The sequence below is a fragment of the Dyadobacter sp. BE31 genome, assembly GCF_031457695.1.
Lineage (GTDB): Bacteria > Bacteroidota > Bacteroidia > Cytophagales > Spirosomataceae > Dyadobacter.
Genome location: NZ_JAVDXA010000001.1, coordinates 1,958,428 through 2,014,963, shown reverse-complemented (window position 1 = coordinate 2,014,963; position 56,536 = coordinate 1,958,428). Strand labels below are relative to the sequence as shown.

Annotated in this window: 55 protein-coding genes (2 of these 55 running past the window's edge); 24 read left to right on the top strand and 31 right to left on the bottom strand. The window is 49.6% G+C overall.

Annotated features, from left to right (window positions below; all coding sequences use genetic code 11):
• Both J2Y43_RS08585 and J2Y43_RS08580 read right to left on the bottom strand, forming a co-directional pair.
• Positions 1-319 carry the 5' end (the start) of a CBS domain-containing protein gene (locus tag J2Y43_RS08585; protein WP_309992640.1) on the bottom strand. It extends 353 nt beyond the left edge of the window, so 319 of the gene's 672 nt are visible here — the first part of the coding sequence; it begins with the start codon at positions 317-319; its stop codon lies beyond the left edge, outside the window.
• 89 nt (positions 320-408) lie between these two features.
• On the bottom strand, positions 409-1,182 hold the full coding sequence (locus tag J2Y43_RS08580) for an alpha/beta hydrolase (RefSeq protein WP_309992641.1): 774 nt from the start codon (positions 1,180-1,182) through the stop codon (positions 409-411).
• Between the two features lie 366 nt (positions 1,183-1,548).
• Here J2Y43_RS08580 and J2Y43_RS08575 point away from each other — a divergent pair, with 366 nt between their 5' ends.
• Positions 1,549-2,460 carry an alpha/beta hydrolase gene (locus tag J2Y43_RS08575; RefSeq protein ID WP_309992643.1) on the top strand — a complete coding sequence of 304 codons (912 nt, stop codon included), beginning with the start codon at positions 1,549-1,551 and terminating at the stop codon, positions 2,458-2,460.
• Positions 2,461-2,472: 12 nt separating this feature from the next.
• On the opposite strand, the gene J2Y43_RS08570 is transcribed toward J2Y43_RS08575, so the two are convergent.
• The 7 genes from J2Y43_RS08570 to glpK form a co-directional block, all read right to left on the bottom strand.
• Positions 2,473-3,651, bottom strand: coding sequence for an SDR family NAD(P)-dependent oxidoreductase (locus J2Y43_RS08570; RefSeq protein ID WP_309992646.1), 1,179 nt, complete (start codon positions 3,649-3,651; stop codon positions 2,473-2,475).
• A 113-nt stretch (positions 3,652-3,764) separates the two neighbouring features.
• Positions 3,765-5,159, bottom strand: a complete 1,395-nt coding sequence (locus tag J2Y43_RS08565) for an NADH-quinone oxidoreductase subunit N (RefSeq protein WP_309992648.1) — start codon at positions 5,157-5,159, stop codon at positions 3,765-3,767.
• Between the two features lie 9 nt (positions 5,160-5,168).
• Complete coding sequence (locus J2Y43_RS08560) at positions 5,169-6,617, bottom strand: NADH-quinone oxidoreductase subunit M (RefSeq protein ID WP_309992650.1); 1,449 nt, start codon at positions 6,615-6,617, stop codon at positions 5,169-5,171.
• A gap of 54 nt (positions 6,618-6,671) precedes the next feature.
• The gene (gene nuoL, locus J2Y43_RS08555; RefSeq protein WP_309992653.1) at positions 6,672-8,591 is read right to left on the bottom strand and encodes an NADH-quinone oxidoreductase subunit L; all 1,920 of its coding nucleotides are present in this window, start codon (positions 8,589-8,591) and stop codon (positions 6,672-6,674) included.
• A 53-nt stretch (positions 8,592-8,644) separates the two neighbouring features.
• Positions 8,645-8,980: an NADH-quinone oxidoreductase subunit NuoK gene (nuoK, locus tag J2Y43_RS08550; protein ID WP_374755665.1), complete on the bottom strand. Its 336-nt coding sequence runs from the start codon at positions 8,978-8,980 to the stop codon at positions 8,645-8,647.
• A gap of 120 nt (positions 8,981-9,100) precedes the next feature.
• A complete protein-coding gene (locus J2Y43_RS08545) occupies positions 9,101-9,910 on the bottom strand; it encodes an exonuclease domain-containing protein (RefSeq protein WP_309992657.1) in 810 nt (269 codons plus the stop codon).
• A 327-nt stretch (positions 9,911-10,237) separates the two neighbouring features.
• Complete coding sequence (gene glpK / locus J2Y43_RS08540) at positions 10,238-11,737, bottom strand: glycerol kinase GlpK (RefSeq protein ID WP_309992659.1); 1,500 nt, start codon at positions 11,735-11,737, stop codon at positions 10,238-10,240.
• A 165-nt stretch (positions 11,738-11,902) separates the two neighbouring features.
• On the opposite strand from glpK, the gene pbpC reads away from it, so the two are divergent.
• Complete coding sequence (pbpC, locus tag J2Y43_RS08535) at positions 11,903-14,203, top strand: penicillin-binding protein 1C (protein WP_309992661.1); 2,301 nt, start codon at positions 11,903-11,905, stop codon at positions 14,201-14,203.
• Between the two features lie 288 nt (positions 14,204-14,491).
• Here pbpC and J2Y43_RS08530 read toward each other — a convergent pair whose 3' ends face one another.
• The 5 genes from J2Y43_RS08530 to J2Y43_RS08510 are packed head-to-tail and all read right to left on the bottom strand — an operon-like array spanning position 14,492 to position 18,347.
• Complete coding sequence (locus tag J2Y43_RS08530; protein ID WP_309992663.1) at positions 14,492-15,526, bottom strand: M28 family peptidase; 1,035 nt, start codon at positions 15,524-15,526, stop codon at positions 14,492-14,494.
• Positions 15,510-16,019, bottom strand: coding sequence for a DUF192 domain-containing protein (locus tag J2Y43_RS08525; RefSeq protein WP_309992666.1), 510 nt, complete (start codon positions 16,017-16,019; stop codon positions 15,510-15,512). The genes J2Y43_RS08530 and J2Y43_RS08525 overlap by 17 nt, the downstream gene beginning before the upstream one ends.
• 2 nt (positions 16,020-16,021) lie before the next feature.
• Positions 16,022-17,524: a cysteine--tRNA ligase gene (gene cysS, locus J2Y43_RS08520; protein ID WP_309992668.1), complete on the bottom strand. Its 1,503-nt coding sequence runs from the start codon at positions 17,522-17,524 to the stop codon at positions 16,022-16,024.
• A gap of 21 nt (positions 17,525-17,545) precedes the next feature.
• The gene (locus J2Y43_RS08515; RefSeq protein ID WP_309992670.1) at positions 17,546-17,932 is read right to left on the bottom strand and encodes a DUF5618 family protein; all 387 of its coding nucleotides are present in this window, start codon (positions 17,930-17,932) and stop codon (positions 17,546-17,548) included.
• Between the two features lie 34 nt (positions 17,933-17,966).
• Positions 17,967-18,347, bottom strand: a complete 381-nt coding sequence (locus J2Y43_RS08510) for a DUF5618 family protein (protein WP_309992673.1) — start codon at positions 18,345-18,347, stop codon at positions 17,967-17,969.
• 191 nt (positions 18,348-18,538) lie between these two features.
• Here J2Y43_RS08510 and J2Y43_RS08505 point away from each other — a divergent pair, with 191 nt between their 5' ends.
• The 3 genes from J2Y43_RS08505 to J2Y43_RS08495 all read left to right on the top strand — a co-directional run bounded on the left by J2Y43_RS08505 (position 18,539) and on the right by J2Y43_RS08495 (position 20,960).
• Positions 18,539-19,456 carry a PfkB family carbohydrate kinase gene (locus J2Y43_RS08505; RefSeq protein WP_309992676.1) on the top strand — a complete coding sequence of 306 codons (918 nt, stop codon included), beginning with the start codon at positions 18,539-18,541 and terminating at the stop codon, positions 19,454-19,456.
• Positions 19,457-19,586: 130 nt separating this feature from the next.
• Positions 19,587-20,405, top strand: coding sequence for a glycerophosphodiester phosphodiesterase family protein (locus J2Y43_RS08500; protein ID WP_309992679.1), 819 nt, complete (start codon positions 19,587-19,589; stop codon positions 20,403-20,405).
• Positions 20,406-20,447: 42 nt separating this feature from the next.
• Positions 20,448-20,960: a hypothetical protein gene (locus tag J2Y43_RS08495; RefSeq protein WP_309992682.1), complete on the top strand. Its 513-nt coding sequence runs from the start codon at positions 20,448-20,450 to the stop codon at positions 20,958-20,960.
• Here J2Y43_RS08495 and J2Y43_RS08490 read toward each other — a convergent pair.
• From J2Y43_RS08490 to kdsA, 4 genes are all read right to left on the bottom strand, one after another.
• Positions 20,957-21,496, bottom strand: coding sequence for a DNA-3-methyladenine glycosylase I (locus J2Y43_RS08490; protein ID WP_309992683.1), 540 nt, complete (start codon positions 21,494-21,496; stop codon positions 20,957-20,959). The two genes, J2Y43_RS08495 and J2Y43_RS08490, sit on opposite strands and share 4 nt — an antisense overlap.
• Positions 21,497-21,532: 36 nt before the next feature.
• Entirely contained in the window at positions 21,533-21,991 is a 459-nt protein-coding gene (locus J2Y43_RS08485) for a GyrI-like domain-containing protein (RefSeq protein ID WP_309992686.1), read from the bottom strand.
• 61 nt (positions 21,992-22,052) lie between these two features.
• On the bottom strand, positions 22,053-22,745 hold the full coding sequence (locus J2Y43_RS08480) for a phosphatase PAP2 family protein (protein WP_309992688.1): 693 nt from the start codon (positions 22,743-22,745) through the stop codon (positions 22,053-22,055).
• Entirely contained in the window at positions 22,742-23,554 is an 813-nt protein-coding gene (gene kdsA, locus J2Y43_RS08475) for a 3-deoxy-8-phosphooctulonate synthase (RefSeq protein WP_309992691.1), read from the bottom strand. The genes J2Y43_RS08480 and kdsA overlap by 4 nt, the downstream gene beginning before the upstream one ends.
• Positions 23,555-23,786: 232 nt before the next feature.
• On the opposite strand from kdsA, the gene J2Y43_RS08470 reads away from it, so the two are divergent.
• The 5 genes from J2Y43_RS08470 (at position 23,787) to J2Y43_RS08450 (ending at position 28,481) form a co-directional block, all read left to right on the top strand.
• Positions 23,787-24,023, top strand: a complete 237-nt coding sequence (locus J2Y43_RS08470; RefSeq protein WP_015813362.1) for an acyl carrier protein — start codon at positions 23,787-23,789, stop codon at positions 24,021-24,023.
• Between the two features lie 43 nt (positions 24,024-24,066).
• Complete coding sequence (gene fabF, locus J2Y43_RS08465) at positions 24,067-25,320, top strand: beta-ketoacyl-ACP synthase II (protein WP_309992700.1); 1,254 nt, start codon at positions 24,067-24,069, stop codon at positions 25,318-25,320.
• Positions 25,321-25,334: 14 nt separating this feature from the next.
• Complete coding sequence (gene rnc / locus J2Y43_RS08460) at positions 25,335-26,081, top strand: ribonuclease III (protein WP_223406370.1); 747 nt, start codon at positions 25,335-25,337, stop codon at positions 26,079-26,081.
• A gap of 238 nt (positions 26,082-26,319) precedes the next feature.
• Complete coding sequence (locus J2Y43_RS08455; protein WP_309992704.1) at positions 26,320-26,748, top strand: Hsp20/alpha crystallin family protein; 429 nt, start codon at positions 26,320-26,322, stop codon at positions 26,746-26,748.
• A gap of 203 nt (positions 26,749-26,951) precedes the next feature.
• On the top strand, positions 26,952-28,481 hold the full coding sequence (locus J2Y43_RS08450; protein WP_223406374.1) for a Do family serine endopeptidase: 1,530 nt from the start codon (positions 26,952-26,954) through the stop codon (positions 28,479-28,481).
• 77 nt (positions 28,482-28,558) lie between these two features.
• Here the strand turns inward: J2Y43_RS08450 and J2Y43_RS08445 are convergent, their stop codons facing one another.
• Complete coding sequence (locus J2Y43_RS08445; protein ID WP_309992707.1) at positions 28,559-30,148, bottom strand: pseudouridine synthase; 1,590 nt, start codon at positions 30,146-30,148, stop codon at positions 28,559-28,561.
• 302 nt (positions 30,149-30,450) lie between these two features.
• Between J2Y43_RS08445 and J2Y43_RS08440 the strand changes: the two genes are divergently transcribed.
• The 4 genes from J2Y43_RS08440 to J2Y43_RS08425 all read left to right on the top strand — a co-directional run bounded on the left by J2Y43_RS08440 (position 30,451) and on the right by J2Y43_RS08425 (position 36,358).
• Positions 30,451-32,394, top strand: a complete 1,944-nt coding sequence (locus tag J2Y43_RS08440; RefSeq protein ID WP_309992709.1) for an acetoacetate--CoA ligase — start codon at positions 30,451-30,453, stop codon at positions 32,392-32,394.
• Positions 32,395-32,520: 126 nt separating this feature from the next.
• The gene (locus J2Y43_RS08435; protein ID WP_309992711.1) at positions 32,521-34,224 is read left to right on the top strand and encodes a S41 family peptidase; all 1,704 of its coding nucleotides are present in this window, start codon (positions 32,521-32,523) and stop codon (positions 34,222-34,224) included.
• Positions 34,225-34,248: 24 nt separating this feature from the next.
• On the top strand, positions 34,249-35,001 hold the full coding sequence (locus tag J2Y43_RS08430; RefSeq protein WP_309992713.1) for an SDR family NAD(P)-dependent oxidoreductase: 753 nt from the start codon (positions 34,249-34,251) through the stop codon (positions 34,999-35,001).
• A 109-nt stretch (positions 35,002-35,110) separates the two neighbouring features.
• Positions 35,111-36,358, top strand: coding sequence for an MFS transporter (locus J2Y43_RS08425; RefSeq protein ID WP_309992715.1), 1,248 nt, complete (start codon positions 35,111-35,113; stop codon positions 36,356-36,358).
• A 6-nt stretch (positions 36,359-36,364) separates the two neighbouring features.
• Here J2Y43_RS08425 and J2Y43_RS08420 read toward each other — a convergent pair whose 3' ends face one another.
• From J2Y43_RS08420 to J2Y43_RS08400, 5 genes are all read right to left on the bottom strand, one after another.
• A complete protein-coding gene (locus J2Y43_RS08420; protein WP_309992718.1) occupies positions 36,365-36,796 on the bottom strand; it encodes a PIN domain-containing protein in 432 nt (143 codons plus the stop codon).
• Positions 36,786-37,034, bottom strand: a complete 249-nt coding sequence (locus tag J2Y43_RS08415; protein ID WP_309992722.1) for a DUF6364 family protein — start codon at positions 37,032-37,034, stop codon at positions 36,786-36,788. Before J2Y43_RS08415 ends, J2Y43_RS08420 begins: the two co-directional genes overlap by 11 nt.
• A gap of 42 nt (positions 37,035-37,076) precedes the next feature.
• On the bottom strand, positions 37,077-37,751 hold the full coding sequence (locus J2Y43_RS08410; RefSeq protein ID WP_309992724.1) for a peptidoglycan DD-metalloendopeptidase family protein: 675 nt from the start codon (positions 37,749-37,751) through the stop codon (positions 37,077-37,079).
• A 60-nt stretch (positions 37,752-37,811) separates the two neighbouring features.
• On the bottom strand, positions 37,812-40,382 hold the full coding sequence (locus J2Y43_RS08405; RefSeq protein WP_309992727.1) for a zinc-dependent metalloprotease: 2,571 nt from the start codon (positions 40,380-40,382) through the stop codon (positions 37,812-37,814).
• A 65-nt stretch (positions 40,383-40,447) separates the two neighbouring features.
• Entirely contained in the window at positions 40,448-41,383 is a 936-nt protein-coding gene (locus J2Y43_RS08400; protein ID WP_309992730.1) for a phosphatase, read from the bottom strand.
• 157 nt (positions 41,384-41,540) lie between these two features.
• Between J2Y43_RS08400 and rpsU the strand changes: the two genes are divergently transcribed.
• From rpsU to J2Y43_RS08385, 3 genes are all read left to right on the top strand, one after another.
• Positions 41,541-41,735, top strand: coding sequence for a 30S ribosomal protein S21 (rpsU, locus tag J2Y43_RS08395; protein ID WP_015813375.1), 195 nt, complete (start codon positions 41,541-41,543; stop codon positions 41,733-41,735).
• Between the two features lie 106 nt (positions 41,736-41,841).
• The gene (locus tag J2Y43_RS08390; RefSeq protein WP_309992734.1) at positions 41,842-42,714 is read left to right on the top strand and encodes a tyrosine-type recombinase/integrase; all 873 of its coding nucleotides are present in this window, start codon (positions 41,842-41,844) and stop codon (positions 42,712-42,714) included.
• A 66-nt stretch (positions 42,715-42,780) separates the two neighbouring features.
• A complete protein-coding gene (locus J2Y43_RS08385) occupies positions 42,781-45,363 on the top strand; it encodes a phosphoenolpyruvate carboxylase (protein WP_309992737.1) in 2,583 nt (860 codons plus the stop codon).
• A 71-nt stretch (positions 45,364-45,434) separates the two neighbouring features.
• Here the strand turns inward: J2Y43_RS08385 and J2Y43_RS08380 are convergent, their stop codons facing one another.
• Positions 45,435-46,055 carry a hypothetical protein gene (locus tag J2Y43_RS08380; RefSeq protein ID WP_309992740.1) on the bottom strand — a complete coding sequence of 207 codons (621 nt, stop codon included), beginning with the start codon at positions 46,053-46,055 and terminating at the stop codon, positions 45,435-45,437.
• 243 nt (positions 46,056-46,298) lie between these two features.
• Here J2Y43_RS08380 and J2Y43_RS08375 point away from each other — a divergent pair, with 243 nt between their 5' ends.
• The 3 genes from J2Y43_RS08375 (at position 46,299) to J2Y43_RS08365 (ending at position 48,184) form a co-directional block, all read left to right on the top strand.
• Positions 46,299-46,733, top strand: a complete 435-nt coding sequence (locus J2Y43_RS08375) for a MarR family transcriptional regulator (protein ID WP_309992743.1) — start codon at positions 46,299-46,301, stop codon at positions 46,731-46,733.
• Positions 46,734-46,961: 228 nt separating this feature from the next.
• Entirely contained in the window at positions 46,962-47,693 is a 732-nt protein-coding gene (locus tag J2Y43_RS08370; protein ID WP_309992745.1) for an SIMPL domain-containing protein, read from the top strand.
• 161 nt (positions 47,694-47,854) lie between these two features.
• A complete protein-coding gene (locus tag J2Y43_RS08365; protein WP_223406407.1) occupies positions 47,855-48,184 on the top strand; it encodes a YtxH domain-containing protein in 330 nt (109 codons plus the stop codon).
• Between the two features lie 51 nt (positions 48,185-48,235).
• Here the strand turns inward: J2Y43_RS08365 and nudK are convergent, their stop codons facing one another.
• Positions 48,236-48,823 carry a GDP-mannose pyrophosphatase NudK gene (gene nudK / locus J2Y43_RS08360; protein WP_309992749.1) on the bottom strand — a complete coding sequence of 196 codons (588 nt, stop codon included), beginning with the start codon at positions 48,821-48,823 and terminating at the stop codon, positions 48,236-48,238.
• A 134-nt stretch (positions 48,824-48,957) separates the two neighbouring features.
• Here nudK and J2Y43_RS08355 point away from each other — a divergent pair, with 134 nt between their 5' ends.
• Entirely contained in the window at positions 48,958-49,464 is a 507-nt protein-coding gene (locus J2Y43_RS08355; protein WP_309992752.1) for a cupin domain-containing protein, read from the top strand.
• An 18-nt stretch (positions 49,465-49,482) separates the two neighbouring features.
• On the opposite strand, the gene ggt is transcribed toward J2Y43_RS08355, so the two are convergent.
• Positions 49,483-51,249: a gamma-glutamyltransferase gene (gene ggt, locus J2Y43_RS08350; RefSeq protein ID WP_309992753.1), complete on the bottom strand. Its 1,767-nt coding sequence runs from the start codon at positions 51,247-51,249 to the stop codon at positions 49,483-49,485.
• A gap of 124 nt (positions 51,250-51,373) precedes the next feature.
• Here ggt and J2Y43_RS08345 point away from each other — a divergent pair, with 124 nt between their 5' ends.
• Together J2Y43_RS08345 and J2Y43_RS08340 are read left to right on the top strand one after the other, a co-directional pair.
• Positions 51,374-52,618 (top strand): ABC transporter permease, encoded by a 1,245-nt coding sequence (locus J2Y43_RS08345; RefSeq protein ID WP_309992756.1) that lies wholly within the window; start codon positions 51,374-51,376, stop codon positions 52,616-52,618.
• 65 nt (positions 52,619-52,683) lie between these two features.
• The gene (locus J2Y43_RS08340; RefSeq protein WP_106599572.1) at positions 52,684-53,124 is read left to right on the top strand and encodes a hypothetical protein; all 441 of its coding nucleotides are present in this window, start codon (positions 52,684-52,686) and stop codon (positions 53,122-53,124) included.
• A gap of 12 nt (positions 53,125-53,136) precedes the next feature.
• Here the strand turns inward: J2Y43_RS08340 and J2Y43_RS08335 are convergent, their stop codons facing one another.
• Both J2Y43_RS08335 and J2Y43_RS08330 read right to left on the bottom strand, forming a co-directional pair.
• Positions 53,137-53,469: a translation initiation factor gene (locus J2Y43_RS08335; protein ID WP_309992758.1), complete on the bottom strand. Its 333-nt coding sequence runs from the start codon at positions 53,467-53,469 to the stop codon at positions 53,137-53,139.
• A 22-nt stretch (positions 53,470-53,491) separates the two neighbouring features.
• Positions 53,492-54,367 (bottom strand): diacylglycerol kinase family protein, encoded by an 876-nt coding sequence (locus J2Y43_RS08330; protein WP_309992760.1) that lies wholly within the window; start codon positions 54,365-54,367, stop codon positions 53,492-53,494.
• Positions 54,368-54,592: 225 nt separating this feature from the next.
• On the opposite strand from J2Y43_RS08330, the gene J2Y43_RS08325 reads away from it, so the two are divergent.
• Positions 54,593-55,027 carry a DUF4440 domain-containing protein gene (locus J2Y43_RS08325; protein WP_309992762.1) on the top strand — a complete coding sequence of 145 codons (435 nt, stop codon included), beginning with the start codon at positions 54,593-54,595 and terminating at the stop codon, positions 55,025-55,027.
• Between the two features lie 56 nt (positions 55,028-55,083).
• Here J2Y43_RS08325 and J2Y43_RS08320 read toward each other — a convergent pair whose 3' ends face one another.
• Both J2Y43_RS08320 and meaB read right to left on the bottom strand, forming a co-directional pair.
• A complete protein-coding gene (locus tag J2Y43_RS08320) occupies positions 55,084-55,560 on the bottom strand; it encodes a lipocalin family protein (protein WP_309992765.1) in 477 nt (158 codons plus the stop codon).
• Positions 55,561-55,651: 91 nt separating this feature from the next.
• Positions 55,652-56,536: the 3' portion of a methylmalonyl Co-A mutase-associated GTPase MeaB gene (gene meaB, locus J2Y43_RS08315; protein ID WP_309992767.1), read on the bottom strand. It continues 132 nt past the right edge of the window; the window shows 885 of its 1,017 coding nt (coding positions 133-1,017); its start codon lies beyond the right edge, outside the window; it ends in the stop codon at positions 55,652-55,654.

Below are 56,536 nucleotides of genomic sequence, written 5' to 3'. Positions count from 1 at the left end.
TGCCGGCAAATGACCGGTCGTCGTGAAGCACGGGAATGACTAGCAGACCAAACTGGTTTACCAAGCGGAGCAACTCGTAAGGATGCTGGTCTTCGGTCGCGAAGATGTCCTTATGCTGGATAATGACTTTCGAAAGTTGTTCGGAAATGTCCGTAATGTCGAAGAGAATATCCTCCGAGACGATGCCCTGGTAAATGCCTGAATCGGCGATGACCAGTTGTTTTACACCAAACTCATCCATCCAGTCCAAAGCCGTACCCACCGAATCGTTCGGTTTCAGTACGGGGATCATTGGATTTATCAGATTGGCTGCGAGCATGGGTCAGAACGTCATTTTTCGAAGCTATAAAAAAACAATATATAGATCAACTATCGTAACAAAAGAAATTTTCCCGGAATTCCCGGATTTTACACCACCGGGACCGACACATCTTTTTCCAGGAAGCTTTCCAGGATCAGGTTGAATTCGTGCGGATGCTCCATCATCGGGGCATGGCAGCACTTATCGATAAAGTACAATTCGGAGTTGGCGATCAGGCGATTGAACTCGTAACCTACGTGCGGAGGGGTAATGGTATCGTTGAGGCCCCATACGAGCAGGGTAGGAACGGTAATCTGGTGCAAATCCTTGGCGAGGTTGTGCCGCTGAGCGGATTTAGCAATCCCCACGATGCTCATACATTTCGGGATGCTCGAAGTCGTTTCGAATACTTCGTCGACGAGTTCCTTGGTTGCCACTTCCGGATCGTAGAAGGTATAAGCTACGCGCTCCTTGATATAATCATAACTTCCACGTTTCGGGAATGAGCCGCCCATCGAGTTTTCGAACAGGCCTGAGCTGCCGGTCAATACCAGTCGCTGTACGTTTTCCTGGTTTTTCAAGGTGTAAAGCAAGCCGATGTGGCCACCCAGCGAGTTACCGATGGCTGTAACGTTAGTAAGGTTTTTAAACGAAACAAAGTCTTCGAGAAAGGCAAGCAGTGCTTCCAGCCCGGCTTCACGCGGGGGAAGCGAGTAAATCGGAAGCAATGGAATAACGACCCTGTAACGGTCTGAAAAATGATCGATAATACCGTCCCAGTTACTTAATGCACCGAAAAGGCCATGCAAAAGCAGTAATGTTTCGCCCTTTCCCTCGTCGATAAACTGAAACCTGCCCTCTGCATGTACTGTATATTTCATTCTTTTGTGGATTTAAGACGATTTATAACTTATCAAAGAAACTAGTGCATGATTAGGTTACTCTACAAAACTAGTTATTTTTTTGATTGTTCAATGGGACAAAGTAACAAACGGGTTTCGAATTTCTTGTAAATATTATATTAATATTAAAAGAATTAGTCGAATAACACAGAATGGTGCAATTCTGTTCGCTCCATTCCGAAGCTTTTCCGCGCGCGTTGCGCAGGTAAAATTTGTCAATGCATGTCTTAACCCATTGTTTACCGGGCATTAGCCGTAGCGAAGGGTTCTGCTGGGCCGGGCGGTCAACAGTGTAACCGAAATTTAGGTAGAAAATATATTTAATAGGAATTAGAAAAAAATTAAATGATAAAAATATCCAGCCTCCTGGCCGCTGTCGGCCTTGCTCAGCTCCTGACAGTATCGGCGTACGCGCAGACCGAAATGGCACTTTATCCGGATCGTATCCCGAATGCCATTCAAGCGGGAAATCAGGAAACCAGTGAAAAGGGATACATCAAAAATGTATCGAAGCCTACATTAACAGCATTTCTTCCACCGGCGGGTACCGGCAATGGTGCAGCGGTGATTGTCTGCCCCGGCGGCGGTTACGGCGGACTGGTGATCGAGCGGGAGGGTTATCGCGTGGCAAAAGAGCTCAATAAGGCGGGAATCGCGGCATTTGTGCTGAAATACCGGCTACCCAGCGACCGGATTATGAAAGATAAGGCCGTTGGCCCCTTGCAGGACGCCCAGCAAGCCATTAAAACGGTTCGTGAGAAGGCAAAGGAATGGCAGGTCGATCCGGCGAAGATCGGCATTATGGGCTTTTCAGCCGGCGGACACCTTGCGTCTACGGCTGGTACGCATTACGACAGCAGTTTCATTGACAACCCCCAAACGACAAGCCTTCGCCCGGATTTTATGATATTGGTTTATCCGGTGATCAGCTTTGAAGGTAAAATCGGGCATAAGGGCTCGTCGGCCAACCTGCTGGGTGCCTCGCCTTCCGCGGAACGTATTAATTACTTCTCGAACGATTTACAGGTAACCGCCACTACGCCGCCCGCATACCTTACGCACGCAGGCGACGATACAGTGGTGCCGGTCTCGAACAGCATTCGTTTTTATGAAGCATTACTTGCAAAAGGGATTTCCGCTGATATGCACATTTATTCCCAGGGGCTGCACGGCTATCCCCAAACACCGTCTTTCGAAGAGTGGTTTGGCCGTTGTTTGCACTGGATGCGTGTAAGTGGTTTCCTTCCTGCACAATAATTACGCGCCCAACTAACATCGGCCGTCGGTTGCCGGCTGTCGGCGGTCAGGAACAGATTGTCCGCCACGGAGGGTGTCCAAAGCCTCGTAAGGCGAATTGGCGCTAATGTATTCGGGAATGACCATTTTCAACACGCTTACCATTTGCTGAGGTTCGCCGGAGTCGAGCGCTTTTTGCAATCTTTCCAGCGCTGCGCGCATGCACAGGTACGGACGGTCGGGAAAGGGTACCGCGCAGAGCTGTCCGGGTAAGGCCTCATTTTCGCTGGTGTGTAACTCTTCCGTCAGTTTTTCGCCTGCTCGTAATCCTGTAAAAACGATCGGAATGTCTTTGTCCGGTTCCATTCCTGCAAGTCGTATCATGTCCCGTGCGATGTTGGCAATACATACCGGTTTTCCCATGTCGAAGGACAGCACCTCGCTCCCGGTGCTTTGCGCCGCAGCCAGCAGTACCAGCTGACAAGCCTCCGTGACCGTCATCAGGTACCGCTCGGCTTCCGGATGGGTGACGGTAACAGGTCCACCTTCCCGGATCTGCTGGGCGAAACGAATGAGGAATGAGCCATTCGAACCAAGTACATTGCCGAAGCGGGTGATAATGAACTGAGTGCGCGCGGGATGTTCACGGCTGAGATATTGTAGATAAAGTTCTCCAAAATGCTTCGTAGCGCCCATTATGCCGGCAGGCCTGATGGCCTTGTCGGTAGAAATATACACGAATTGGCCGACGCTTCGCGAAACTGCCAAGTCGGCAAGGATAACGGTGCCGAAGACGTTTGTCTTGATGGCTTCATAAGGGTGGCGCTCCATAAACGGCACGTGTTTGTAGGCCGCGGCATGGAAAATGATGTCGATCTTATTTTTCGAGAACAGATCGGCCATACGCCGTGCGTCGGTAATGTTGGCAATCAGGCAGGTAATATGCGTTGCAGGGAATTGTTGTTTCAGCTGATAATCGCGCTCATAAAGCGCGGTTTCGGCCTGGTCAACCAAAATCACTCTTGCTGGTGCACAAGCGCATACCTGTACGGCGAGCTCGCCGCCGATCGTGCCCGAGGCACCCGTGATAAGGATGTTGCGGTGGCGAACCCGCTCAAATGCGTTTTGTAAGTCCGGGATGATGGGTTCGCGGCCCAGGAGATCTTCCGGCCTGAATGTGAATGGGAGATAGGTGTGTCGCTTGGTTTGCATACGGATATCTTTTTAATTACAGATACCCTTGATACGTGTGTTTGGGGAGTTGGTAACAAAAAAATCGCCGTGGGATATACGGCGATTTTCATAAGGTATTATTTGCAGGTTTTTTAAATCAATTTCTCGAAGATCCCCGGCGCCAGACCGAACAGGATCGTCAGGAATGTAGCCAACACCAGGATGATCTGGTAAAATGGCGCCACACGGATCTTAACAGTATCTCCTTCTCTGAAATAGGAAGAAATAATCACCCGGAAATAGTAGTAAATACCGACGGTCGACATCAGAACGGCGATGACGGTGATCCACATTATGCCACGCTCGGCGGCGCTGGTGAAGATGAAGAATTTACCCCAGAACCCGGCTGTAAGCGGGATACCGGCCAATGAAAGCATGGACACTGCCAGCACGAAAGCGAGCAATGGGTTTTGCTTTGCCAGACCATTGAATGCTTCGTAACGTTCGTTAGGCTGTCCTTCGATCGTTTTCTCCTTCGAAACGAGCATCAGCACACCAAATGCAGCGATGGTCGACAAAGAGTAGGCAAGTGAGTAAAAGATAATGGCGTTTTGAGTCGGCTTGCTGAGGGCTGTGAGCGCGATCAGCAGGTAGCCCGCGTGCGAGATACCCGAGTAGGCAAGCATTCTTTTAAAGCTGTTCTGGCTGGTAGCGCCGATGTTACCCACGAGCAATGTCAGTACCGCGATGGCCGCGATCACGATCCACCAGAAGTTGTAGATAGCGAAAGTGTGGTTCAGCAAACGGAAGAGCGCGGCAAATCCGGCGGTTTTCACGATCGTCGACATGAATGTAGTGAAGATCGTGGGTGCGCCTTCGTACACATCCGGCGTCCAGAAATGGAAAGGAGCGGCGGATACTTTGAAAAGCATACCGATCAGCAGCAACAGCAAGCCCGCATAGAAAATGTAGGATTGTGAAGCGGCAGACATATTCGATGTGAAACCCTGGATTGCGACAAGCTGGAAAGATCCGGTTGCGCCGTACAGCAGCGTCATACCGAAAAGCATGAAGCCGGTTGCGAATGCACCCATCAGGAAGTATTTCAATGCTGCTTCGTTCGAGCGCAGGTTACGCTTGTTACTTCCTGTGAGCACGTACATGGCCACGGAAAGGATTTCTACGCCGATGAAAAGCATGATCAGATGGTCGAAGCCGATCATCATGATGGCGCCCACGAGCGAGAACAGCATCAATCCATAATATTCAGCCGGCTCGGCATCCGCATTGTCCTGGAAACCGCCCGAAATAGCGACGATCATGAATGCCGAAATCAGCACGATCCCGTTGAATGCGAGCGTAAGGTTATCGACGCGGAGCATGTCGTAGAAGTACAGGAACGGCCCTTTGCCCCAATCGACGAAGTTGCTTCCCAGCGCGATGGCCAGGAAAAGCAGGGTGGATGGCAGGAGGATGTTCTTGGATTTCGAAAAGCCCAGAAAAAGCGTTACTACTCCAAAAACCGACAACAATATAATGGGATACATATTCTTAACTTAGTTATTGACCAGTTGCAACAGTTGGCTTACAGCAGGCTCTGTTATTTTCAGGAATGTGCTTGGATAAATACCGATCCAGAATACCATCACGATCAGCGGCAGCAATACGGCGCGCTCGCTGGCGGTCAGGTCCTGGAAGCCTTCCACCCACTTCGATTTCGGCCCGAACATGGATTTCTGGAAAAGACGGAGCATGTACACCGAACCGAGAATGATCGTCAGACCAGCTACGGCACCGAGCCAGCCTTTGTATTGGAATACACTTGAAAGCAACAGGAATTCACCCACAAAACCGTTGGTAAGCGGCAATGCAACGCTGCCGAGCAGCAACACCATAAAATACACGCTCAAATGCGGCGTGCTCTGGGTAATGCCTCCGAGCTGGTCGAGGTAGCGGGTTTTGGTTCTTGAATAAATAATGTCGACGATGAAGAACAGGCCGATCACGTTGATACCGTGCGCGAGCATCTGGATCAATGCGCCTTGCAAGCCGTTCAATGAAGACGAGAATACACCGGCGGCCATCAGTCCCACGTGCGCGAAGGACGAGTAGGCAATGAGCGTTTTCATGTCGCTCTGCTGGATTGCGATGATGGAACCGTAGATGATACCGATCACCGAAAGGATCATCGCCAGGAAGCCCCATTGCTCCATGCCCAGCGGCACGATCGGCAGCAGCAGGCGGATCAGACCGTAAACCCCCATTTTAAGCATGATACCCGACAGGAGCATCGTAGCCGCGGTAGGCGACTCGGTGTAGGTGTCAGGTTGCCAGGTATGGAAAGGGAAAAGCGGCATTTTGATGGCAAATGCAATGAAGAATGCCCAGAATACATAGCCTTGTGCTGCGGGGCTCAGTTGCAGTTGGTAGAATGCTGCTATTTCAGAAGTATGCGTGCCTGGTGTCTGGTAATACAGATAAACCAGCGCCACGAACATGAACAAGCTTCCGAAGATCGTGTAGATGAAGAATTTGAATGTAACCTTGATGCGGTTCTCGCCGCCCCAGATCGCCGCCAAGAAGTAAACGGGGATCAATGCAGCTTCGAAGAACAGGTAGAAAAGGAATGCATCGGTAGCTGTAAAAACGCCGATCAGCGCCGCTTCCATGAACAGGATCAGCGAATAGAATGCCGCTGGGTTTTTGTACTCGTTTTTAAATGCCGAAAGGATGATCAGCGGCGTCAGGAACGTGGTAAGCAATACCAACAGCATGCTGATACCGTCGATACCGGCAGCGAAGGAGATGCCTCCGGATGCCAGCCAGGCGTATTTGAACCCAAACTGGGAACCCGCCGCAGGGTCGAATTGCAGCCAGGTGAAAACAGCGACGCCCAATGATGCGAGGCCACCAACCAGCGCGAGCTGCTTCGCCATGCGTTCGCCGGCCAGGAGGGTGATAACGCCTGCCGCTATCGGCAAAAGTATTAAAAGAAGAGTAAGCATATTTTCAAGTCGACGGTCCGAAACTAATAGGAAACGGATTTATGGATGATCGGATCAGAGTAACAGCTTCCAGAATAATATGACAACAATGCCGATCACCATCGCGAACACGTATTCGCCGGTAGAGCCGGTTTGTGTTTTTCTCAACAGTTTGGCACCCAGGCTCACGAGTTTTACGAATGCATCGATAATCAGGTCGATGAAGATCTCGCCGAAGCTGTACAGGATGTTGGACAGTGTTTTAATCGGTTTCACAAATACGGCATCATACAGTTCGTCGACATAGTATTTGTTATAAACCGCACGCTGCAAGCCCGATTTTTCTTCCGAATCCGGTGCTGGTACCGCACCTTTTTGCACATACATCACATATGCCGCGATCGCGGAGATCAATGCTGCGGCTACTGAAATCGCCATCAGCATATATTCTTCTGAATGCGAAAGGGAAGTATGTTCGAATGCGGCGGGGTTCGCTGTTTTGGCCAGATCATACAATGGGCTCATGAACTGCGCCAGCTGGTGCGAGCCGTGCAATGCTTCGGGAACGCCGATGAAACCGCCCACAGCCGAAAGAACGGCGAGGATGATCAACGGAATGGTCATGGAAGCCGGTGATTCGTGCAAATGATGCTCCTGCTCGTGTGTACCGCGGAAGGTCCCGAAAAATGTAAGGAACAACAGGCGGAACATATAGAAGGAAGTCATTACCGAACCCAACACACCGATTACCCACAATGCTTTGTTGTGCTCAAAAACGTGCGCAAGGATTTCATCTTTGGAGAAGAAACCTGCAAATGGCGGGATACCTGAAATCGCGATCGTGGCGATGAGGAAAGTCAGGAATGTAACAGGCAATTTCTTGCGAAGACCACCCATTGAACGGATATCCTGCTCGTCGGACATGGCGTGGATCACGCTACCGGCGCCGAGGAAGAGCAATGCTTTGAAGAATGCGTGGGTGATGACGTGGAACATCGAAGCCGAATAGGCCATCGCACCCAGACCCATGAACATATAACCCAGCTGACTCACCGTAGAGTAGGCCAGTACTTTCTTGATATCGTTTTGCAAAAGGCCGATAGAAGCGGCAAACAATGCGGTCGCACCACCGATAATACCCACGATTTCCAGCGTGGAAGGTGCCAGAGAATAGAGCACGTTGGAGCGGATCACCATGTAAATACCCGCGGTAACCATCGTAGCTGCGTGGATCAGGGCCGAAACCGGGGTAGGACCAGCCATCGCATCAGGCAACCAGGTGTACAATGGAATCTGGGCCGATTTACCCATGGCACCTACAAACAGGAACAATGTAATGGTAATGATCACCGGATCGCCTACCTGGAAGCCGGCAGCAGCTTTGCTGAAAACCTCCGAGTATTCAACAGAACCGAATGTAGCGATGATCGTGAAGATACCCAGCAGGAAGCCAAGGTCACCCACGCGGTTCATAATGAATGCCTTGCGGGCTGCATTGTTATAGTTGGTGTTCTTGTTCCAAAAACCGATAAGCAGGTAAGAACAAAGCCCCACACCTTCCCAGCCGATGAACATGATTACGTAGTTCGAGCCCAGCACCAGTAGGAGCATGAAGAACAAAAACAGGTTCAGGTAAGCGAAGAACTTGCCGAAACCCGAATCGTGGTGCATGTAGCCGATCGAATAAATGTGGATCAGCGAGCCTACGCCGGTGATGATCATCAGCATCAACAACGACAATTGGTCCACCTGGAACGAGAACGGGATGTTGAGGTCACCAACCGTGATCCAATCGAAAAGCGGTACGATGAAAGGCTGGCTGCCCGCTGCTACAAATGCATTGAACGTCATGACCGACAGCACGAAGCTGGCCACAACTGCCAACGTTCCGATAATGCCGACTGCGCCTTTGGGAATATTAGGAAATCCGATTCCGTTGATCAGAAAGCCGGCAAGCGGCAGCAGCGGAATCAGGATGAGTAATGATGCAGACATGTCTATTTTTTAATCTTTAATCTCTTGATTATGTACCGGTTATGCGCAGATAACTACCATTTCAGCTTGTTCAGGAACCCGATGTCTGTATTTCTGGTGTTACGGTAGATCATTACGATAATGGCCAATCCGACGGCCACTTCGGCGGCGGCGACTGCCATAATGAAGAATACGAAAACCTGCGCGGAAGGGTCGGACCGGTAGGAAGAGAATGCGATCAGCAGCAGGTTAGCGGCGTTCAGCATCAATTCAATCGACATAAATATGATAATGGCGTTCCTGCGTGTAAGCACGCCGATAATGCCGATCACAAATAGTAAGGTGCTGAGAATTAGGTAGCTTTGAAGTGGGATATGTTGAATAACCGCTGGTATGTTAACCTCTGGCATCATAGGGTTTGGGATCATAGCAGGTTTACCTAATGGGATATCCGGTTAAAATAGTCAAAAATAGATTTCTGGCAAAAATAGACATAATTACTACTTACTCAAACCTGAGGTAAGATTATGTCAACGTTGGGTTAATCCCCTTAATTTAATCTCTGTCAATTTGCGTTTGGTGTCGAGCGGAAACTCGCCTTTCATCATCCAGTCGAAAAACGACGGTTCGTTTTTCAGGATGTCGGTCACGCGCTTGCCGTTGTGCTTGCCAAAGTTGAAAACTTCCTCGCCTTTGTCGTTGAATACCATCCGGCCTGCGAAATCCACGATTTTAGAGGCGGTGAGTTCGTGCAATGCGGCCACGTCGTTTTTCACCGGCTCGGTCACCTTGCCGTGTGCATCGGTGATCGTAACACCCTGATACTTTTCGATTTGTCCTTGGAGTACTTCGAATGTCGCGATGGTATCCGCCTCGGCGCTATGTGCATTGTCGAGCGTTTTGCCGCAATAGAACTTGTAAGCAGCACCCAGGTTGCGGGGCTCCATCATGTGGTAAATGCGCTGCACATCCACCATCCGGCGGTTTTTGATATCGAAATCCACACCTACGCGCAAGAACTCTTCCACGAGCATCGGAATATCGAAACGGTTGCTGTTGAAACCCGCCAGATCGCATCCTTCGAGGAACGACGCGAGGTTTTTGGCAATGCTTTTAAATGTGGGGGCATCTTTTACATCCTCGTCGTAAATGCCGTGTATGAGGCTGCTTTCCAGCGGGATAGGCATTTCGGGGTTGATCCTCCGCGTGCGGATCTCGGTTTCGCCATTCACCAATGCTTTTACAACGGAAATCTCTACAATGCGGTCGCGGACAATATTTACTCCTGTTGTCTCAAGATCAAAAAAAGCAAGGGGCTTTTTGAGATGGAGGGTATGCATGGGTTACTGAGGTTGATTTGGCACCGCGAAGTTAAGGTGAACGGCGTGATAGCACAAGGAATGGGCTTGTTTATACAAATTATAAAGAAGGGTCATTTGTGGTCAGGAGGTTGTCAGGTGTTGTCATTTGTGGTCAAGAGTGGTCATGTATTGTCATTTGTTGTCAGGTGTAGTCAAGTATTGTTATTTGTAGTCAGGATAGTCAGGAATTGTTGGGGTGATTTTTGAAGAATCTTAGGCAAATTCTCCTCTCGTGACTATAAATGACAATACCTGGCCACTCTTGACTATTAATGACCACACCTGACAATACCGAAACAACTTGCGCTATTCAATCCAGTCGTAAGATTTGGTAACCGCCTTCTTCCAGCCTTTGTAGTAAGCATTGCGCTTTTCTTCGGGCATATCGGGGTTCCAGGTGTGGGCGATGGCCCAGTTTTTCTTCAAATCATCGGTGCTTTTCCAGTAGCCGACGGCCAATCCTGCGGCGTAGGCGGCACCCAAGGCGGTGGTTTCCGCGACGGCTGGTGAAACTACCTGCGTATCGAGAATATCGGATTGGAACTGCATGAGCAGCTGGTTATGCACCATTCCGCCGTCTACGCGGAGGCTGGCAAGTTTGATTCCCGAGTCCTGCTCCATGGCTTTGACTACATCAGCCGTTTGATAAGCAGTGGCTTCGAGTACCGCCCGTGCAATATGTCCCTTATTCACGTAGCGCGTAAGGCCCGCGACCACGCCGCGGGCGTCGTTGCGCCAGTAGGGGGCGTACAGGCCCGAGAATGCGGGCACGAAATAGGCTCCGCCATTATCTTCCACAGTTTGGGCCAGCGGCTCGATATCGCTGCTGTTTTGGATCAGACCGAGGTTGTCGCGGAGCCATTGTACGAGTGCGCCGGTGACAGCCACGCTTCCTTCCAATGCATATTGCACCGGCTGGTCGCCGAATTTGTAGGAAATGGTCGTAAGCAGGCCATTTTCGGAAGTTTTCAGTTCGGTACCGGTGTTCATTACTAGGAAGCAGCCGGTACCATAGGTGTTTTTGGCCATGCCGGGTTCGAAGCAGGTTTGGCCAACCAATGCGGCGTGCTGGTCGCCGAGGTCACCGGCTACGGGAACGCCCGGAAGTACCTCGTGAGTCGTATAACCGTATATTTCACTGCTGCTTTTGATGGCCGGCAGCATGATTTCAGGGATATTGTAAGCGGCGAGCATCGATTTGTCCCATTGCAGCGTGCGCAAATTCATCAATTGCGTGCGGCTTGCATTGGTAACGTCCGTCACGTGAATACCGCCTTGCGTGCCGCCGGTGAGGTGCCAGATCAGGAAGGTATCCATGTTTCCGAATATCGCCTCGCCCTTTTCAGCGTCTTCGCGGATGCCATCGACGTTTTCCAGCAGCCATTTGAGCTTTAAACCACTAAAGTAGGTTGAAACGGGCAGGCCGGTAATGTCGCGGAACTGATTGAGGCCACCTTCTTTTTCGTATTTCGCGACGAGGTCGGTGGTGCGCGTATCCTGCCAAACCAACGCATTGTAATAGGGTTTGCCGGTGCGCTTATTCCAAACGACTGTCGTTTCGCGCTGGTTGGTAATGCCCACAGCCGCAATGTCCGAAGCGTGCGCCGACACGTGAATGCGCGCCAAAGCGATCACTTCCAGAGTGTTTTTCCAGATTTCAGTCGGGTTATGTTCCACCCAGCCCGGTTTCGGGTAAATCTGCTCGTGTTCTTTTTGTCCTACCGAAACGATATTCCCCTGTTGGTTGAAAAGTATGCAGCGTGTGCTGGTAGTACCCTGGTCAATGGCGGCAATGTATTTGGACATAATGGTATTATGATTGATTTTATTTGTAGTAAAGTAAGTAAATAGGGAAAATTAACCGATCAGGACAAATGCACGGGCAATTTTATTGAACGGGAGACGCTAAAACCGTTCGTCGGCGTTGGCTGTATTATATTGCAGCCTAATCGGGTTATCGCACATTCTCCCATGAAAAATAGCAAGGTCGGAAAAGGGTTATTGGCATTGATTGGCCTCGTACTCCTGTTTTTTGTGCTCGACCTGGCCTTTCCCTTCAATCCCGAAATCCATTACGCGACGCAAATAACCGACCAGAAGGGGCGGGTAATCCATGCATTTTTAAGTAAGGAGGACAAATGGCGGCTCTATTCGACCGTAAACGAAATTACTCCGCTGCTGCGAAAAACGCTCATTCATAAGGAGGATCAATATTTTTACTACCACCCGGGCGTGAATCCGTTCGCGGTTGTGCGGGCGGCTGTGAGGAATGTGTTTTCGGGCAGAAGGACTTCCGGCGCCTCGACCATCACTATGCAGGTGGTGCGGCTGATGGACCCTCGCCCACGGACCTATTTGAATAAAGTAATCGAAATGTGGCATGCGTTTCAGCTGGAAATGCATTATTCCAAAGAGGAAATTCTTCAATTTTATGTAAACCTGGTGCCTTATGGCGGTAATATCGAAGGGATCAAGGCCGCTTCGTTGCTCTATTTCGGCAAAGCGCCGCAACTTTTAAGCCTCGCAGAAATTACCGCGCTCACCATCGTGCCCAACCGCCCGTCGGGCTTGCGCCCCGGCACACGTAACGAGGCATTGCGTGAGGCCAGGAACAGCTGGTTGAAACGTTTCGAAGAAGACGGCCTTTTCAACACAAATGTGATCCGCGATGCATTGGACGAGCCATTGAATATCCGCCGGCTCCAAACCCCTCGCCTTGCTCCGCACCTTTCGATACGCCTGCGGCAGCAATATCCCGATGAGCCGGTGATCCGCACGAACCTCAATCTGCAAGCGCAAAGCCAGATCGAGGAGCAGGTTAGGAATTACATCAACCGGCGGCAGCTGATGAATATCCACAATGCGGCCGTGCTCGTGGTGAACAACGAAACGATGGAAGCGGAAGCTTACGTAGGTTCCGCAGATTTCAATAATCCGTTCGATGGGGGGCAGGTGGACGGGGTAAGGGCGGTACGTTCGCCGGGAAGTACTTTGAAACCATTATTATACGCCACAGCTTTCGATGCAGGCATTATCACCCCGAAATCGGTTTTGAACGATGTTCCGGAGAATTTCAGTGGGTATGAACCTGAGAATTTCGACAAGCATTTCAATGGCGCGGTTACCACTGAATTTGCATTGGCTAATTCGCTGAATATTCCGGCGGTGAAGGTTTTGAAAGACATCGGTACTCCGGCATTGATCGCGAAATTGCGGAAAGCGGGTTTCAAAACCGTGGAGAAACAAGCCAAGGACCTGGGACTTTCGATGATATTAGGCGGCTGCGGTGTGACCCTGGAAGAACTCACGAGGCTTTTTGCGGCATTTGCGAATGAAGGAAAGCTGCGGAATCTCCGGTTGAGCGGTGCCGACGTTCCGGATCAAAAAGGAACACCGATATTGTCGGAGGAAGCCACTTTCCTCACGACCGGCATTCTCACGCAGATTACCCGCCCTGATTTGCCCACCAATTTTGACAATACCTATCATTTGCCCCGCATTGCCTGGAAAACCGGTACTTCTTACGGTAAAAGGGATGCATGGAGCATTGGGTATAATCGCCGGTACACGGTAGGGGTGTGGGTAGGAAATTTTTCCGGGGAAGGTGTGCCCGAGCTAAGCGGTGCTAATACGGCCACGCCTTTGCTTTTCTCAATTTTCAATGCGCTGGATTACAACTCGCCGAAGGGCTGGTACAAATCACCGGCCAATATCTCGCTGCGGAATGTGTGCCCGGTGAGTGGCGACATTCCCTCGGATTTCTGCGATCATCAGGTGCCCGATCAATACATCGTCGGCACGTCGACTTATCGTAAATGCCAGCATATGCGCTGGGTTTTTACCGATCCGGCGGGGAAAATGTCGTATTGTACGTATTGCCTTCCTGAAAAGGGTTTTGAGAAAAGAACTTATCCCAATCTGGCGCCGGAGCTGATCGCGTTTTATGAACTTCAAAAACTACCTTATCAAAAAATACCTCCCCATAATCCGCAATGCGAGCGGGTATTCCATGAAGGAGCGCCATTGATCGTGAGCCCGAATGAGGGCAGCGAGTATTATATCCGCAAGGACGAGCCCCAGCAAATCCAGCTCGCTTGCCAGGCTGCGAATGATGTTCAGGAAGTGTATTGGTATGTCAATGACAAGCTATACCAAAAATCGCCGCCGCAGGAAAGTGTCTTTCTAAGCCCGCCGCTGGGACGTGTCAAGATTTCATGCAGCGATGATAAGGGGCGGAATGCGGACGTTTGGATTGTCGTGAAGCGCTTGTAGGTGCGGGTTGATCGTGGTCAGGTGCGGTCAGAAGTAGTCAAGTGTGGTCAGGTGTTGTCAGAAATGGTCAGGAGTAGTTGGGTATAGTCATGAGTAGTCAGGTATTGTCAGGTGTGGTCAGGTATGGACGGGACTTGTCAGGTGTGGTCAGCTACTGAGGATTTAATCAATGACTACCAACGACAATTCCTGACTATCAATGACAAAACCTGACAACTCCTGACTATCAATGACAAAACCTGACAACTCATGACTATACCTGACAACACCTGACAACATTTGACCACGTTAAAGCGGCTGATCCTTCGCTTCCTGGTACAACACCTGGATGAGCGTCTGACCTACCGCTTTCAATGTTTTCGGATCAATGTTTTCCATCGTATCGTGTGCGGTGTGCCACTGGTCGAAGAACGTTTTGCTCATATTGTTCTGGCGCGTGTGGATGATGTCGACCATCGGAATGCGGGCTACTTTGTTGACCGGGACGTGGTCGTCGGTGATTGCTGCGCCGGGCTCATCGATGAAATAGTTGCTGTAACCAAGGCGGCTTGCGGTTGCCCATATTTGCCGTACCGTATCATTCGCTAATTGGACGGAATAGCCCTCCTTGAAGAAAGTTGCCCCTTTTGCCCCTACCATATCAAGCAGTACGCCGAAATAGGCTGTGTAATTCGGATTATGCTTGTTGGCAGCCCAATGCTGCGAGCCCAGGCAGAAGCCGCCGTGTTCCATCCCCGTATCTTCCGAGCCGGATGAGCCCCAGTCTTCGGCATCAAAAAAGATAATGTCGACGCCAATATCCGGTTTGGTAGCCTCTTTGGAAAGTACGCGTGCAATTTCCAGCAACACGCCCACACCGCTCGCACCGTCGTTAGCTGCTAGTACGGGTTTGTTTTTTACCAAAGAATCCTGATCCGAAAACGGCCGCGAATCCCAGTGCGACGCCAGCAGAATGCGTTTGCTTGCCTGCGGATTGAAACTCCCGATGATATTTCGTGCATTCAGCTTGGTACCGTCGTAGGTAGTGGTAGTGAACGGCTGCTCGACCACCGTCCAGCCATATCTTTTCAAAGTAGCTGCTAAATAGTCGCCGCAGGCCCTGTGCTGGGCTGTGTTAGGCACACGCGGACCGAAATTGACCTGTTTTTGTACAAACTGAAAAGCGCTGTCCGCATTGAAATCCGCACTTTTAACCAATGCGACCGGTGCCTGTTCTGCGGTTTGTTCGGAACTGGTGTTGCTGTTGCACCCGTAAATACCGATGACGATCGCTAATGCGATCGGTAAGCGATTAAAAAACAGTTTATTAGAAAGAAATGGCATCTCCTGATTGAATATTGTTTTGCTTGGTAAAACCCGCATTGACCTCCACTACATACTGCACCAGGCCGTAGGGCGGAATAGATTCTTCCGAATACGGTTGGGTATTTTCTGCAATGGAAACGATTTTTTTATCTGGCCCTACATATATAATGTCCAGCGGAATGGATGTGTTTTTCATCCAGAACGAATGTTCGTCGGGCTGTTCAAAAATGAAAAGCATACCCACCGAATCTGGCAGGTAAGAACGAAACATCAGTCCTTTGTTGCGTTCGGCTTCATTTTCGGCGATCTCAACCTCGATTTTTTTGAAAGGCTGGCCCTTTTTCAAGAAAGTCACCTCGCCTTCTTTGTTGAATACCGGGGTTGGAACTGCCGGAGCAGATGTTTCGACCGGCTCACTTTTGTCGGAAAACGAAGCGATGAAATACGCCACGCCGCCCAATAAAAACACCCCCAGTAATATAAACGCAAGAACCGACTGCCGCTTTTTCATGATTATTCCTCGTAAGCCCAGTCGATCCTAGTCTTGGTATCGCGGATCACCAGCCCCTGATTTTTGAAGTAAGAACGGATTTCGTCGACTTTTTCGTAGTTCTGCGAGAGTTTAAATTCGCGGTACAGTTTCAGCATGCCGTCGAGGATCGCGTGCCCTTCGGCAAGCTCTTCTTTCAAACCGAGCACATCTTCGAAGAAAACAACGAATTGCTCCTTCAGCGAAGTAAACACGGCTTCGCCCAATGCAGCCGATTTCAGTTGACCCATATTCAGCATGTTGATGTATTTCAGCATGTTGAAAAGATTCGCGAATGCTACGGCCGTGTTAAGGTCGTCGTTCATGGCATTGTAAAAACCTTCAATCGACTTTTCGATGTCCGCTTTTTTCGCTTCATCCGCATTTACGCCATCCTCATGCGTATACGTGAGCATTTTGGCAATGCGCAGGCCGTTTGCCAGTTTTTTATACCCTTTTTGTGCCGCTTTCAATGCGTCGTTTGAGAAATCGAGCGTGCTGCGGTATTGGCTTTGCAGCATAAAGAACCGTACGGTCATCGGGCTGTAAGCCTGGTCGAGGAGCTCATGGTTACCCGAAAACAGCTCCGACGGCAGGAATGAGTTCCCCAGCGACTTCGACATTTTCTGGCCGTTGACCGTGAGCATGTTGGTATGCATCCAGTACCGGACGGGCTCTTCGTCGGTCAGCGATTTGCCTTGCGCAATTTCGCACTCGTGGTGCGGGAATTTAAGGTCCATCCCGCCGCCGTGAATATCAAACTGTTTACCTAAATATTTGGCACTCATGCACGTACACTCCAAATGCCAGCCGGGAAAGCCTTTGCCCCAGGGTGATTCCCATTGCATAATGTGCTCGGGATTAGCCTTTTTCCACAATGCGAAATCGAGCGGGTTACGCTTTTCGGCTTGTCCGTCGAGCTCGCGGGTTTCGTTCAGCAAATCTTCGATAATGCGTCCTGAAAGCTTGCCGTATTCGTTGCCGCCGGCCTGGTATTTATTGATATCAAAATACACTGAGCCATTGGATTCGTACGCTACCCCTTTGTCGATCAGTGTCTGCACCGCTTCGATCTGCTCGATCAAATGGCCGGTTGCGGTGGGTTCGATACTAGGAGAAAGCAGGTTGAATATGGCGGTAACTTCGTGGAAATCGTTGGTGTACCGCTGCACGATCTCCATCGGCTCGAGTTTTTGCAGCTTCGCCATCTTCCCGATTTTATCCTCACCCGCATCGCCGTCGCCCACAAGGTGGCCTACGTCGGTAATGTTGCGGACGTAACGCACCTTATAACCGATGTGCGTCAGGTAGCGGAACAGGATATCGAATGAAAGAAACGTGCGGATGTTGCCCAAATGCACATTGTTATAGACCGTCGGCCCGCACACATACATGCCGACATAGGGAGGAGCAATGGGAACAAAAACATCCTTTTTACGGGTAAGCGTATTGAATATTTTAAGTGGCTGGAAAGTTTGTGCGGTCATTTATATGTTTTACTTTCTTGATTACTGATTTTTCTTTTCGAGCCGGGTTTCGACCCAGTTGATGATTTTTTCGGCTTTTTTCAGACCTACTGAGGCCGTTTCAGAGCTCTTAATGCCTTGATACCCCATATGAATGTGGAGGATTTCATAAGCTTCGTTAAAATTAGAAAGAAGAGATTTATCGATCCGACTTAACGTGTGTTGGTACCATTCAACGCTTTTTGGTGTCTTTTTACTTTTCTCTCCTAAAAATTCGTTCAGCGCCAACAACACGCCGGTGTATGCTGCGTGCCCTGCAATCTTAACGTACTTTCTGTCCTGATAGAGTCCATCCTGCTTCCTTGCATTGTTGCTGAGAAAATCTTTTGCATTGTCGATATGGCGTCTTGCTTCTGATATTGCTTCCATTGATAGTATGTGATTAGAGTGGTGTTTTACTTGATTATCTCTTTTTCTTTTCAAGCCGGTTCTCTACCCAATGGATAATCCTTTCTGCGTCCTGCAAGCCTATATTGGCCGTTTTAGCATTTGGAGCACCGTCATAGCCCATTCCAATATGCAAAATGTGATATGTATTCAGAAAACTGGACAATACCCGTTTGTCGATAGCGCTCAGTTCTTTCTGGTACCATTCCACACTTTTGCGGGATCCCTTTTCTGGAAGTACGGCGTCAAGGGCTATCAAAACGCCGCTGTAAGCCGTATGCCCTGCGATCTTCACGTATTTTGTGTCCTGGTACACGCCATTTTCCTTTCGGGCATTGTCTCTGAGGAACACCCTCGCATTGTCAATATACCTTTTAGCTTCGTTGATTACTTCCATGATAGTATGTGATTAGAGTGGTGTATTACTTGATTCTGACAAAAATAGCAAATAACCCAAGATTGATTTGTAGGTATAACTGAGAATGAGCAGGCGGCGAGAGGCTATTCGGCCGTTTTGTTTATCTTCGCAGCGTTTTTGCATTTAAAATCCAGTTTGAAACTAACTTAAAATCAATACAGTAATCACTTATGAGTTTACTTACCGTAGGATCTGTTGCATTCGATGCGCTCGAAACCCCGTTTGGAAAAACAGACAAAATTATCGGTGGTGCAGCCACTTACATCACACTAGCTGCTTCCTATTTTACCCAGCAAAATAACCTTGTTGCGGTTGTAGGTGGCGATTTCCCAAAAGAAATGATCGACCTGCTTGAAGAACACGGGGTGGATACCAAAGGTTTGGAGATCGTGCAGGATGGCAAAACATTCTTCTGGTCGGGTAAGTACCACGAGGACATGAACACCCGCGACACGCTGATCACGGAGCTGAATGTAATGGAGCATTTCGACCCCATTATCCCGGATTCCTACCAAGGTACCGAGTTCCTGATGCTGGGTAACACGGTTCCTGCGACCCAAAAACTCGTGATCGAGCGCCTCGCGAAACGTCCTAAGCTGATCATGCTCGATACGATGAACCTGTGGATGAACATCGCGCTGGACGATCTGAAATCCGTCCTCAAACTGGTCGATTTGCTTACGATCAATGACGAAGAGGCCCGGTTGCTTTCAGGAGAATACTCGCTGCGCAAAGCCGCGAAGAAAATTATGGCCATGGGCCCGAAAACGCTGATCATCAAGAAAGGTGAGCACGGTGCTTTGCTGTTCCAGGAGGACCGCATCTTCTTCGCGCCTGCATTGCCGCTGGAAGAAGTGTTCGACCCAACCGGCGCAGGAGACTCGTTTGCGGGTGGTTTCATCGGTTACCTCGCTGCTACCGATGATATTTCTTTTGAAAACATGAAGCGCGCGATCATTTACGGTTCGGCTATGGCTTCTTTCTGCGTAGAGAAATTCGGTACGGAGCGCCTCGTGAATCTTTCGAAAGATGAAATCAATGCCCGCGTTCAGGAATTTGTGAAACTGGCGAGCTTCGAAATACAATAAAAGTTTAAAGTTCCGAGTAAATGAGTCTATGAGTTGAAATGCGTTTCTCCTTGTAGACTCATTTTTTTACCGGCCTGTTAGCCTGTTTGATTCAAAATGCTGTAACCCCGCTGATAACCTGAAATTCAAGATGAAATTGTTTGTACAAAAAATCTGCTCCCTCATTGCGAGCGCTGCGCTCATTACACCCGCGTTCGCGCAGCATCATGCACACCCGGCATTGCCGCATTCCAAACACAAAACCGTTGTGATCGCGCACCGGGGCAACCACGTGAATGCACCCGAGAATACGCTCGCATCCACGCGCGAAGCGATCACCTGCGGCGCCGATTATGTGGAGGTCGATTTAAGAACTACCAAAGATGGCCATCTCGTAGCGATGCACGACGCCAAAGTTGACCGGACGACCAACGGCATGGGCAAAGTTGCCGATATGACCTGGCAGCAAGTAGAAGAATTGCAGGTTTTTAACCGGAACAGAAAGACCCACCGCGTTCCCGAGTTCAAGGAGTTGCTTGCGCTTTGCAAAGGCAAAATCAATATTTACCTCGATTTCAAAGATGCAGACGTGGCCGAAACCTGGAAACAGATTAAAGCTGCGGGAATGGAGCACCAGGTGGTGGTCTATCTGAATAAGGAAGAGCAGTATAAACAATGGAAAGAGGCAGCGCCTGAGGTGCCGCTGATGACCAGCCTCCCGAAAGAAATAACTAATAAAGAACAGCTAGCCTCATTTCTGAGCCAAATGCAAATTCAGGTTGTGGATAATGTTACAAACCCTGAATTGCTGAAAGCTGCGCACGACCACGGAATTTCCGTGTGGCTTGATGTGCAGAGTCCTACCGAAGGCCCGGCCTCGTGGAATGAGGCATTGCATAAGGGCGTGCAGGGCTTGCAAACGGACAAGCCGGCGGAAATGGTATCGTATTTAGCGAAGAACGTTCAGTAATACCAAAGCGAGCCGGTTATGAGACGGATTATAGTTATAAGTATGATGCTCTTACTGGCACGCTGCAATGCTCCTAAGCCAACACATAATCCGACAGCTACCGAATCTCCTGTTGCCTTAAAGGCTCCTTCGAGTTTAATGTACGCCGATATTGATCCGTTTATTCACGTTGACGACCTGACGAAGAACGAATTGATTCAGCTTTTCGCAAAAATGTATCAGGCCGACCAGCAATACCGCGATAGCCTGAACAATGGCCGGAAAGAAAATGAGACCTTTTTCCTGCAAAAAATGAGGGCTAATGACGAGGCGAATTTGAAGGTCCTTGATAATATTATCCAAAAACATGGCTGGCCATACAAGAGTGTCTTCGGAGAAGAAGCCGCGGATACGGCCTGGCTTATCATCTGGCATCACCGAGGCAAACGAAGTGTCCTTTGCCGTCACTTTGATCTGATGGAAAAGGCGGTCAACGAAGGTGAAATGAGTGCCTCGGCATTTCAGCAGATTAAAGATCAAGTGGAACTGCTATCCCCCGATCAGATCGACTATTAGCGTAATGCTTGCGGAATAGTCTGGTAAATCGGGCAATCGGCATCATGGGCGCCGGGCAGATAGCCGGTACTCATCAAAAATTCATTCACAATCTCGCCGCCGGTAAATTTGAAGGTTTTCTTGAATAGTTTGACCCATTGTTCTTTCGTCAGCGGGTGATGCGCGTCGATCCAGCCTTTGAATGAGCCGTATTCCTGTTTCAATTCGAGGATCTTCTGTGCATTCACAATAGCTGCATTCACTTTCAGACGGTTCCGTACGATGCCCGGATCAGCCAGGAGCCGCTCGCGGTCGGCTTCGTCGTACGCAGCTACTTTTTCAATGGAAAAATTATCGTAGGCGGCCCGAAAGCTGTCTTGCTTGCGCAGCATCAGCGTCCAGCTAAGGCCTGCCTGGTTGATTTCCAGCAAGAGACGCCCGAAGAGCTCGTCATCGTCTTCAATCGGGAAGCCGTACTGGTTGTCGTGGTAATGCTTGTGGAGCAGGTAGTCAGCCTGCTCCGAGGGGTTGTTGATGATGTAAGTGCAATATGACATCGCGGTGATTGTTAGGATCTTGTCCTTTAAAATAGCTTATTTCAAAATGCCGACCTGAACCTCGGTAATGTTCCGGTCGGGGTTTTCGAAATCCATATTCAGATAAATTTCCCGGCTCTGCCCCGACATACCAAGCTTTTGCGACATAATTTCGCCGAACAGCGCGCCATAGGTGCTAACCAGCCCATCCCAGCTTCCATAAAGTTCTTCGCTAATGCATTGAAACGTTTCAAGCTGCTTTAACTGGTACGGCGAGTCAATAGTGTGTGATGGTGGTGTGACCGGCAATGCGATCGTCAATGTAAAAACGGTATCAGGCCGGCCGTCGGCGCCTTCATAAACCCAGTAAACCGGACCGGTGATTTCGAGCTCGTTACGGATGGCATCCTGATACATTTTCCGGGCTTCTACACGCACATACTGGGAAATTTCCTGGAATGAAGTCCGGGTTTCGAAGTACAGAACGTGAATGGGCTGGATGGTTTTCGTTTGCATGGCTAACAGATGTTTATGCAAAAGACAAACCTGCGAGTGACAACCCTATGTCAGCAGCATTTCAGTTTTTTTCTGCGTGCCTTCGCGCTTTCATTCTGCGCACCTGCTGCTGCATCCAGGGATAGCTGATGTACACGACTTTCGTCGCGCCTATGCCTATGCCCGCACCCATGAGCACGTCCGCGAGCCAGTGGTGATTGCCCAGCACGCGCATGGCGCCTACCGTAGTAGCAGTGCCGTAACCGCCTATACTATATAATATGCTCCGCTGGCCGTATTCCTCGTGCAGGATCGTCGCGTTGGTGAATGCGGTCGTCGCATGGCCGGAAGGGAAGGAATGGTTGTCTTCCCCATTGGGTCGCGGATATTTCACAATGCGTTTCAGGCTTTGCGTAACACCCTGGGCGATCACGTTGGAAAGTATGGCCAGAATGACCTGGTCTCCCAGTTTATGCTTCCCCTTCACGCCAGCGGACGCCAGCCCGAGGCTCACCACACCTGGCGCATAAGGCAGGAATTCATCCACCTTCGTGCGGTAATCGGGATAATTGGAAACGACACGCTCCTGCAAATGCCGGCTGATTTTGCCCTGAACAATAAGGCCCGCAAGGCCGAGTGTGACGGGTGGAATAACATCCCCGGCCGTTACTTTCCAAAGCTTGGTAGAATCCTGCTGGGCAAATGCCGTTTGCGGAAGAATTTGAATGCAAAGAAAAAGGCATATCAAATATGCCTTTAAAGTTTTTGGAGTCATAAAATAGCTTCTCTCACACGTACAAGTCTTTCCAGTAGTCCTTCCAGCTGATCGAGCGGGAGCATATTGGCACCGTCGGATTTGGCTTCGGCGGGGTTGAAATGGGTTTCGATAAAAAGGCCATCGGCGCCCACAGCGATGGCGGCTTTGGCGATCGTTTCGATCAACTTCGGTTTGCCACCTGTTACGCCGGATGTTTGATTGGGCTGTTGTAATGAATGCGTGCAGTCCATTACCACCGGTACACCGAATGCGGCCATTTCGGGGAGATTACGGTAATCCACCACCAAGTCGCCGTAGCCGAAGCTGTTGCCGCGGTCGGTGAGGATCACTTGCGCGTCCGGATTTACCTCATTGATTTTTTCAGCAGCGAATTTCATGGATGCGCCCGAAAGGAATTGACCTTTTTTCACATTTACAGCCTTGCCCGTGCGTGCAGCTGCGGCGAGAAGCTCCGTCTGGCGGCAGAGGAACGCCGGGATTTGCAGTACGTCCACATACTCAGCGGCGAAGGCAGCTTCGTGCGATTCGTGGATGTCGGTAACAGTAGGAATGCCGAATGCCTGACGTACTTCCTGCAAGATTTTCAGTGCTTTTTCATCGCCGATCCCGGTAAAAGAATCGATCTTGGTGCGGTTGGCCTTGCGATAAGAACCCTTGAATATATAAGGAATGCGAAGGCGGTCGGTAACGGTTACGATATGCTCGGCGATCCGCAGGGCCATATCCCGTCCTTCTATCGCACAGGGGCCTGCCAAGAGGAAAAAGTTGGTCGAATCGGTATTTTTCAACTTCGGTATCGAGATCATACTGGTGTTGGTATAGATATTGATAAATGTTTTGCGAATGTACGGCTATCCGTCCTGTTCTCTTTGCAGTGTGGATATTTCTTGAAATTAAACCCTTCTAAAAGGCTGATTTCCTGCTTTTTTTTATTTTAAACCGGGATTGTGCAATAAAATGAAGTGTTTAAAAAATTTTTGAAAAAGTGAACTGAAATATCTTTCTTTGTGGCGATTTTAACCAAAAAGTGATTATAAAATGTCAGCAATTGCAGAAAGAGTTAAGCAAATTATCGTCGAAAAACTCGGCGTAGAAGAGTCGGAGGTTACACCGGAAGCAAACTTCCAGAACGACTTGGGAGCGGACTCTCTAGACACCGTTGAGTTGATTATGGAATTCGAAAAAGAATTCAATCTTTCTATCCCTGACGATCAGGCAGAGAACATCGGTACAGTTGGTCAGGCTGTTGCATATCTGGAAGAAAACGTGAAGTAATCCGGTTTTTACCAGTACAATCTTCTATTTCTGTCCCAATTTTATGAGTTTTAAGCGAGTTGTAATTACAGGTATGGGCGCATTGACGCCCGTTGGCAATGATGTTCCTACCTTTTGGTCAAATCTGGTTGCAGGCGTAAGCGGTGCAGCCTCCATCACGCGGTTCGATGCTGAAAAGTTTCGTACGCGTTTCGCCTGTGAGGTGAAGGGATTGGACGTTACTAATTACATACCGCGGCAAGAAGCCCGTAAAATGGACCCCTTTACACAATACGCCGTCATCGCAGCTGATGAAGCGATGAAGGACGCCGGCTTTGACGCAGATACGCTTGATCTCGACAAAGCCGGTGTAATTTGGGGCTCCGGTATCGGTGGTCTCAAAACTTTCGAGGAAGAAGTGATGAACTATTCCGAGAACGGCAGAACTCCCCGTTTCAATCCTTTCTTTATCCCGAAAATGATCGTCGACAGCGCTTCCGGCGTATTGTCGATCCGGTACGGTTTCCGGGGGCCCAATTTTATCACGGTATCGGCTTGTGCTTCGGCTACCAATGCATTGATCGACGCATTCAACTATATCAAACTCGGTTTGATGAATGTGTGTATCTCCGGCGGTTCGGAAGCGGCGGTTACGATTGCCGGCGTGGGCGGTTTCAATGCATTAAAGGCATTGTCCGAAAGAAACGATTCGCCTGAAACTGCTTCGCGCCCTTACGATAAGGACCGTGACGGTTTCGTGCTTGGAGAAGGCGGAGCGGCGATTATCTTGGAAGAACTCGAACATGCGAAAGCACGAGGAGCCAAAATTTACGCCGAAATGATCGGTGCGGGGATGTCGTCCGACGCCTATCACATCACTGCTCCGCACCCGGAAGGGCTCGGCGCTTACATTGTAATGAAGAATGCAGTCGAAAATGCAGGTATCAGGCCTGAGGAGATCGATTACATCAATACCCACGGTACATCTACCCCGATCGGTGATCCGCAGGAGATCAAAGCCATAGAAAAATTCTTCGGCGAGCATGCATATGATCTGAATATCAGCTCTACGAAATCGATGACAGGGCATTTATTGGGAGGAGCAGGAGCGATTGAAGCTGCCGCCTGTATCATGGCGATCAAAGACCAGGTCGTGCCGCCTACCATTAACCACTTTACCGACGACCCGGAAATCAATCCGCGGTTGAAGCTTACATTCAACAAAGCTGAAAAACGTCGCGTAAATATCGCTTTGAGCAATACTTTCGGTTTCGGAGGTCATAATGCGTCAGTCGTTTTCAAGAAATACGAAGACTGATTAAATCCCTACCATTGGCAAAGCGAATTCTTATACCGATACTTTCCCTATTCAGGACCGGAAGTGCTGAGGACAAAAAATTTAAGGAGTCGATTGCGCATGTTATAGGCGACAAGCCTTCTAATCTCGGCGTTTATCAGCTGGCTTTCAGGCATACTTCCGCTTCCCGCGAGACCGCTATTAAAGGTTTCAGGGAGTCGAACGAGCGTTTGGAATACCTGGGCGACGCGGTGCTGGGGATGGTGGTAGCGGAATTTCTTTTTACCAAATATCCCTACAAAGACGAAGGGTTCCTCACCGAAATCCGCTCACGAATCGTGAATCGCGAGTCGCTGAACCAGATTTCGCGCAAGCTGGGCCTCGACCGCCTGATCGAATACGATGGCAACCGCCGGGGTATGTCGCCACGCTCGTCCATGTACGGGGATGCGCTCGAAGCATTCGTAGGTGCTATTTACCTCGATAAGGGCTTCCGTTTTACGCGAACCTTCATTATCAGTAAGCTCATCACGCATTACGATCTGGATAGCATTATCCAGAACAATGTGAACTTCAAAAGCCTCATCATCGAATGGGCGCAGCGCGAGGGAAAGGAAATCCGTTTCGAGATACTCGAAGAACGGGGCACCCGCCACCACCGCGAATTCATTTCACAAATTCTCGTCAACGACGAGCCTTTCGCAACAGGCAATGGCTTTACCAAGAAAAAAGCCGAGCAATCCGCATCGGAGCAAGCCTGTGCGATCCTTGAATTGAAATAACCTTACTTGTTTTTGAATGTCCGCTCATTGGTTTTCCGATGGGCTAATGGCGTTTTTGTCACTTTGCAAAGTTGCCAACCGGTCATTTTGTCTGTATTGAAAAGTGTTTTTAGCTCAAATCGGCCATTTTGTCGCTATTTTTTCGCTTTTTCAGGCCCGGAACAGAAGTTGTTAGATAGAGGGCATAACCGCGAGGTTAGAAGAAATTGAAAAAACTAAAAACAAAAACCTTATAGCAATGAGCACATTAGTCAAACATTTCGCAGGTCCTTCTTATTTGAACGGATTTTTTGGTAAGGATCTTTTTAACGAGTACAACACTCCTGCATTTGCAGGCACCGTACCAGCTGTGAACGTGGTTGAAAACGAAGAAGGTTTCCGCATCGAAGTAGCGGCTCCCGGCCTTCAAAAATCTGACTTCAAACTGAACCTCGACAAAAATCAACTGACCATTTCAGCTGAGAAAGAGCAGAAGGAAGAGAACAAAAACGAGAAGTACACGAGGAAAGAATTCAAATACACCTCTTTCCAAAGAACCTTCACTTTGCCTAACACCGTTGACGGCGACAGGATCGAGGCTAACTATGCCGATGGTATCCTGAGCATCGCATTGCCGAAACGTGAGGAAGCGAAAGAAAAACCAGCCCGCCTGATCGAGATCGCTTAATAGGCCGGACTTACATAATGGGCGTTATTCGAAAGGATAACGCCTTTTTTGTGACGCCGATGGATAATCCCCTGGCAGGATATTTTAGTAAATTCCCAAATGAAATATCTTTGTTAAAAGATGTTAAACGAATCTACGACGGGAATAATTTGTTGAACGATTTACGTTATTTGTCCATAAAAATATAACCCCAACATATGTCTATGAAAACAAATTGGAAAGGTTTGGTGTTGGTTGGGTTGATTTCAAGTGCGTCAACCATAGCTGGCTACAAACTACTTGGTCCTGATAGTGATAGAGATGTAATTTTTAAAGAAGCGGCTTCCGAAAATATAGCACGTTTTACGTCGGCAGGAGCTCCGGCTGGTGCTCCGGGCGATTTCGTTTATGCAGCGGAGGCTACCACGCCGACGGTTGTGCACATCAAATCGACCGTTACCCGCCAGGCCTACCGCGGCCAACAGATCCCCGATATTTTCCGGGATTTCTTCGGCGATGATTTCGGAGGCGGCCAACGCGGCCCGCAGCAATCGGAAGCGACAGGTTCGGGCGTAATCATTTCAAATGATGGATACATTGTTACCAACAACCACGTGGTGGAAGGAGCTCAGGAGCTGGAAGTGACTTTGCATAATAAAAGCAAATTCCGTGCGAAGGTGATTGGTACCGACCCTTCTACGGACATTGCGGTGATTAAAATTGAAGGAAAAGACCTGCCAGCCGTAACGCTGGGCAATTCCGACGCTGTGAAAGTAGGGGAGTGGGTGGTTGCCGTGGGTAACCCTTTTAACCTCGAATCTACTGTGACAGCCGGTATCGTAAGTGCCAAAGGCCGTGGGCTGGGTATTATCGGCCAATCGAGCCGTCGTAACAATATGACGCCTACTTCGGCCGCTGCGGGTGATTCACCGCTGGAATCGTTCATTCAGACAGACGCCGTTGTGAACCCTGGAAACAGTGGTGGTGCATTGGTGAACCTGAAAGGCGAGCTGATCGGCATCAATACCGCTATTGCCAGTCCAACAGGTAGCTTCGCAGGTTACGCATTCGCCGTGCCTTCGAGCATCGTGAAAAAAGTATCGAGCGATCTGATCAAATTCGGTAATGTACAACGTGGTTACCTGGGTATTGCCCTCGACGACCTCGACAGCCGCAAGGCCGAAGAATACGGCGTGAAAGTGAACGATGGCGTGTACGTACGTGACTTCACCGAAAACAGCGCGGCGAAAGCAGGCGGAGTGAACAAAGGTGACGTGATCGTGAAGGTAGACGGTATGAACGTACACTCGATCCCGGAATTGCAGCAATCGATCGGTCTGCACAAGCCTGGTGATAAAGTGAATGTGACCGTAAACCGCGATGGAAAAGAGAAAGACCTGACCATTACGCTACGTAACCGCACTGGTGGTTCTGAAATCATCAAACGCGACGAATCTGCTGCGGTAATGAGCTCGCTGGGTGCGCAGTTCGGCAACCTGAGCGATCAGGAGAAACAAAGATTGTCGCGCTACAAAATTGATGGGGGTGTGAAAGTGCTCTCTATCGACGGCGGCAAGTTTGCACGCTCCCAGGTGGAAGAAGGATTCATCATCACCAAAGTGAATGGAAAGGCTGTTAAAACTGTGAAAGAATTCGAAGCGGCCATTGCCGGCAAAGAAGAATCGATGGTGCAGTTTGAAGGACTTTACCCTGACGCCCCTTACGATGTTTACTCGTTCGGATTCAGGTTGTAATTCAAATTGAATGCATAAAGAAAGGGCTGCGATGATCACCATCGCAGCCCTTCTTGTTTTAAGACCACTTGCTGCTATTAAAGCAGGAATTTGAGCTTAATCACTTCTTTCTCGGTCAGGAAGCGCCATTTGCCGCGTGGCAGGTCCTTTTTGTTCAAACCTGCGAAAACGGTGCGGTCGAGTTTCTGGACTTCGTAACCCAAATGCTCGAACATACGGCGAACAATGCGGTTGCGACCGCTGTGGATTTCGAGGCCCACGACCTGCGCATCCGGTGTCACCAAACCTACTTCGTCGGGACGAATGAAACCGTCTTCCAGTTCGACACCTGCTTGCAGTTGCTCAAAATCCTCTGTTGCAATAGGCTTGTCGAGTTCTGCCTGGTAAATCTTCTTGATACCACTTGATGGGTGCGTGAGCTTTTCAGCCAGTTCTCCATCATTGGTAAGCAGCAACAGGCCGGTTGTATTGCGGTCGAGGCGGCCTACCGGATACACGCGCTCGGAGCACGCGCCAGCGATCAGGTCGAGCACGGTTTTGCGCTCTTCGGGATCGTCGGTAGTGGTAATGTAATCCTTCGGTTTGTTAATGAGGATGTACACCATTTTCTCCGGGTTCAATGCCTTTTTGCCGTATTTTACCACGTCGGTAGGGCGCACTTTGTAGCCCATTTCGGTGATGATCTTGCCATTCACCGAAATCTGGCCCGAAGAAATCAGATCATCGGCCTCGCGACGGGAGCAAATGCCCGCATTAGCGATGTAGCGGTTCAGGCGAATCTCGTCGGTTTCTTCCTTATCCTTATGTCTTGCCGAGGGCTTCTTTTTAGCCTCGTAATTGTCGAGATTATAGCGCGGTGCCGTTTCGTACCGTCCTACTCGTCTCTCCAACCCGCTGCGATCCTGCTCTTCACTGTCCTGGAACCGGGAGCGGTAGGGTTTGTCGTCCCTATCTTCTTTTTTTTTAAAAGAGCCCTCGTTGCGATCGAATGATCGGGCCGGACGCTCGCTGCGATCGCCACGCGGCTTGAACTCACGGTCGCCATTTTCTCTGTCAGAACGTGGTTTGAACTCGCGGTCGCTATGGTCTCTGTCAGAACGTGGTTTGAACTCGCGGTCGCCATGGTCTCTGTCGAAACGTGGTTTGAACTCGCGATCACCGTTACTCCTTTCCGGGCGTGATTTGAAATCACGCGAATCTCTGTCCGGACGTGGTCTGAACTCGCGCTCGTCATTATCGCGATCGAAGCGCGGTTTGAACTCGCGGTTGCGGTCCCCGCCGAAGCTACTTCTTTCCGGACGATCACCGAATGGCTTTCTGTCGCCGGAACGGTCACCTCCACGGTCGTTGGAGCGAAAATCTTTTTTACCAAAATCCTTTTTAAAGCCACGCTCGGCAGAATCGCCTTCGCGGCGGAAGGGGCGGTCATTACCTCCTTTGTCCCATTTCTTGAAATCGGGTTTACCGAAACCTGAGCGCTCATCGCGTGGCCGCTCATGATCGAAGCTCGGACGTGCTTTTTGTCCCTTGTTTTCGGCAGGGGCTGAAAAACGCATACTGGATTTTTTGATGCTGGGTTTGCTGAACCGGCTTTCGGTTTCAGGCTTTGCGCGCTTGAAGAAGCCGCCTCCGCCTTGGGAGCCTTTGGAATTGTTTCTGTTTCTCATTAGGAATGCAGTATCACTACTGGATTTATTTCCTCTTACAAATTTACCTTGTAACCGATTAGTGCTTTAATTCGCACAAAATGGTATGAATTGCCACTAAAACTGGTTAGCCAACGTATCTGATGGTCAGAGTACTAGTGTTGAAAAAAATTAGCCTGCAAAGATACGGGAATTTTTCCGGGTAAAAATATTTGAATGTGTTTATGTCAAAAATGATATAGAAACGTTTATAAGTACTATCGGAGAAATGCGGTCGGAAATGGCCATTTTTACCTAACTAAACCTTCATTAACAAGTGAATTATGTCAGCTGAGGCGCAACCGTTGTGGAAACCGGGAAGGAACCTGTTGGAACAGTCCAATCTGAAAAAATATATGGACTGGCTGTTTGTCAAAAAGGGCCTCTATTTCCGCTCTTATCACGATCTGTGGGAGTGGTCGGTGACCGACCTGGAAGATTTCTGGGAGAGTCTTTGGAACTACTTTAATATCAAATCACACGATTTGTACCTCGAAGTGCTGCAAAAGCCCCTAAGCGGCATGATCGGCACACGCTGGTTTACCCGAGCCAAGCTGAACTACGCCGAACATATTTTTAGAAACAAAACCAAAGAACGGCCTGCGATTATTTTCCAGTCGGAAAAAGCGGAACTCGTGGAGATCTCCTGGGAAACGCTGGAAGTGCAGGTGGCCGCCGTTTCGACCTGGCTGAAACAGCGGGGTGTGAAGCCGGGCGACCGCGTGGCGGCAGTGTTACCTAACATTCCCGAGGCCGTAGTCGCATTCCTGGCTGCCAATGCCGTGGGCGCGGTATGGTCGTCATGTTCCCCCGATTTTGGCAAACCGGCCATTACCGAACGTTTTGCGCAGATCGAACCGAAGGTATTGTTTACGGTAGACGGCTACGTTTACAATGGTAAAACCTACGACATTACCTCATTCGCCAGCGAGCTTTCTGCGGCCCTCCCCAGTGTGGCCGATACGGTGCTGATCAATAACATATTCTCCGAATCGCGTCCCGAGCGTTTTACGGCCTGGGACGATATCCTGCATTTCGAGAATTTCGGTATCGATTTCGAGCCTGTTCCATTCGATCATCCGATCTGGATTCTCTATTCCTCGGGAACAACGGCCAAACCGAAAGCCATTACCCATAGCGTCGGCGGCTGCCTGATCGAACATTTGAAAGCGCTCATGTTGCATCAGAACGTGAAACCGGGCGACCGGTATTTCTGGTACTCTACCACCGGCTGGATGATGTGGAATTACGCATTGAGCTCGTTGCTTTGCGGCGGTACGTTGGTCATGTATGACGGCGCACCGGCTTATCCGTCATCGCAAGTGCTCTGGACTTTGGCCGAAAAAGCCAAAATCACGCATTTCGGTAGCGGGGCAGCATTCTTCATTGCCTCTATGAAAAGTGGCGTGAGCATTACCTCCGAGCGTTTGAATCATCTGGAAACGATCGGATCAACCGGCTCGCCGCTGCCTCCTGAGGCGTTTGAATGGATTTATAAACAAGTCAAAAAAGATGTGTGGCTGATCTCCCTGAGCGGGGGCACGGACGTGTGCAGCGCGTTCGTAGGCGGCTGCCCGCTTCTGCCCGTGTACTCGGGCGAAATCCAATGCCGGATGCTTGGGGCCAGGATTGAGGCGTTCGGTGAGGATGGAAAACCGGTGTTGAACGAACTGGGCGAAATGGTAATCACTCAGCCGATGCCCTCGATGCCTATTTATTTCTGGAACGACGAGCACGACGAAAAATACCTTTCCAGCTATTTCGAAATGTACCCGCTGGTGTGGCGGCATGGCGACTGGATTAAAATCACGGACCGGAAGTCGGTGATTATTTACGGCCGTTCGGACGCTACTTTGAACCGCGGTGGCGTCCGCATCGGTACCGCCGAGATTTACCGGGCCGTGGAAAGCATTCCCGAGGTGAAGGACAGTCTGGCTGTTTACCTGGAAAAATCGAACGGAGAGGGGACGATATCGCTGTTTGTCGTCCTCGCCATGGGTAAGGAGCTTACCGAAGATTTGAAGAAGCAGATTAAAGACACTTTGCGCACCCAATACAGCCCGCGGCACGTGCCCGACACGATTGAGCAGGTGGGCGATATCCCTTACACGATCAACGGCAAAAAGATGGAAGCGCCGATGAAGCGGATATTGATGGGGCAGGATCCGGCCAAGTGCATTAATATCGATACCATGCGCAATCCCGAATCATTGAAGGCATTCATCTAGAAATACGCACAGTTGGTCTGTTAACGCCTTGCATTCATTTGCATTAGGCAACCAAAATCGTTTAATTCACGTTGGGGAAATAGCCAATTCCCACGACGCCAGCCGATATTCCTAATTTTTACAGGTATGAATTCACATAGCCCCCAACCCCCCATTCAGAACTCGAAATCCGTAGTTCGTTTGCCTATCATCATCGCGATCACGCTGGCGGCGGGTGTGCTGCTGGGAAGTACGTTTTTCAGCGGTGGGAAGAAACTGTCTGACGTGGCGAAAGGTTACGGCAAGTTCAGGGAGGTGCTGATGCTGGTGGAAAATAATTACGTCGATTCTGTGAACACCGAGGAACTGGTGGATTTCTCCATCTCCAAAATGCTCGAAAAGCTCGATCCCCACACGGCTTATTTCAATGCCGAAGAGGCTACTGCGGCACGGTCGCAATTGGAATCGGGTTTTGACGGTATCGGCGTCGAGTTCAATATTTACAATGACACGGTATATGTGGTAACCCCGCTCAGCGGCGGCCCGTCTGAGGCGGCCGGTATCCAGAGCGGCGACCGCATTATTTCGGTGAATAAAGAAAATCTGTCGGGTCCGGGCGTTACCAATGCGCAGGTGTACAAGCTGTTGCGTGGTAAACGTGGTACAAAAGTGGATCTGTCGATAGAAAGGGTTGGGTTAAAAGACAAAATGAATTTCGCCGTAGTGCGTGATCGTATTCCTACCTATTCGGTGGACGCTTCCTACATGGTGGATCAGGAAATAGGATATATCAAAGTGAGTCGTTTCTCGGAAACCACTTTCGATGAATTCAAATCCGCATTGAAAACATTGAAGGCGGAAGGCCTGAAAAACCTCATCCTGGACCTTCGCGGCAACCCCGGTGGCTATATGGAACGCGCCACGAGCATGGCCGATGAATTTATCGCAGGAGATAAGCTACTGGTTTATACCGAAGGCAAAGACAGCCGCTTCGACCGCAAGACCCGCTCGCATGTGGACGGTCTTTTTGAGCAGGGCCCATTGATCGTACTTGTGGACGAAGGCAGCGCATCGGCTTCCGAAATCCTTGCGGGCGCATTACAAGACCATGACCGTGCATTAGTGGTAGGAAGAAGGTCTTACGGAAAAGGACTGGTTCAAATGCCGATCAAGTTGTCGGACGGCTCCGAACTGCGCCTGACGATTTCGCGCTATTACACGCCAAGCGGCCGCAGCATTCAGAAACCCTATGAAATGGGCAAAGGCGAAGATTATAGTCAGGACCTGGCGCACCGGTATGAAAGCGGCGAATTATTCAACGTCGACAGCATCAAGTTTGATAAAAGCAAGGTGTATAAAACCGATGGCGGCCGTATTGTGTACGGCGGAGGCGGTATTACCCCGGATATTTTCGTGGCAAAAGATACTTTGATGAACAGCAAATACCTGTTTGAACTGTATTCCAAAAACATTATCCGTGAATATGCGCTGCGCTACGCCAACGAAAACCAGAAGAGGCTCGAAAAACAGCCATTTAAGGAATATCTGAAATCATTCCAGGTGTCCGATGCGATGCTGGCCGAGTTGGTGAAAGACGCTTCGAAGGCCGGTATTAAGCCCAATGAAAAAGAGCTGAACTTGTCTAAATCGCTCATTACCTCGCAAACTAAGGCGATCATCGGTCGCTATGTGTGGGGAAGAAAGCAAAAGAATGGTTTGAACAACGAGGTATTCCAGGTTCTCAACCCGAGCGATAACGTCTACCAGCGTGCAGTACAGCTTTTCTCACAAGCGGCACAGCTGGAAAAAGGCGAGTTCAGCAGTTTGAATATTCCCAAAAGCAAAAAGTAAAATTCACTCCACACCATCCACTCAATGTCCCGTATTGCATTTATTACCGGAGCCACATCCGGTATCGGTAAGGCTACGGCGGAAGCATTCGCCGGGGTCGGAATAGACCTCATTTTGTGCGGTCGCCGCCAGGAACGCCTCGACGAAGTAGCCGCTGAATTATCTCCGAAAGTAAAAGTAACCACGCTCGTATTCGACGTCCGCGACAAAGGTGCGGTATTCGCGGCGGTTGGTTCGTTGCCCGACAGTTGGAAAAACATCGATATTCTAGTCAATAATGCAGGCAATGCACACGGGCTCGGTACGCTCGACGAAGGCGATACCGACGACTGGGACGCCATGATCGACGGGAATGTAAAAGGACTTCTCTATGTTTCGAAAGCCATTATCCCGTTGCTCCTCGAACGCGGCAAAGGCCATATTGTCAATATCAGCTCCATCGCCGGCAAACAGACCTACGCGAATGGTGCCGTTTACTGTGCTTCCAAAGCCGCAGTGGAAGTAATCAGTGAAGGAATGCGCCTCGAACTAACGCAGCATGGCATTAAAACAACCAATGTAGCGCCGGGCGCTGTGGAGACGGAATTCTCGCTTGTACGCTTCAAGGGCGACGAGGCCCGGGCCGAAAAGGTGTACAAGGGTTTCGACCCATTACAGGCCGGTGACATCGCCGATGCGATACTCTACGCAGTTAATGCACCTGACCGTGTTACGATTGCAGACATTACCATTCTCGCCGGAGCGCAGTCTGCGGCTACGGTTATCCATCGCAAATAGAATTTTATTTGGTTTCCGGCCATAATGCGGCCTGGAATGGATACCTTTGTCATTCTTTTTGAGGCCCCGACTTGCATAAACAGGAAGTCGGGGACATTTTTGAATGCCTATGAAAAGTTTCGATCAGAGTTCTTCCTCCGTGGATGCGGCCGCCGCCGCCGAATCTGCGACCGCCCCAGTTTCCGCCTCCCAGACCGTATTTCCAATCCTTCTGGCGCTGAGCTTCTCCCACTTGCTGAACGACACGATGCAATCCCTCATTCCGTCGATTTATCCGATGGTCAAGGATTCGTTCAACCTCAGCTTTTCGCAGATTGGGCTCATTACATTTACATTTCAGGTGAGCGCGTCGGTATTCCAGCCGCTGGTGGGGTCATTTACGGATAAGAGGCCGCAACCTTATGCATTGGCGGTAGGGATGTGTTTTACATTGCTGGGGCTGGTATCCCTCTCGATGGCGAACAGTTTTCACATTGTACTACTTTCTGTGGGGCTAATCGGCATTGGTTCGGCGGTATTTCATCCCGAGGCCTCACGCGTGGCGCGTATGGCGTCCGGGGGCAAGCACGGGATGGCGCAATCGCTTTTCCAGGTGGGTGGTAATGCGGGAAGCTCGCTCGGACCATTGCTGGCGGCATTAATATTGTTGCCTTATGGCCGTTTCCAGGTGATCTGGTTTTCGTTGGTCGCATTGCTGGCGATCATTATCCTTTCGTGGGTAGGAGGCTGGTACAAGCAAAACCTGGCAACGGTTGTGAAGAAATCAGCCAGCGCGGTGAAGCAGGAAGCAACCTTGTCCAAATCCAAAGTAATCGTTTCCATCGGTATTTTGCTCCTGCTGATCTTCTCGAAATACATTTATATGGCCAGTATTTCGAGCTATTTTACTTTTTACCTGATTGATAAATTCGGCGTTTCCATCCAAAGCTCGCAGATTTACCTGTTTGCATTCCTCTTTGCGGTGGCGGCCGGTACATTCATCGGCGGGCCGGTAGGCGACCGGATCGGACGTAAATATGTGATATGGATCTCGATTCTCGGCGCGGCACCATTTGCATTGCTGCTGCCTTACGTCGACCTCTTCTGGACGGGCGTATTGAGCTGCATTATCGGTCTGATCTTGTCGTCCGCATTCTCGGCTATCCTCGTGTACGCGCAGGAGCTGATTCCCGGTAAAGTAGGAATGATCGCGGGCTTGTTCTTCGGTTTTGCATTCGGCATTGCCGGTATTGGTTCCGCCATTCTTGGCACATTGGCCGACAAGACCAGCATTGAATATGTTTTCTGGATTTGCTCGTTCCTGCCGCTAATCGGGTTACTGACCGGGTTCTTGCCGAATTTGGAGAAGAAATCCTGAGCAGTTTCAGGCAGATTGCTTATCTGGCAGATTTAGAAAATCATGGATGTCGTAAACGGGTAAAAGCGTTAAGGCATCCTTTTTCAGTTTTTTATCTCTGCTAAGGAAGAAATCTATTTTGTGATGAACCGCGGTATAATATTGTAATGCATCTTCAATGTCATCTATTTGAGAAGTTAGAGCAAGATTTACGACATCCTGATTGGCATCAACAATCCTGACATCCGCAAGCATCAACAATAAAAGATCTTTGGACTTAGCACTTCCGTAAGCTTTGGTTAACCAGTAACTTACAATATGCAAAATGGAAGGAGAAATAAAGGCTTTGATTTTCTTTTCCAACACAAGTACTATGATTTTTCGAGCATCTTCGTAGTCTTTTCTTTTCAAAAGAAAATCGAGAATAATGTTGGCATCGAGAAAAACACTAACTGCCATATTTCTCTGAACGGGCTTCGTGATAGGCTTTCACAAGGTCTTGACCGGCATTTATACCAATGGGCGCGTCCATTTCATCAATTACTTCGAGAATGTTGCGCTTTTGTTCGGCAGACCGTGCGATGGACTTCAAATGGTCCTCGATAATTTGAGACACACTCATTTGCCGTGCAGCCGCATAGCTTTTAATGTAAGCTAGCACAGCCTCTTCAATTGTAATGTTCAAGCGAGTTTTCATATAATGAATATGCGCATAAATTTTCAAACATGCGCATGATTCCTAGATTTTTATTCTCAAAATCAACTCAGGGTCAGGGCATAAATTCAAATAATAATCCCGATCCGCAGCATTGCAGACGCCGGGGAAATCGCCTTTCAGATTTCCCATATCCCGGATAACCTGGAAATGCAAATGCGGCGGCCAGTCTCCATTTTCGGGGTAGGGACCGATGGTTGCGATGTGCTCGCCGGCCTGAATCGGTTTGCCTTCGTGTAAGCCTTCCAGTGAGGTTAATGATAAATGCCCGTAGAGTGTAAAGAAGGTTATGCCGTCTAATTCGTGAGTAAGGATAATGGTGGGACCGTAATCTCCGTAATGGTTGTTGAATGCAAAACTATGCACCGTCGCGTCGAGCGGCGCGTATAGCGGCGTCCCGGCTTCCGCCCAGATATCAACGCCCAAATGAATGCTCCGGGGTTTTTCAGCGTCGGTTGTGAAATGTTTCCGATGCCGGTAAATGACCCGGTCTTCGCCATAGCCGCCAATTCCGTTAAACGCACTTCCGGAAAGCAGTTCATCGAAAACGTAGTTTGAAAAATCAACGGTTTCCGATAGGTCGCGTGTCAGCAAACCGCTATTGGCAGCTGTAAAATCCAGCTTGCGGTAGGGTTTGCCATTCTGCACGATAGGACTGAATGCGGGATACGCTCGAAGGAGCCGGGCGAGTTCTGACATTTTCAATGGGTTTTAAGCAATTCAGGCAAGCCATTTCCGACTTGCCTGATTCAATTTACATTATTTCGGATCAAGTGCCTGCTTGATTCTTTGCGACACGTCCTGCAAATGGTAACGTGTGTTCTTGTCAGCACTTTTCACGATGGCGGCATTCACCGTCGTTTTCAATTGCTCCAAATGCGCGCGGGCGATGGAGGGCAAATCGGTCTTTTCGAGTTCCACCGAGCGTGTCGAGAAGCCGTAGGTAATGCCCACCGGAATAGACTGGACATTCGCGCGGCCAGGTTTCAGTAACGAAATCAGCTTTTCGGCATATACCTTTTGGAGGTTTCTGCGGTAAAGGTCAATCGGCTTTCCGGCTTTGGCTTCCGACCATATTCCGGCTTCCAGATCAGTGAAAAGATCGTCGAGCGTGTAGTTTTTAGCGGAAATACCGGTTTCCATGAGCCGCACCGCGCGGTCGCCTGCGAAAAGAGAAGTTAATGCGTAATCCTGCAATGCCTTAACGGCCTCCATACCGGTTTCGGGCTTCACTTTGTTGAGGATATTCTGGTCCAGAAGCCAGGTCGGCGTTTTGAAAAGCTGGGCATTCAGGAAGTCGATGGCTTCTTTCTGAGTGGCCTTCGGTACGGTAGTGAAAGTCGGGCCTTCCATGTCGTAGGTCGTCGGTGTGTCGTAAATACCACCCACATTTTTGATCACGTGACCCAGGTAACGGCGATATTGCGTTACCACGTTACCGTAAATTTCATCCAGTTCCTTATAGCTTTCACCGTCTTCCTTGCTCCATTCAATCAGGTTCGGAAGGATGCGTTTCAGATTTTTGATACCATATTCCGAAGCCTTCATGGCATTATCACTCAAATCTTCGGTCTGGTAACGCGGGTCGTACGGGCTGATTTCCGTTCCGAAATGCAGGCGGTTGTCTTTGTAAGCCTCTTTGGTGAGGGTATTCAAAGCCAATTTCTCGGCTTGGGCATCTTTGGCATCGGGGAAATTGCTGTAACCCCATTGAATGGCCCATTTGTCGTAGTCGCCAATGCGTGGGAAGAGGTTGGTGATGCCGTCCTCGGGCTGTGCCACGTAATTGAAACGCGCATAATCCATGATGGACGAGGTATGCCCGTGTGCATCTACCCATGCCTTGTCGCGCAGCTTTTCAACGGGTGTGGCCGAGCTGGCACCCATATTGTGGCGGAGTCCAAGCGTATGGCCGATTTCGTGGGAAGACACGAAGCGAACCAACTGACCCATCAATTCATCATCGAATTTCTTGGTACGCGCTTTCGGATCCACTGCCGCGGCCTGGATAATGTACCAGTTGCGGAGCAGACGCATCACATTATGGTACCAGCCAATGTGGCTTTCGAGGATCTCGCCACTGCGCGGGTCGTGCACGTTGGGCCCGTAAGCATTCTGAATGTCGGCAGCGAAATAGCGGATTACCGAGTAACGGGCATCTTCAAGGCTCATGGTAGTGTCGCCCTCGGGCCAGTATTCTCCGCGAATGGCGTTTTTCCAGCCTGCTTTTTCAAATGCAACCTGCCAGTCGTCTACGCCTGCTTTGAGGTATTTGCGCCATTTTTCAGGTGTAGCCGGGTCGATGTAATAAACGATCGGTTTTTTGGGCTCGATCAGCTCACCGTTTTTCTGTTTGCGGGCATCTTCGGCATTCTTAGGTTCGAGGCGCCATCTTACTGCAAACACCTCTGTATCGGAGCGCTGCGATTCCTCCCCGAATGTGGCATACTGATTGGCAAAATAGCCAACCCGACTATCGAAAATGCGCTTTTTCATCGGCGATTTCGGCAGCAGGATCAACGAAGAGTTCATTTCGAATGTGACAACACCCGCGTCGAGACCCGACGGCAGGTATTGGCCGATCGAAGGTACCGGCGTGGGCGTCAGCAGCTGAGGAGTCACGTTAAAGGTCTTGATCGTCCTGATCTCCGTATTGATCGGATAAGTACTGATTTTGGAAATGAATGAGGCCTCTTTCTTGAATGCGGCTAGTTTCAGCAGCTGTTTGCTCACCGAACTCAGCGAAAATACCTGGTTATCGGAGTTGAAGAATTCAGTCACATCTATCACCGAAGATTTCTCAGGCTCTTTTTTGATTGCTTTAATATCAAAAACACCGATAATGGGGTCGGAATTGGAGTTTTTGACGGCCTGGAAGATGGGTTTGGTGCTGTCAGGGCTTGTCACGACAATCGTTACCGAACGTAATAGCAGGTTATTATCCATTCCTCGTTCCCAGCGGATCATCTGGCGGTTCACTTCCTCTCCCCCGAAGATGCCGCCGCCTGCCGCAGTTTTGGAATAGCGGGTCACAGCCATAATATCGCGGTTCAGGAGCGAATCGGGAATTTCGAAATACCATTTGTCATCCACCTTGTGGACGGAGATCATGCCTTTCTGGCTAATGGCATTAGTACTGTCGATGAGGTCTTTGAATGCTTTTGGCCCTTTCTTTTTATCGTCTTTCAGCTTGTCTTTAACAGCGGAAGCCACCGCATCGACGGCCTTGTCGATTTTGACATCTTCCTGTTTGTCTTTCTTTTTCTTTCGTTGCGCGTGCGCGTCGTGCATGTACACGAATGCCAGCGCCGCGAGGAGAAGGTAACGCATTAATCTCATAGAGTTTGGTTTTTGGGATAAAGTATAAAGGTGTAATTAAATGAGAGGTTAGGGGGCTATTTGGCCATCAATTCAGCGAGGACGCCTTCTTTAAGGGCATATTTGGAAACCTGGATTTGCCGGATACCGTGCGTTTTGAGCACATAATCGATCAGGCAGACGGCCACGACGATCATGTCCACACGCAGCTCGATCATACCCGGGATCGCCATGCGTTCGTCGTGGTTACGGGAAAGGATGAGGGCGTAGGCCCGGTAAAATTCTTCCAGGGGGATATCGAAATCGGTTTCAGATGCGGGCGGCCAATCACCGGTGCGGAAATGGAAATCGATATCGACGAGGGTATCAAACGTGCCCGACGAGCCTACCAGTTTTTCGGGCGCATATTGGTGCACAGCATTCGCGAGCGGGATCAGGTTTTCATCAAAATGATTGTAGAGTGCCCGGCGGTCGGCCTGCGAAAGTGGGTCGTTCCGCATGAATTTTTCCATCAGGCGCTGTCCGCCGATTTCGAAACTCTGCTTCCAGAAAATCTGTGAGCGGTTACCGATGATGAATTCCACGCTCCCGCCGCCGATGTCCATGATCAGGGAAGGAACGTCACCGATGTCGGCCCCGTGGCGGACGCCATAATATATGTACTCCGCCTCGCGGTTGCCGTCGATGACAGTCACCTCGATGTTGGTTTTTTCTAAAATTTCGGAGCAGAACTCGTGCCGGTTTTCCGCATTGCGCACCGCGCTGGTGCCGAATGCGAACGTTTTTTCTGGCATTACTTCAAAAGAGTCGAGCTTTTCACGGAAATAGGACAGGACGGCAAGCGCGCGGTCCTGCGCCTCGGGGGTGATCAAGCGTTTGTTGATACCCCCCAAACCGATCCTGGCAGGCCTGCTTTCGTGGAAAACAGTCTTAAAATGAGCGCCGTTAGGCTCCGCGATCAGCAGGTGAAATGTGTTAGTGCCTAAATCAATTATTCCCAGTCTGGAACTCATATTGGGCTGTTTAATCTGTTAATGACTAGTGTTTCAATGCAATGGATACAAAAATAAACGAATTTTAACGACTTATTTCTTGATTTTCTGTTGGATATAGTTTTTCTTTGCAGTCCGATTTCAGAAACCAATTCAAAGAACATTAGAAATTATAAGCATGCTTATTATTAACATTAAAGACAACGAATCGATTGATCGCGCTCTTAAGCGTTACAAGAAGAAATTTGAAAGAACTGGTACAATGCGTGAGCTTCGTGCCCGTACAGCTTTCGAAAAACCATCTGTTAAGCGTCGTTTCGAAGTTTTGCGTGCCGTTTACAAAGAGAAAACTTACGGTCATTTAGAAGACTAGTTCCTAGCGGAATGGTTCTCTGAAAGACTTCTATAGGATTATTGTATCCATATCATACGAGAGGAGCTATCTTGAATTAGATGGCTCCTTTTTGTATGTTCGGACTATGATAACGCCGTTTCTGGAATTCCTCCAATTCGAAAAGCGCTCCAGTGCGCATACGATCAAATCGTACCAGACTGATCTCGAACAGTTTCAGAAATACCTCCTTTTTCAATACGACTGCGCCGAACCCGAAACGGCCAAGGCGCCGATGCTGCGGTCCTGGGTGGTGAGTTTGATGGAAGAGGGCCTTAATCCGTCGTCGATTAACCGGAAAATCGCCGCGCTCCGGACTTTCTATGGTTATTTAAGGAAGAAAAAGCATATCGACAGTGATCCGACGAAAATCCTGTCGGCTTTGAAAACGCGTAAGAAACTGCCTGCATTTGTAGAGGAAAAATCCATGGAAATGCTTTTTGAAGAAGGCACATTCTCCGATGATTTCGAGGGGCTGCGCGACAGGGTGATTATGGAGCTGCTCTACGGCAGCGGGATCCGGCTTTCGGAGCTGGTGGAATTGGAATTAAAAGACCTCAACCTGCCCGCCCGTACCATTCGGGTGTTCGGAAAGCGATCGAAGGAACGGATTGTGCCCGTTTCCACTTCTTTGGTACAATTGCTTCAAAAATATATAGAGCAGCGTGCGCCGGAGGAAAATACGGATATTCTGCTGCTAACCGATTCAAATAAAGCTATTTACCCTGTTTTTGTGCAGCGAAAGGTGAAGCAGTACCTTTCGGCCGTTACGACGTTGTCGCAAAAGAGCCCGCACGTGCTCAGGCACACATATGCGACGCATTTGCTCAACCGCGGCGCGGATTTGAACGCGATCAAGGAGTTACTGGGCCATGCCAATCTCGCTGCAACGCAGATTTACACCCATAACTCCATCGAAAAGCTTAAAAAATCACATCAACAAGCGCATCCCAAAGCCTGAAACCCATTTTTTAAGGTTATATTTGCCTTCAGTGCAAATTTCAAAATATAATTTCGTCACTCCATTATGAATAATAGTTTCCAGGACGCAGTTGTAACGAAGTATAATATTTTTAATAGCCTGTTTCTGAGCTTACCCTACCGCGGTATATTTCAAACAGGCTCCCTGCTTCCGATACTGACTCAGCAGAGCGAGATTGGCTTTCAGGAAGGCAAATCTCCCAAAGAAATCATCGAGCATTTTTTTTCAGAGCTCCTGGAAACAGCTACTCCCAAGGAACGTGCGGATCTGCTTTTTGCATTTATCCAATATATCGAACGCCAGGTCGTACTTTTCGACTCGGTGGAAGATGCGGCCTTCGACGAGACCCACGACCTGACCGGCAAAGGCTCGGTAACTTACCTGACCGAACGCCTGGAAAACGACGAGCTGAAAAAGAAGCTCCTCGCCAAATTGGAAGATTTCAGCGTGCGCATTGTACTGACTGCCCACCCGACCCAGTTTTATTCGGGCAAAGTGCTGGGCATTATCAATGACCTGGAAGATGCGATCAAAGCCAACGACTTTACCGAGGTAAACCAGTTGCTGTTGCAACTCGGAAAAACAGCTTTCATTAACCATGAAAAACCTACACCGTTCGATGAGGCGGTGAGCCTGTGCTGGTTCCTCGAAAACGTATATTATGATGCCATCCCGTCCATTCTTGAAAAACTCATTAATGGCCTTGGAATGAGCGTGCATGACTGGCCTTACCCGAATGTGTTCCGTCTGGGCTTCTGGCCGGGCGGCGACCGCGACGGTAACCCGTTTGTGAATCCGGAAATCACACTGAAAGTGGCCGATCGCCTTCGCGAGACGCTTTTGCGGGGATACTACCGTGATATTCGCCAATTGAAGCGACGTCTTACATTCAAAGGAGTGGACGATGCGGTTTCGCTGGCGGAGAAAAAGATGAACAGCACCATTTTCGGGCCGTTTGAGGAAGGTTACGGAAGTGCTCAGGAGCTGATCGACGAATTATTGAAAGCACGGGAAGTGCTGGTGAACAAGCATCAGGGGCTTTTCGTGGAATTGCTGGATAATTTTATCCTTAAACTCAATCTGTTCGGATTCTTCTTTGCAAGCCTCGATGTGCGCCAGGACAGCCGCAAGCACGGCAAAGCCTGGGAGGATGTTCTGAAAAGGCTGGAAAAGAAAATCCCGCTCCTGAAATACAGCGACTACCAGAGCTGGGACGAAGCGAAAAAGATCGATTTGCTACTCTCGCTGAATATACCGCTTCGTGATGAAGATTATGAGGATGAACTAACGAAGGACATTCTCGGGTCGATCCGCGCGATCAAAACGATCCAGGAAAAGAACGGCGAAAAAGGCGCGCACCGATATGTGATCAGCAACAACACTTCCGCATTGAATGTAATGCAAGTGGTGGCGCTGGCCAAAAACCTGATCGCAGACGAAGAAGGCAAGCTGGCGCTCGACGTCGTACCGCTTTTTGAAACTGTGGATGACCTGGCCAATGCTCCGGGTATTATGCGGACGCTGTATGAAAATGAATATTACCGCAACCACCTCGCCAACCGCGAGAATCACCAGACGATTATGGTGGGCTTCTCGGATGGTACCAAAGACGGCGGCTATCTGCGTGCTAACTGGTCGATTTACCGCGCCAAGGAAGAACTGACAAAGGTTTCGCGTGAATTTGGCATCAAAGTGACGTTCTTCGATGGCCGTGGAGGACCTCCTGCACGTGGCGGCGGCAATAACCATAACTTTTATTCGTCGCTCGGCAAGGATATCGAGGATAAAGAAATCCAGCTGACCGTTCAGGGGCAAACCATCAGTTCCAACTATGGTACCGTTACGACGGCCATGTATAACCTGGAAAGGTTGTTCACCGCCGGCCTCGAAAATCACCTTTTCAAAGGCCACCGCGACGACGAACTGACAGATGCCGACAAGGACCTGATCGAGGAAATGGCTGAAATCGCCTACAATTCCTATCTGGATCTGAAAAACCACCCGATGTTTGTCAAGTACCTCGATAAAAAGACGCCGTTGCGCTTTTACGGACAAACCAACATCGGCAGCCGTCCGACCAAACGGGGTAACGACGACGAAGGCTTGAAGTTCGAGGACTTGCGCGCGATCCCGTTCGTGGGCTCATGGGCGCAGATGAAGCAGAATGTGCCGGGCTTCTACGGTTTCGGAACAGCTATCCGCGAACTGGCAAAACAGAACAAGGTTGAAGATATCAAGAAGCTCTACCAGAAGTCGCTCTTCTTCCGCACGTTGATAGAAAACTCAATGCAGTCGCTCTCGAAGGCATTTTTCCCTGCTACGAAATACCTCCGCGACGAGGAAGAGTACCGCGAATTTTGGGATAAAATGTACGAGGAATTCCTGCTCACCCGCGAACTTTTGCTGGAAGTTTCCGGTCAGAAGGAGCTGCTCGATAGCAACAACGTCACCAAGGTTTCGATCAAAACCCGCGAACGCATCGTATTGCCGTTGATCACCATCCAGCAATATGCATTGCAAATGCTCGCCGGCGATCCGAAGGACTTGCCCGTGGATGTGGAGACTTATAATCAGCTGATTATCCGGGCAATGTTCGGGATTATCAATGCAGCGCGGAATTCGGCGTAAGGATTTTCCGAAAGTTATATTTCATGAGCCGGGTGTAAGCCTGGCTCATGTTGTTTTCTGGCAACTCGTCGTCACTCACCCCTTGCTTTGTATCGGATAATTTTAGTGTGAAACCGGCCATTGCGGAAGCGTAAAGTATCGGGTAATGGATCCCCGGGCGATCGGTTTTTTCGGACTGCGAATGTCAACTGAAAGGTTCCTTTTACCTCTTGCGTTCTCTCGTTGTAGCTGTCGATCTGAACATAATTATCTTCGGAATCGACGGTGTAATAGCTATTCAACGACACGTCACTGTTGCATGTGTATAATACACCCTGAACGTCTTCGTGAAGCTGACAGTCAGCGGATGGAAGACACGATATGACGCGATGCCTGGCAGCCGTTGCTGCAAATGGTATGTTTTGAAATAGCAACTCTTGGCGTTCGGCACCATCCGGCGTGTACAGAATAGATTTCAAGGCAAAGAACACGCCTTGCGGTTCATCGGTATGACTAATGATCCCGTGAGTAACTTGATAGCCATTTTTATATGTCCGACCCCAATCAGCACCGTTCATGTCGGCTATTAGGTAGCCCCAGTTGGGCAGGCGTGGAAGAGGGCCGGAACTGTCAACGATTGCATCAATGATTTTACAACCGAATGATAGCGTGAGAATCCCAATCGTCAGACCAATGGTTAGTAGTCGTTTCATTTAGAGCTTAGATAATGCCTGTCAATGTAATTTTCCAATTGAAATCTTGCATTATTTCTGCTGCTTAAGAAGCGTTTCGGCTTCGAACCATCTTTCGGTTGCCCAATCCGGACCAATGGCCTCAACCGATTATCAACGTCTACTTTCCCTCAAACTTTTTCTCACAATTATTAGTAGACGAATTGTTGCACAGGCTTATATTTGATAATACGCAATCATTCCAATCCTATTTACTTCCACATCATGACACATCAGTCGGATCATCGTGCCTATTTTTTTAAGATAGATACGACTATCAAAAAGATTCGTAATGCCTTACAAAAGCAGCTGACTGAGGCGGGTTTTGACCTCACGGTCGATCAATGGGTACTTATCGACCATATTTTCAGAAAACAGGGCATCAGCCAGAATGAGCTGGCGGAAATGACTTTCAAGGATCCTCCGACAGTGACGAGGATTATCGATTTGCTGGAAAAAAAAGGGATGGTCGAACGTGGGCCGGCAGCGGGGGATCGTCGTAAATTCAACCTGTTTCTCACCAAAAATGGAGAGACTATCTATAACCAGGCATTCCCGATCGTGGCCGACATCCGTCGCAAAGGCTGGGGCAGTCTGAGCGACTCCGACTACCAGCATTTCGTACGGATCATGGATTCTATTTACCAAAATTTTACCTGATTTGACAAAATTTTACCAGGCCATTAAGTGGAAGAATGACAGCTTTTTACGTCGTTCTTCCACTTTTTTTGTGTAGAAGCAGGACATCGGCGGTGCATTTAAGTGAGCATGCGGTTAAACCTTTCGGTATGTTTTTGTATCTAAACCATAGAACGGTTCCGAAACCAGCAGGTTTGATAGGGGCCGTTCCGGTTAATATCAGTTTCATTTATATCCATCTTTAAGGCCATGAAAAAGTATTTTTTGCTCGGCGCTCTCATCACTTCATCACTCATTAATCCTGCGTTTTCACAAGTCAAAACAGAACAGTTAGTTCAGGTACCGAATATAGAAGTGGCGGGTTTTGCCGAAATGGAGGTTGTACCCGATGAGATTTATTTCAACATCTCACTTCGTGAGTATTTCCAGGACGAGAAAAACCAGAAAGACAAGGTCAACATTTCGACGCTCGAAAAGCAGCTGATCAAGGCGGTGGCAGATGCCGGTTTGCCGAAGGAGGCATTGTCGATCAGCGGAGTAGGAGGTTATCAGAATTATGTGGATAAGAAGAAAAAGCCGGCTACTTTCCTCGAAGCGAAGCAATATGAGTTGAAAGTATCGAGCGCCGAAAAGCTGGATGGCATTTTGTCGAAGGTTGAAAGCCGCGGGGTGCAGTATGCGAACGTTGCCCGGGTAGATCACTCGAAACGTGAGGAGTTCAAGAAGCAGGTGAAAATCGACGCATTGAAAGCGGCCAAAGTGAAAGCGGAGTACCTCGTGGCATCGCTCGATCAAAAGTTGGGTAAGGTGTTGTCGATCAAAGAATTGGATGAAAACCTGTACTTCCCGCAGCCTGTATTTGCCAAAGCCAATGTGCGTGCCTTTGCGGCGGAAGATGCGGACGCCGTTCAGGACAGCGATGTGCAGTATCAAAAAATCAAGATCAGTTATCGTATGCAGGCTGCATTTGAAATCAAATAGGCTGTTTCACGCATAAACTCCCTGTCAGGTGCCCGGTAAATAGCTTACCGGGCACAATTTTTTTCTGTGAGATGCATCCGGATTTGTCAGTCCGTTCTTTTGTTGGGAATATTACTTTCTTTAAATTGAATATTCAATCTCAAACTAAGTAACTGGAAATCATGAGCATTAACGCGAAACACCTGGCCACATTTATTTTGGGCGCCGCTGCGGGAGTAGCTGCACACAAATACCTTCAGACCGAGGAGGGAGAGAAGCTTCTGGAAGATCTCAAAACAAAGGCTAACAACCTGAAAGCCGAAGCCGAAGGGGCCATCGATAAAGCTCCTGAGTATTTTGAAGAACTTAAAACGAAAGGTGCTGAGACGCTGAAAGGTAATTTCCCCGACGCGGAGGCATTTTTCAAGGACTTGTTCGAGAAGTTCAAGGGTACCAAAGGCGCGGCTTCCACCGAAACGGATGTTACACCGACGCCGGATCCTATTTCCTGATAGCAACAAACAACCGATGCCGGAGAACGTTCTGCACTTTCTCCGGCATTTTTATTGCCCTACCAATCCGTTAATCTGTGCATACTGGATGAGCATGATGGTTTTGGCGTCGTTGATCGCTCCGGTTGCGACCATTTGAATGGCTTCTTTAAATGGAATTTCCATTACCTCGATGTTCTCTTGTTCCGTTGCGCAGCCACCGCCGTCGCTAACCTTCATATCGTCGGAATATTCAGCCACGAAGAAGTAGAGAATCTCCGTAACGGATCCTGGCGACATATAGGCCTGGAATATCTTTTTTACCGAGCTCACTTTATAGCCGGTTTCCTCTTCGGTTTCCCGCTTGATGCATTCTTCGGGATTGTCTTTGTCGAGCAGGCCGGCGCAAGCTTCGATCATCATGCCGGTTTCATTGCCATTGGTGTAGGTAGGAAGGCGGAACTGCCTTGTGAGCACGACAGTTTGCTTCTCTTTATTGTACAGCAAAATCACCGCACCATTCCCGCGGTCGTAAGCCTCGCGCGCCTGGCGTTCCCAGGAGCCGTCGGCACGCTGGTAATCGAATGTATATTTGCGAAGGGTGTACCAGTTATTGGAAAGTACTTCTTCGGAAGCGATATTGACGCGTGGATTAGTCATTGATCAAAAATGATTATTTGTGATTAATAATGATCAAAATTAATCAAAACTTTTCTGTTGGCAAAAAAGAATGAGCCAATGGTGAATATTTAGCAATGCGGATTACTTTGCGGTTGTATCTCAACCGACGTTCCATGAATTCAGCTTCCTACTGGATAGAAAAGTATAACTTGATGCCGCATCCCGAAGGCGGCCATTTTGCCGAAACCTACCGCGCGTCGGAAAGCATCGCGCATCATGGATTACCTGCGCGATTTGGGGGAGACAGGGCGTTTTCCACAGGCATTTATTTCCTCCTTGAATCGCATAATTTCTCTGCGTTCCACCGTATCCAGGCCGATGAAATGTGGCATTTCTATGCCGGAGAAGCATTGGAAGTGTTTGTGATAGATGAAAAAACAGGAGAACTAAACATAATCAGGCTGGGTAACAATCCGGACAATGGCGAAACATTCCAGGCCGTAGTACCGGCCGGGGCATGGTTTGCATCGCGCCCTGCGAGCGGCAGCAAATACGCGCTCGTGGGCTGTACGGTAGCGCCTGGCTTCGATTTTGCCGATTTTGAAATGGCTGAGCGAAATGCATTATCGCAGCTTTATCCACAGCACGCCGGGCTGATAGCAGAACTCACCTGGTGCTGACCAACCCGGCGTCTTCGCTTAATAGCCTACGCTCGTATCGTCTCCGCGTGGGTCGGAGCCGCCTTCGAGGCTACCATCTGGGAGTACGAGTATGCAATCCATCCGGCCGATGGAATTACGTTGTTGTTCGAGGATGTACCCTTTATCCTGCAACTTTTTAATGGCCTCGGCGGAAAATGCATTGGCTTCGAAAGTGGTTTTATCGGGCAGCCATTGGTGATGAAATTTCAATGCATTCACGGCCTGCTGCATGGTCATGCCGTGTTCCAGTACATTCAGGATAGTTTGGTAAACGGACGTGATAATGGTAGAGCCGCCGGGCGTACCTACGACCATCAGCAGTTTTCCGTCTTTTTCGATGATCGTCGGCGTCATGGAAGAGAGCATTCGCTTGCCCGGCGCGATTGCATTGGCTTTGTTGCCGATGAGCCCGTACATGTTGGGAGCGCCGGCTTTAATGCTGAAATCATCCATTTCATTATTCATGAAAAAGCCGCCCCCCTTCACCACTACGCGACTGCCGTATCCGCCATTGAGGGTGGTAGTGACGGAGACCGCGTTACCTTCCTTGTCTACCACCGAAAAGTGCGTCGTTTCGAGGCTTTCATAGCCCGGGAGCACGCCACCGTGGATATTTTTGCTGTCGGTAGCCTTGTCCCACGAGAAATCGCTCCAACGTTTTTGCAGGTATTCTTTACTGATGAGATCATTTACAGGCACTTTCACGAAATCGGGATCGCCGAGGAATTTGGCGCGGTCGGCATACACCCGGCGTTCGGCTTCGATCATCACCTGAATAGTCGAATCGCTGTGCCAGCCCCATTTCCGTAATGGATGCTGCTCGGTGAGGCGCATGAGTTGCAGCAATGCCACGCCGCCGCTGGATGGCGGGGCCATGGTAATTACTTTATAGCCTTTGTAATTTTCGGTAATGGTCTCGCGCCACTGTGCGCGGTAATTTGCGAGGTCTTGCTTGCTGATAATGCCTTCGCCGTTTTTGTTAATATCCTTTACGAGCTGCTTCGCCACTTTGCCGGCATAGAAACCATCGCGGCCTTTTTTCTGAATGCGTTTCAGCACCTTAGCCAGGTCTTTCTGGACCAGCAAATCACCCGCGACCCAGTCCTTGCCGGTAGGATTGAGGAAGTAGGACGAGCCCGGATTGACCGCCAGCAAATCACTTTTGATCGAATTGAGGCTGCGAGCTTCGCGTTCGGTTAGTACTACACCGTTTTTTGCAATATCAATGGCAGGCTGCAATACCTGTTTCCAACTTAGCTTGCCATATTTTGCGTGAGCCTGCACCATGCCGTCCACCGAGCCTGGCACACCCGATGCCAGGCGGCCCAGCGTGCTGGCTTTTGGAATGATATTGCCGTCTTTATCCAGATACATATCGGCATGGCCCTTTCCGGGCGCCTTTTCGCGGAAGTCGATGCTGTAACTTTTACCGTCTTTATCCCGCAAAACCAGAAACCCGCCGCCGCCTATGTTGCCCGCGGAAGGATGTACCACCGCCAGCGCAAATTGCACGGCTACCGCAGCGTCCACGGCATTACCTCCTGCTTTCAGAATATCCACACCCACTTGCGAAGCCACCGGATGCGCCGAGGCGACCATGCCGTTTTGAGCGAGGACGCCTTTGCGGTCGCTGAAAAATGGCTTCTGATTGGGATCGTCGGACAGGAACTGGTAAAAACCGGTAGATTCCTGAACGGGTTTCTGGGCGTAAGAAATGCCGGATAGCGAGCCGGCGAGCAGCATTAGGGTATAGCGTAATTTCATATAGGAGTGTCAGGTTAATGCTGTAATTTATTAAATCGAACCCTTTTTCTTACCTTTTATACCAATTTATTTCGATGCATTGGGGCGATGCGCTAACTTTTGAATTCAAATTGTCCGTAACGTCATGATGAAGTTTTTACGACAGGTCTGGGAGAGTTTCCGCTTTGCCTGGGGAGCGCTCAAAACCAATGTTACCCGCACTATTCTATCGCTTCTTGGCGTAACAGTCGGCATATTCGCGATCGTAGCCGTTTTTACGATTGTGGATTCGCTTGAAAAGAGTATCCGCGACAGCCTGAGCTTCATCGGCGACAAAGTGATTTATGTACAAAAATGGCCCTGGGGCTTCGGTGGCGAATACCAATGGTGGAAATACTTCCAGTGGCCTGAACCGAACTACTCCGAATATAAATACCTCTATGATAACCTGGAAAGTGCCAGTGCGGTGGCTGTAATGGATTTCAGGGGCAATACCGTGCTTAAAAATGGCTCCAACAGTATTAACTCAACAATTCAGGGAGTGTCTTTCGAGTACAATCTTATTTCCGACATTCCGGTGCAGAATGGCCGCTACTTCATCCCGCTGGAAACCAATAATGCCCGCAATGTCGCCATTGTCGGTGCGGACATTGCGGAATCGCTCTTTCCGGGCCAGGATCCTGTCGGAAAACCATTCAAACTGGCGGGGCATAAGTTTACGATCATCGGTGTGCGGAAGAAAGAGGGCGAAAGCCTCGTCGATTTTGGTGGTAGCCCCGATAAGATCTGCCTGATTCCGTTCTCCTCCTTCTCCAAGCTATTCCAATCGGGCCGGCGCAGTGCCGATATTGTGGTGAAGGGCTTCCCCGACGACGTGGGGATGAAAGAAGTGGAAGCTGAGATTGTGGGCCTGATGCGTACCAAACGAGGTATCAAACCGCGCGATGGCAATAACTTTTCGTTGAACAGGCCCGAAGCCGCGGCTGTCGCGATTTCTGGCCTATTCGCGGTACTTACGGTAGCAGGTTGGGTAATCGGCAGCTTTTCGATCCTCGTGGGAGGGTTCGGTATTGCCAACATCATGTTTGTGTCCGTTAAAGAAAGGACCAACCTGATCGGAATCCAGAAATCACTGGGAGCCAAAAACTATTCGATATTGTTTCAATTCCTGTTCGAAGCGGTAATGCTGAGCCTGGTTGGAGGGATGGTAGGGATATTCCTGGTGTACCTGCTCTCGTTCCTCAAATTGGGTTCCCTGGAAATCCTGCTGCTGCCGCGCAACGTGCTGTTGGGGTTGGGCGTGTCGAGCATTATTGGTGTACTTTCGGGCATCGTACCCGCCATGCTCGCAGCACGCATGGATCCGGTGATCGCGATCCGGGCCAAATAATAACTAGGAAAAATCAAACTGTTTTGCGAAGTTCGCTTCTATCACCATCACACTGATCGACTGTTATGCGTAAATGGGTCATATTCGCCGTATTTCTGGCTATCGTATTCGGGATTCTATATTATATCACTTTTGGGTATTACAGCGAAGGAAAGCGGGGAGGATATGTGACGAGGCTCAGCAACCGGGGCTATTTATTCAAAACCTACGAAGGTGAACTGAGAATGGGCGGCTTGTTCGAAGGCGACGGTACCATGAATTCCTCGCAATGGGTGTTCTCCGTAAGCGGCAAGAACAAGGACGCAATCTCAAAACTGGAAGAGGCAATCAAAAACGGCCATAGGGTTTCATTGACCTACGAAGAAAAGTTTTTCAAACTCCCCTGGAATGGCGATACCAAGTTCTTCGTCACCGACGTGGAAGTGCTCGGGCCGACGAAAGCAGTAACACCCCCGGCATCATCGGTACCCGCACCAACGGAAATCGATACCACCAAGACATTATAACCAAAGCCGGAGCTACCCTCCGGCTTTTTTGGCTTTATAGTTTTTGCTTGTGAGCCACGTAATGACTTTGTCGCGGTGGTCGCCCTGGATTTGCACCTCGCCATCCTTTACGGTACCGCCGCTGCCGCAGAGGCCTTTCAACTGCTTGCCGAGCGCTTCGAGGTCGGTATTTGTCCCGATAAACCCCTTCACGACGGTAATCACCTTGCCACCGCCTTTGCGGTCGAGCCAGATGCGGAGGTCCTGCTGCTGCGGGGCCAGTGTTTCTGGCTCATCTTCCTGATCGTTGTATTCAAACTCCGGGTTGGTGGAATACACAATGCCCGAGCGGTTTTTCTTCGACATATTTTCCTATGTTAAGGGGAAATCAGATGATCACATTCAGGCTCCCCGGCTTTATTTTAACCTCTATCCGTGTAGTATCCAGCTGCAAAGGCTCTCCATCGTAATGGATCATCGGAGGCGCATCGGTTTCCACCACGGCATGCGTGGCACGCTGGTAATCTATGTAAGTCGATTGTTTCAATTGCTTGGTAAACAGCCCGTAAGCGAGCGCCGTGCCATACCATTGGGGGAAGGGGCTGATCGTACATACATCGAGCAGGCCATCCTGTAAGCTGGCTTGCGGGGCTACCCAGGCATTGTTGCCGAATTGGCCCGCATTGGCGAATGAGAGTGAAAAAGCTTGCTTTTCTACACCGTCCAGGCGGAACGATTGCGGTTTGTAGGACCAGTAAGCCTTGAATGAAACATTGACATAGGTCATCAGCCCGCGTGCTTTTTGCTGGCTGAACAGATGCCCCACGTAGGCGTCGAAACCCATTCCGGCCGTGCAGAAAAAGGGTATACCATTCAACTCCGCGCTGTCGATCGTGGAAGACTGGCCATCGAAGAGCCTTTTCAGGGCTGCGTCGAGCGTGAGCGGGAGGCCCAGGTGCCTGGCGAGGCCATTTCCTGAGCCAAGCGGCAGGATGCCTATCGGAATATTGGTGTCCACGAGCGGCTTCGCGATCTCGTTCACAGTACCGTCGCCACCGACCGCCACGATCGCCTTCCACTTTTCCGCGTGCATGTGCTCACGTACAAGCTCCGTTGCGTGGGCTGGCTCCTCTGTGAACAGGATTTGGGCAGAACCGGCATTCCTTTTCGCGACGGAGTGGATTCGCTCCCGTACAGCCGCGCTGTTCCTGCCGATGGACGTGCCCGACTTGGGATTCAGTATAAATAAATAGGGATGGGTCACTGGTCAGGCAAAAAATAGGAAGAGAATAAGGATAAAAACAATGATGAACAGGTAGTAAAGACCATCCACGAAAGGATATTTCTGGCGGTCGATTTTTTTGAAAATGCTGTCGAACTTGCTCATACCTGCTGGATCAATGATATTTCGGCCCTGTGCCTTCCGGAGGCGCCGATCTTTCCGTTATATTTAGAATCGTCAATTGCATTACAAAAATCCATAAAAAATATGAGAAACTGGTTTTTTACCCTCATTCTGATCGGCATTGCCATGACGGCAGAAGCACAGTCGCCGCGCGACAAGGATGAGATCCTCGGCATTCTGAAACGGCAGGAGGCGGATTGGAACAAGGGAGATATCCGATCGTTCATGAATGGCTATTGGGAATCCGATTCGCTGATGTTCGTCGGAAAGGCAGGAATTACCTACGGCTACAAGCCTACTTATGAAGGTTATCTCAAACGATACCCCGACCGAGCGACGATGGGTACCTTGAAATTCAGCTTTCTCAATTTCTCATTCCCCGGCCGCGATGTGGCTTTTGTGGTGGGGAAATTTCATTTAACGCGGCCTGAAAAAGGCGACCTGGAAGGTCATTACACGCTTTTGTTCAAGAAAATCAAAGGGAAATGGCTGATCGTTTGCGATCACACAAGCGGGTAACAAAAGAGCCGGACTGAGAAGCCCGGCTCTTTTACTTAATGACACTTTGAAAATATTTATACCTTTTTGAATTTCAGTACGACGTCAATAGCCGCTGAGCCCGGAATAACCGCAGCATCGTCAACGGAAACTTGCAAATCGGAACCATTCAGCGTGTATTTGAAAGATTTAGAATTATTCGAAGCGTCTTTCAGTATCAAATTGCCATCCTTAACTTCCCATTTAGCTCCACTGATGGGTATAACCGAATTAATGAGCGTCACAGCGGTCGGGCAATCGGCCGTTGCAACGGTATTGTCAGCCTTGAAAGTCAATTTCAAGCTGTATATACATGGTACGAGTGCAACAGGGTCTACTGGCAAAGTAGATCCGGGAGCTGCGGCAACGGCGGTAAGCTGCCACGTCGCTACGATCGGATCGTTGTTTGCTGGCGGTGTCGGTTCATCGTCATCATCTTTACAAGCAAAAACGACCGAAAGAATCATGAACATGGCTAGCAAGGAGGCTTTGCTGAGGGCGTAGGTTTTTTTCATAGTTGAGAACTTAAAAGTTAAAATCAATAGAGTTGATTCGCGTTAGTTTTAACGCTCAAACTTAGTGAAAAATGCCTTTTGCCGAGAAGTTTTATGACTTAGCGGAAAATTTTGAAGCTTGTTCGGAAGAAAGAAACAGATTAATCAGATCCGCGGCCGCTTCATCGGGCAGCTTTTCGCCGCTTCGTACAGCCTGGTCGGCGGAGGTAATGTGTTTTTTTACCAATTCATTTTCATAAAACCGGTCTTCCAACGACTGCCGGATTTGCTCGCGAAGCCAGTCCTCGCGCTGAAACTGCCTGTTATGCTGCAAAAAGCCGCTTTCAGAAGTTTGCACATAGTAATCTGAAATTAACTTCCAGATCGGCTGCATGCCGGTTCCCTCCAATGCCGAGCACGCTACCACCTGAACGGGCACTTTGGAAGCGGTTTCGGGAAAGAGATGCAATGCCTGCCGGTATTCCATAACGGCTTTGGCAACGGCCTGCTCGTTGCCATGATCGGCCTTGTTGACAGCCACGACGTCCACCATTTCCATAATGCCCTTTTTGATGCCCTGCAACTCGTCGCCCGCGCCTGCCAGCATGAGCAGCAGGAAGAAGTCGGTCATACCTTTCACCAAGGTTTCCGATTGGCCTACACCCACCGTTTCGACCAATATAATATCGTAACCCGCCGCTTCGCAGAGCAGGATTGCCTCACGCGTATGCCGCGCTACGCCCCCGAGCGAGAGGTTCGTGGGCGATGGGCGGATGTAGGCATGCGGGTCGCGGGAGAGCTTCTCCATCCGCGTTTTATCACCCAATATGCTCCCGCCCGACTGCTTGCTGCTCGGGTCTACCGCCAGCACGGCCACCCGCTTGCCCAGCGAAGTAAGGTAGCTGCCGAATGCCTCGATGAATGTGCTTTTCCCTACGCCGGGCACCCCGGTAATACCAATACGAATGGATTTGCCGGTATGCGGCAGGATACTTTG

Bases quoted from the DNA above. Each gene is read 5' to 3' on its own strand.
- J2Y43_RS08580 (WP_309992641.1), bottom strand. From the start codon at position 1,182: ATGAAATATACAGTACATGCAGAGGGCAGGTTTCAGTTTATCGACGAG.
- J2Y43_RS08575 (WP_309992643.1), top strand. From the start codon at position 1,549: ATGATAAAAATATCCAGCCTCCTGGCCGCTGTCGGCCTTGCTCAGCTC.
- J2Y43_RS08570 (WP_309992646.1), bottom strand. From the start codon at position 3,651: ATGCAAACCAAGCGACACACCTATCTCCCATTCACATTCAGGCCGGAA.
- J2Y43_RS08565 (WP_309992648.1), bottom strand. From the start codon at position 5,159: ATGTATCCCATTATATTGTTGTCGGTTTTTGGAGTAGTAACGCTTTTT.
- J2Y43_RS08560 (WP_309992650.1), bottom strand. From the start codon at position 6,617: ATGCTTACTCTTCTTTTAATACTTTTGCCGATAGCGGCAGGCGTTATC.
- nuoL (WP_309992653.1), bottom strand. From the start codon at position 8,591: ATGTCTGCATCATTACTCATCCTGATTCCGCTGCTGCCGCTTGCCGGC.
- nuoK (WP_374755665.1), bottom strand. From the start codon at position 8,980: ATGCCAGAGGTTAACATACCAGCGGTTATTCAACATATCCCACTTCAA.
- J2Y43_RS08545 (WP_309992657.1), bottom strand. From the start codon at position 9,910: ATGCATACCCTCCATCTCAAAAAGCCCCTTGCTTTTTTTGATCTTGAG.
- glpK (WP_309992659.1), bottom strand. From the start codon at position 11,737: ATGTCCAAATACATTGCCGCCATTGACCAGGGTACTACCAGCACACGC.
- pbpC (WP_309992661.1), top strand. From the start codon at position 11,903: ATGAAAAATAGCAAGGTCGGAAAAGGGTTATTGGCATTGATTGGCCTC.
- J2Y43_RS08530 (WP_309992663.1), bottom strand. From the start codon at position 15,526: ATGCCATTTCTTTCTAATAAACTGTTTTTTAATCGCTTACCGATCGCA.
- J2Y43_RS08525 (WP_309992666.1), bottom strand. From the start codon at position 16,019: ATGAAAAAGCGGCAGTCGGTTCTTGCGTTTATATTACTGGGGGTGTTT.
- cysS (WP_309992668.1), bottom strand. From the start codon at position 17,524: ATGACCGCACAAACTTTCCAGCCACTTAAAATATTCAATACGCTTACC.
- J2Y43_RS08515 (WP_309992670.1), bottom strand. From the start codon at position 17,932: ATGGAAGCAATATCAGAAGCAAGACGCCATATCGACAATGCAAAAGAT.
- J2Y43_RS08510 (WP_309992673.1), bottom strand. From the start codon at position 18,347: ATGGAAGTAATCAACGAAGCTAAAAGGTATATTGACAATGCGAGGGTG.
- J2Y43_RS08505 (WP_309992676.1), top strand. From the start codon at position 18,539: ATGAGTTTACTTACCGTAGGATCTGTTGCATTCGATGCGCTCGAAACC.
- J2Y43_RS08500 (WP_309992679.1), top strand. From the start codon at position 19,587: ATGAAATTGTTTGTACAAAAAATCTGCTCCCTCATTGCGAGCGCTGCG.
- J2Y43_RS08495 (WP_309992682.1), top strand. From the start codon at position 20,448: ATGATGCTCTTACTGGCACGCTGCAATGCTCCTAAGCCAACACATAAT.
- J2Y43_RS08490 (WP_309992683.1), bottom strand. From the start codon at position 21,496: ATGTCATATTGCACTTACATCATCAACAACCCCTCGGAGCAGGCTGAC.
- J2Y43_RS08485 (WP_309992686.1), bottom strand. From the start codon at position 21,991: ATGCAAACGAAAACCATCCAGCCCATTCACGTTCTGTACTTCGAAACC.
- J2Y43_RS08480 (WP_309992688.1), bottom strand. From the start codon at position 22,745: ATGACTCCAAAAACTTTAAAGGCATATTTGATATGCCTTTTTCTTTGC.
- kdsA (WP_309992691.1), bottom strand. From the start codon at position 23,554: ATGATCTCGATACCGAAGTTGAAAAATACCGATTCGACCAACTTTTTC.
- J2Y43_RS08470 (WP_015813362.1), top strand. From the start codon at position 23,787: ATGTCAGCAATTGCAGAAAGAGTTAAGCAAATTATCGTCGAAAAACTC.
- fabF (WP_309992700.1), top strand. From the start codon at position 24,067: ATGAGTTTTAAGCGAGTTGTAATTACAGGTATGGGCGCATTGACGCCC.
- J2Y43_RS08455 (WP_309992704.1), top strand. From the start codon at position 26,320: ATGAGCACATTAGTCAAACATTTCGCAGGTCCTTCTTATTTGAACGGA.
- J2Y43_RS08450 (WP_223406374.1), top strand. From the start codon at position 26,952: ATGAAAACAAATTGGAAAGGTTTGGTGTTGGTTGGGTTGATTTCAAGT.
- J2Y43_RS08445 (WP_309992707.1), bottom strand. From the start codon at position 30,148: ATGAGAAACAGAAACAATTCCAAAGGCTCCCAAGGCGGAGGCGGCTTC.
- J2Y43_RS08440 (WP_309992709.1), top strand. From the start codon at position 30,451: ATGTCAGCTGAGGCGCAACCGTTGTGGAAACCGGGAAGGAACCTGTTG.
- J2Y43_RS08435 (WP_309992711.1), top strand. From the start codon at position 32,521: ATGAATTCACATAGCCCCCAACCCCCCATTCAGAACTCGAAATCCGTA.
- J2Y43_RS08430 (WP_309992713.1), top strand. From the start codon at position 34,249: ATGTCCCGTATTGCATTTATTACCGGAGCCACATCCGGTATCGGTAAG.
- J2Y43_RS08425 (WP_309992715.1), top strand. From the start codon at position 35,111: ATGAAAAGTTTCGATCAGAGTTCTTCCTCCGTGGATGCGGCCGCCGCC.
- J2Y43_RS08420 (WP_309992718.1), bottom strand. From the start codon at position 36,796: ATGGCAGTTAGTGTTTTTCTCGATGCCAACATTATTCTCGATTTTCTT.
- J2Y43_RS08415 (WP_309992722.1), bottom strand. From the start codon at position 37,034: ATGAAAACTCGCTTGAACATTACAATTGAAGAGGCTGTGCTAGCTTAC.
- J2Y43_RS08410 (WP_309992724.1), bottom strand. From the start codon at position 37,751: ATGTCAGAACTCGCCCGGCTCCTTCGAGCGTATCCCGCATTCAGTCCT.
- J2Y43_RS08405 (WP_309992727.1), bottom strand. From the start codon at position 40,382: ATGCGTTACCTTCTCCTCGCGGCGCTGGCATTCGTGTACATGCACGAC.
- J2Y43_RS08400 (WP_309992730.1), bottom strand. From the start codon at position 41,383: ATGAGTTCCAGACTGGGAATAATTGATTTAGGCACTAACACATTTCAC.
- rpsU (WP_015813375.1), top strand. From the start codon at position 41,541: ATGCTTATTATTAACATTAAAGACAACGAATCGATTGATCGCGCTCTT.
- J2Y43_RS08390 (WP_309992734.1), top strand. From the start codon at position 41,842: ATGATAACGCCGTTTCTGGAATTCCTCCAATTCGAAAAGCGCTCCAGT.
- J2Y43_RS08385 (WP_309992737.1), top strand. From the start codon at position 42,781: ATGAATAATAGTTTCCAGGACGCAGTTGTAACGAAGTATAATATTTTT.
- J2Y43_RS08380 (WP_309992740.1), bottom strand. From the start codon at position 46,055: ATGAAACGACTACTAACCATTGGTCTGACGATTGGGATTCTCACGCTA.
- J2Y43_RS08375 (WP_309992743.1), top strand. From the start codon at position 46,299: ATGACACATCAGTCGGATCATCGTGCCTATTTTTTTAAGATAGATACG.
- J2Y43_RS08370 (WP_309992745.1), top strand. From the start codon at position 46,962: ATGAAAAAGTATTTTTTGCTCGGCGCTCTCATCACTTCATCACTCATT.
- J2Y43_RS08365 (WP_223406407.1), top strand. From the start codon at position 47,855: ATGAGCATTAACGCGAAACACCTGGCCACATTTATTTTGGGCGCCGCT.
- nudK (WP_309992749.1), bottom strand. From the start codon at position 48,823: ATGACTAATCCACGCGTCAATATCGCTTCCGAAGAAGTACTTTCCAAT.
- J2Y43_RS08355 (WP_309992752.1), top strand. From the start codon at position 48,958: ATGAATTCAGCTTCCTACTGGATAGAAAAGTATAACTTGATGCCGCAT.
- ggt (WP_309992753.1), bottom strand. From the start codon at position 51,249: ATGAAATTACGCTATACCCTAATGCTGCTCGCCGGCTCGCTATCCGGC.
- J2Y43_RS08345 (WP_309992756.1), top strand. From the start codon at position 51,374: ATGATGAAGTTTTTACGACAGGTCTGGGAGAGTTTCCGCTTTGCCTGG.
- J2Y43_RS08340 (WP_106599572.1), top strand. From the start codon at position 52,684: ATGCGTAAATGGGTCATATTCGCCGTATTTCTGGCTATCGTATTCGGG.
- J2Y43_RS08335 (WP_309992758.1), bottom strand. From the start codon at position 53,469: ATGTCGAAGAAAAACCGCTCGGGCATTGTGTATTCCACCAACCCGGAG.
- J2Y43_RS08325 (WP_309992762.1), top strand. From the start codon at position 54,593: ATGAGAAACTGGTTTTTTACCCTCATTCTGATCGGCATTGCCATGACG.
- J2Y43_RS08320 (WP_309992765.1), bottom strand. From the start codon at position 55,560: ATGAAAAAAACCTACGCCCTCAGCAAAGCCTCCTTGCTAGCCATGTTC.